At 52.7% G+C, this 57,535-nt stretch carries 53 protein-coding genes (2 of these 53 running past the window's edge); 16 read left to right on the top strand and 37 right to left on the bottom strand.

From position 1 onward, the window contains the following. Both typA and thiI read right to left on the bottom strand, forming a co-directional pair. On the bottom strand, positions 1-684 hold the start of the coding sequence (gene typA, locus ACJJIO_RS08650; protein ID WP_444889121.1) for a translational GTPase TypA. 1,125 nt of this gene lie to the left of the window's left edge; the window shows 684 of its 1,809 coding nt (coding positions 1-684); it begins with the start codon at positions 682-684; its stop codon lies beyond the left edge, outside the window. A 210-nt stretch (positions 685-894) separates the two neighbouring features. Next, positions 895-2,379: a tRNA uracil 4-sulfurtransferase ThiI gene (gene thiI / locus ACJJIO_RS08645; protein ID WP_444910758.1), complete on the bottom strand. Its 1,485-nt coding sequence runs from the start codon at positions 2,377-2,379 to the stop codon at positions 895-897. Between the two features lie 319 nt (positions 2,380-2,698). Here thiI and glnA point away from each other — a divergent pair, with 319 nt between their 5' ends. From glnA to ACJJIO_RS08620, 5 genes are all read left to right on the top strand, one after another. After that, on the top strand, positions 2,699-4,105 hold the full coding sequence (glnA, locus tag ACJJIO_RS08640) for a glutamate--ammonia ligase (protein WP_252086040.1): 1,407 nt from the start codon (positions 2,699-2,701) through the stop codon (positions 4,103-4,105). A gap of 225 nt (positions 4,106-4,330) precedes the next feature. Then, the gene (locus ACJJIO_RS08635) at positions 4,331-4,972 is read left to right on the top strand and encodes a DUF4124 domain-containing protein (protein WP_444910757.1); all 642 of its coding nucleotides are present in this window, start codon (positions 4,331-4,333) and stop codon (positions 4,970-4,972) included. A 308-nt stretch (positions 4,973-5,280) separates the two neighbouring features. Beyond that, a complete protein-coding gene (gene glnL, locus ACJJIO_RS08630; RefSeq protein WP_444910756.1) occupies positions 5,281-6,363 on the top strand; it encodes a nitrogen regulation protein NR(II) in 1,083 nt (360 codons plus the stop codon). A gap of 3 nt (positions 6,364-6,366) precedes the next feature. Next, a complete protein-coding gene (gene ntrC / locus ACJJIO_RS08625; RefSeq protein ID WP_444883092.1) occupies positions 6,367-7,773 on the top strand; it encodes a nitrogen regulation protein NR(I) in 1,407 nt (468 codons plus the stop codon). Positions 7,774-7,932: 159 nt separating this feature from the next. Continuing rightward, on the top strand, positions 7,933-8,265 hold the full coding sequence (locus ACJJIO_RS08620; protein ID WP_444910755.1) for a PAS domain-containing protein: 333 nt from the start codon (positions 7,933-7,935) through the stop codon (positions 8,263-8,265). A 212-nt stretch (positions 8,266-8,477) separates the two neighbouring features. Here ACJJIO_RS08620 and ACJJIO_RS08615 read toward each other — a convergent pair whose 3' ends face one another. Further along, a complete protein-coding gene (locus ACJJIO_RS08615) occupies positions 8,478-10,442 on the bottom strand; it encodes a hypothetical protein (protein WP_444910754.1) in 1,965 nt (654 codons plus the stop codon). 532 nt (positions 10,443-10,974) lie between these two features. Continuing rightward, entirely contained in the window at positions 10,975-11,505 is a 531-nt protein-coding gene (locus ACJJIO_RS08610) for a peroxiredoxin family protein (RefSeq protein ID WP_444910753.1), read from the bottom strand. 172 nt (positions 11,506-11,677) lie between these two features. Between ACJJIO_RS08610 and ACJJIO_RS08605 the strand changes: the two genes are divergently transcribed. After that, positions 11,678-11,857, top strand: a complete 180-nt coding sequence (locus ACJJIO_RS08605; protein WP_444910752.1) for a hypothetical protein — start codon at positions 11,678-11,680, stop codon at positions 11,855-11,857. 597 nt (positions 11,858-12,454) lie between these two features. Here ACJJIO_RS08605 and ACJJIO_RS08600 read toward each other — a convergent pair. The 10 genes from ACJJIO_RS08600 to ACJJIO_RS08555 form a co-directional block, all read right to left on the bottom strand. Next, entirely contained in the window at positions 12,455-13,567 is a 1,113-nt protein-coding gene (locus ACJJIO_RS08600) for an AI-2E family transporter (protein WP_444883088.1), read from the bottom strand. Positions 13,568-13,647: 80 nt separating this feature from the next. After that, a complete protein-coding gene (locus ACJJIO_RS08595) occupies positions 13,648-14,358 on the bottom strand; it encodes a D-Ala-D-Ala carboxypeptidase family metallohydrolase (RefSeq protein WP_444883087.1) in 711 nt (236 codons plus the stop codon). Between the two features lie 3 nt (positions 14,359-14,361). Beyond that, complete coding sequence (locus ACJJIO_RS08590; protein ID WP_444910751.1) at positions 14,362-15,054, bottom strand: M15 family metallopeptidase domain-containing protein; 693 nt, start codon at positions 15,052-15,054, stop codon at positions 14,362-14,364. 194 nt (positions 15,055-15,248) lie between these two features. Next, positions 15,249-16,796 (bottom strand): phosphoenolpyruvate carboxykinase, encoded by a 1,548-nt coding sequence (locus tag ACJJIO_RS08585; protein ID WP_444910980.1) that lies wholly within the window; start codon positions 16,794-16,796, stop codon positions 15,249-15,251. A 279-nt stretch (positions 16,797-17,075) separates the two neighbouring features. Next, a complete protein-coding gene (hslO, locus tag ACJJIO_RS08580) occupies positions 17,076-17,954 on the bottom strand; it encodes an Hsp33 family molecular chaperone HslO (RefSeq protein ID WP_444910750.1) in 879 nt (292 codons plus the stop codon). Positions 17,955-18,070: 116 nt separating this feature from the next. After that, positions 18,071-18,508, bottom strand: coding sequence for a DUF4124 domain-containing protein (locus tag ACJJIO_RS08575; RefSeq protein ID WP_444910749.1), 438 nt, complete (start codon positions 18,506-18,508; stop codon positions 18,071-18,073). Between the two features lie 28 nt (positions 18,509-18,536). Then, positions 18,537-20,027 (bottom strand): S1C family serine protease, encoded by a 1,491-nt coding sequence (locus ACJJIO_RS08570; protein WP_444910748.1) that lies wholly within the window; start codon positions 20,025-20,027, stop codon positions 18,537-18,539. A gap of 88 nt (positions 20,028-20,115) precedes the next feature. Next, entirely contained in the window at positions 20,116-20,493 is a 378-nt protein-coding gene (locus ACJJIO_RS08565) for an Hsp15 family ribosome-associated heat shock protein (RefSeq protein ID WP_444887474.1), read from the bottom strand. Positions 20,494-20,544: 51 nt separating this feature from the next. After that, a complete protein-coding gene (yrfG, locus tag ACJJIO_RS08560) occupies positions 20,545-21,219 on the bottom strand; it encodes a GMP/IMP nucleotidase (RefSeq protein WP_444883080.1) in 675 nt (224 codons plus the stop codon). 81 nt (positions 21,220-21,300) lie between these two features. Beyond that, positions 21,301-22,068, bottom strand: coding sequence for a lysoplasmalogenase (locus ACJJIO_RS08555; RefSeq protein ID WP_444887472.1), 768 nt, complete (start codon positions 22,066-22,068; stop codon positions 21,301-21,303). 198 nt (positions 22,069-22,266) lie between these two features. On the opposite strand from ACJJIO_RS08555, the gene cysK reads away from it, so the two are divergent. From cysK to ACJJIO_RS08530, 5 genes are all read left to right on the top strand, one after another. Then, positions 22,267-23,184, top strand: a complete 918-nt coding sequence (cysK, locus tag ACJJIO_RS08550; protein ID WP_252083705.1) for a cysteine synthase A — start codon at positions 22,267-22,269, stop codon at positions 23,182-23,184. A 38-nt stretch (positions 23,185-23,222) separates the two neighbouring features. Next, positions 23,223-24,062, top strand: coding sequence for a 3'(2'),5'-bisphosphate nucleotidase CysQ (gene cysQ / locus ACJJIO_RS08545; RefSeq protein WP_444910747.1), 840 nt, complete (start codon positions 23,223-23,225; stop codon positions 24,060-24,062). 78 nt (positions 24,063-24,140) lie between these two features. Next, positions 24,141-24,344 (top strand): hypothetical protein, encoded by a 204-nt coding sequence (locus ACJJIO_RS08540; RefSeq protein WP_444910746.1) that lies wholly within the window; start codon positions 24,141-24,143, stop codon positions 24,342-24,344. A 299-nt stretch (positions 24,345-24,643) separates the two neighbouring features. Beyond that, positions 24,644-24,901 carry a type II toxin-antitoxin system HicB family antitoxin gene (locus tag ACJJIO_RS08535; RefSeq protein WP_252083702.1) on the top strand — a complete coding sequence of 86 codons (258 nt, stop codon included), beginning with the start codon at positions 24,644-24,646 and terminating at the stop codon, positions 24,899-24,901. A gap of 122 nt (positions 24,902-25,023) precedes the next feature. Beyond that, positions 25,024-25,662, top strand: coding sequence for an outer membrane beta-barrel protein (locus ACJJIO_RS08530; protein WP_444910745.1), 639 nt, complete (start codon positions 25,024-25,026; stop codon positions 25,660-25,662). 91 nt (positions 25,663-25,753) lie between these two features. On the opposite strand, the gene ACJJIO_RS08525 is transcribed toward ACJJIO_RS08530, so the two are convergent. From ACJJIO_RS08525 to ACJJIO_RS08480, 10 genes are all read right to left on the bottom strand, one after another. Further along, entirely contained in the window at positions 25,754-27,910 is a 2,157-nt protein-coding gene (locus tag ACJJIO_RS08525) for a TonB-dependent copper receptor (protein WP_444910744.1), read from the bottom strand. A gap of 236 nt (positions 27,911-28,146) precedes the next feature. Beyond that, positions 28,147-28,596 carry a hypothetical protein gene (locus ACJJIO_RS08520; protein ID WP_444910743.1) on the bottom strand — a complete coding sequence of 150 codons (450 nt, stop codon included), beginning with the start codon at positions 28,594-28,596 and terminating at the stop codon, positions 28,147-28,149. Positions 28,597-28,764: 168 nt separating this feature from the next. Beyond that, the gene (locus ACJJIO_RS08515) at positions 28,765-29,382 is read right to left on the bottom strand and encodes a 2OG-Fe(II) oxygenase (RefSeq protein WP_444910742.1); all 618 of its coding nucleotides are present in this window, start codon (positions 29,380-29,382) and stop codon (positions 28,765-28,767) included. 111 nt (positions 29,383-29,493) lie between these two features. Next, positions 29,494-30,891: a DUF58 domain-containing protein gene (locus tag ACJJIO_RS08510; protein WP_444910741.1), complete on the bottom strand. Its 1,398-nt coding sequence runs from the start codon at positions 30,889-30,891 to the stop codon at positions 29,494-29,496. Then, a complete protein-coding gene (locus ACJJIO_RS08505; RefSeq protein WP_444910740.1) occupies positions 30,888-31,892 on the bottom strand; it encodes an AAA family ATPase in 1,005 nt (334 codons plus the stop codon). The genes ACJJIO_RS08510 and ACJJIO_RS08505 overlap by 4 nt, the downstream gene beginning before the upstream one ends. Beyond that, the gene (locus ACJJIO_RS08500) at positions 31,889-33,196 is read right to left on the bottom strand and encodes a DUF4350 domain-containing protein (RefSeq protein WP_444910739.1); all 1,308 of its coding nucleotides are present in this window, start codon (positions 33,194-33,196) and stop codon (positions 31,889-31,891) included. Before ACJJIO_RS08500 ends, ACJJIO_RS08505 begins: the two co-directional genes overlap by 4 nt. Further along, positions 33,186-34,781 (bottom strand): DUF4129 domain-containing protein, encoded by a 1,596-nt coding sequence (locus tag ACJJIO_RS08495; RefSeq protein ID WP_444910738.1) that lies wholly within the window; start codon positions 34,779-34,781, stop codon positions 33,186-33,188. Before ACJJIO_RS08495 ends, ACJJIO_RS08500 begins: the two co-directional genes overlap by 11 nt. After that, positions 34,771-35,742, bottom strand: coding sequence for a stage II sporulation protein M (locus ACJJIO_RS08490; protein WP_444910737.1), 972 nt, complete (start codon positions 35,740-35,742; stop codon positions 34,771-34,773). The genes ACJJIO_RS08495 and ACJJIO_RS08490 overlap by 11 nt, the downstream gene beginning before the upstream one ends. A 6-nt stretch (positions 35,743-35,748) precedes the next feature. Then, positions 35,749-36,432: an RDD family protein gene (locus ACJJIO_RS08485; RefSeq protein WP_444910736.1), complete on the bottom strand. Its 684-nt coding sequence runs from the start codon at positions 36,430-36,432 to the stop codon at positions 35,749-35,751. A gap of 29 nt (positions 36,433-36,461) precedes the next feature. Then, positions 36,462-37,205: a hypothetical protein gene (locus ACJJIO_RS08480; protein ID WP_444910735.1), complete on the bottom strand. Its 744-nt coding sequence runs from the start codon at positions 37,203-37,205 to the stop codon at positions 36,462-36,464. Positions 37,206-37,375: 170 nt separating this feature from the next. Here ACJJIO_RS08480 and ACJJIO_RS08475 point away from each other — a divergent pair, with 170 nt between their 5' ends. Together ACJJIO_RS08475 and ACJJIO_RS08470 are read left to right on the top strand one after the other, a co-directional pair. Then, a complete protein-coding gene (locus tag ACJJIO_RS08475; protein ID WP_444899588.1) occupies positions 37,376-37,993 on the top strand; it encodes a DUF2939 domain-containing protein in 618 nt (205 codons plus the stop codon). Positions 37,994-37,995: 2 nt separating this feature from the next. After that, positions 37,996-38,373 carry a DUF2237 family protein gene (locus ACJJIO_RS08470; protein ID WP_444910734.1) on the top strand — a complete coding sequence of 126 codons (378 nt, stop codon included), beginning with the start codon at positions 37,996-37,998 and terminating at the stop codon, positions 38,371-38,373. Between the two features lie 83 nt (positions 38,374-38,456). Here ACJJIO_RS08470 and ACJJIO_RS08465 read toward each other — a convergent pair whose 3' ends face one another. From ACJJIO_RS08465 to ACJJIO_RS08405, 13 genes are all read right to left on the bottom strand, one after another. Further along, entirely contained in the window at positions 38,457-39,461 is a 1,005-nt protein-coding gene (locus ACJJIO_RS08465; protein WP_444910733.1) for an AgmX/PglI C-terminal domain-containing protein, read from the bottom strand. 1 nt (position 39,462) lies between these two features. After that, complete coding sequence (locus tag ACJJIO_RS08460) at positions 39,463-39,984, bottom strand: ExbD/TolR family protein (RefSeq protein WP_444887456.1); 522 nt, start codon at positions 39,982-39,984, stop codon at positions 39,463-39,465. 1 nt (position 39,985) lies between these two features. Next, entirely contained in the window at positions 39,986-40,513 is a 528-nt protein-coding gene (locus ACJJIO_RS08455; protein ID WP_444910732.1) for an ExbD/TolR family protein, read from the bottom strand. An 11-nt stretch (positions 40,514-40,524) separates the two neighbouring features. Beyond that, positions 40,525-41,193, bottom strand: coding sequence for a MotA/TolQ/ExbB proton channel family protein (locus ACJJIO_RS08450; protein ID WP_252083686.1), 669 nt, complete (start codon positions 41,191-41,193; stop codon positions 40,525-40,527). A 236-nt stretch (positions 41,194-41,429) separates the two neighbouring features. After that, positions 41,430-41,708 carry a hypothetical protein gene (locus ACJJIO_RS08445; RefSeq protein ID WP_444899592.1) on the bottom strand — a complete coding sequence of 93 codons (279 nt, stop codon included), beginning with the start codon at positions 41,706-41,708 and terminating at the stop codon, positions 41,430-41,432. Then, on the bottom strand, positions 41,708-42,358 hold the full coding sequence (locus ACJJIO_RS08440; protein WP_444910731.1) for a tetratricopeptide repeat protein: 651 nt from the start codon (positions 42,356-42,358) through the stop codon (positions 41,708-41,710). Before ACJJIO_RS08440 ends, ACJJIO_RS08445 begins: the two co-directional genes overlap by 1 nt. Further along, the gene (locus tag ACJJIO_RS08435) at positions 42,345-45,212 is read right to left on the bottom strand and encodes a tetratricopeptide repeat protein (protein ID WP_444910730.1); all 2,868 of its coding nucleotides are present in this window, start codon (positions 45,210-45,212) and stop codon (positions 42,345-42,347) included. The genes ACJJIO_RS08440 and ACJJIO_RS08435 overlap by 14 nt, the downstream gene beginning before the upstream one ends. Continuing rightward, complete coding sequence (locus ACJJIO_RS08430; protein WP_444910729.1) at positions 45,205-47,301, bottom strand: tetratricopeptide repeat protein; 2,097 nt, start codon at positions 47,299-47,301, stop codon at positions 45,205-45,207. The genes ACJJIO_RS08435 and ACJJIO_RS08430 overlap by 8 nt, the downstream gene beginning before the upstream one ends. A 6-nt stretch (positions 47,302-47,307) precedes the next feature. After that, the gene (locus tag ACJJIO_RS08425; RefSeq protein WP_444899595.1) at positions 47,308-47,832 is read right to left on the bottom strand and encodes an AraC family transcriptional regulator; all 525 of its coding nucleotides are present in this window, start codon (positions 47,830-47,832) and stop codon (positions 47,308-47,310) included. A 111-nt stretch (positions 47,833-47,943) separates the two neighbouring features. After that, on the bottom strand, positions 47,944-48,945 hold the full coding sequence (locus tag ACJJIO_RS08420) for an FAD:protein FMN transferase (RefSeq protein ID WP_444910728.1): 1,002 nt from the start codon (positions 48,943-48,945) through the stop codon (positions 47,944-47,946). 12 nt (positions 48,946-48,957) lie between these two features. Next, positions 48,958-50,529: a hypothetical protein gene (locus ACJJIO_RS08415; protein ID WP_444910727.1), complete on the bottom strand. Its 1,572-nt coding sequence runs from the start codon at positions 50,527-50,529 to the stop codon at positions 48,958-48,960. 159 nt (positions 50,530-50,688) lie between these two features. Further along, positions 50,689-53,172: a LamG domain-containing protein gene (locus ACJJIO_RS08410; RefSeq protein ID WP_444910726.1), complete on the bottom strand. Its 2,484-nt coding sequence runs from the start codon at positions 53,170-53,172 to the stop codon at positions 50,689-50,691. 5 nt (positions 53,173-53,177) lie between these two features. Then, the gene (locus tag ACJJIO_RS08405; protein ID WP_444910725.1) at positions 53,178-54,404 is read right to left on the bottom strand and encodes a hypothetical protein; all 1,227 of its coding nucleotides are present in this window, start codon (positions 54,402-54,404) and stop codon (positions 53,178-53,180) included. Positions 54,405-54,475: 71 nt separating this feature from the next. Here ACJJIO_RS08405 and ACJJIO_RS08400 point away from each other — a divergent pair, with 71 nt between their 5' ends. The 3 genes in view from ACJJIO_RS08400 to ACJJIO_RS08390 are tightly spaced (at most 3 nt apart) and all read left to right on the top strand, a layout consistent with a single transcriptional unit that may run on beyond the window. Then, on the top strand, positions 54,476-54,631 hold the full coding sequence (locus tag ACJJIO_RS08400; protein WP_444910724.1) for a hypothetical protein: 156 nt from the start codon (positions 54,476-54,478) through the stop codon (positions 54,629-54,631). Next, positions 54,631-57,246, top strand: coding sequence for an HzsA-related protein (locus tag ACJJIO_RS08395; RefSeq protein WP_444910723.1), 2,616 nt, complete (start codon positions 54,631-54,633; stop codon positions 57,244-57,246). The genes ACJJIO_RS08400 and ACJJIO_RS08395 overlap by 1 nt, the downstream gene beginning before the upstream one ends. Before the next feature lie 3 nt (positions 57,247-57,249). Further along, positions 57,250-57,535 carry the 5' portion of an SH3 domain-containing protein gene (locus ACJJIO_RS08390; protein ID WP_444910722.1) on the top strand. It continues 605 nt past the right edge of the window, so 286 of the gene's 891 nt are visible here — the first part of the coding sequence; its start codon is at positions 57,250-57,252; the stop codon falls past the right edge of the window.

Below are 57,535 nucleotides of genomic sequence, written 5' to 3'. Positions count from 1 at the left end.
ACGGGTGATACGGCCTACGCCGATAACACCGACATAGCTAGAGTAATCCAGGGCGGAAATCTGCATCTGGAAGGCGCCTTTTGGGTCTACCTTGGGCGGCTCAACCTTGTCCACGATCATCTGGAACAGCGGCGTCATATCGTCGGCCATATCGGTATCGTCGAGGCCGGCGATACCGTTCAGAGCGGAGGCGTAAACAACCGGGAAGTCCAGTTGCTCATCGGTGGCGCCGAGGCTGTCGAACAGGTCGAAGACCTGATCCATCACCCAGTCTGGGCGCGCGCCGGGGCGGTCGATCTTGTTGATCACCACGATGGGGTTGAGGCCCTGCTCAAACGCCTTTTGGGTAACGAAGCGGGTTTGCGGCATGGGGCCGTCCACCGCATCTACCAACAGCAATACGGAGTCGACCATGGACAGTACGCGCTCTACCTCACCGCCAAAGTCGGCGTGCCCTGGGGTGTCGACGATGTTGATGCGGTAGTCGTTCCAGCGAATGGCGGTGTTCTTGGCGAGGATGGTAATGCCGCGCTCTCTCTCCTGGTCATTGGAGTCCATGACCCGCTCGGCGCCTTCGTCGCGGCGGTCGAGTGTGCCGGACTGGGACAGCAGCTTGTCCACCAGGGTGGTTTTGCCGTGGTCTACGTGGGCAATAATCGCAATATTGCGCAGATTCTCTATCACTGGGGGCCTCTGGGCGTTAAATCTTGGTAAATCGGGGCGGGGGCCTGCGGGGTTTCTACAGCAGCATTCCGGCCAAAGGCGGCGATTATAGGGGGGCCGCATGACAATTGGGAGTGATTTTGAGTAAAAAATCACCGGTCGCGTTCAGAATGGCGACCAGAGGAACAGAGCAGGGAGGACGCGGGCGAATCTGCCGCCCGCGCCGGGCAATTACTTCTTGATGCCGTCGGGGCGGTGCGGGATCTGTGGGCGCAATACGCCCACATTACGGAAGCCTTCATCCAGCAAGTGAGAGGCATGTAGGCGGCTCATTACGCCGCGCGCACAGTAAAGCAGGTACTCGCGCTCCTGATCCAGCTTGGCGAAGCTGTTATTGAGACGGTAGAAGGGGATCGTCTCTACTTCGACGCCCTCTAGCTCCAGCGGGTCCATTTCTTCTTCATCCGGGTGGCGGATATCGATGATTACTGCGTTGCCGGCCTCCTCACGGATTTCCACTTCCGGTGCTTCACCGTCCACTTCTTCGATGACCTCGTCGATATTCTGAATCGATCGGTTGCCGATGGCGCGATCGAGGATGGTGAAATCGAAGCGGTTTTCCTCGGATTCCACTTTTTCAATCTTGGCGCGGGTGGTGGGTTTTACCGAAATCACGCCGCAGTATTCGGGCATATTTGCGGCGAATTCCTCGGTGCCGATGGCCCGGGAGGTACGGATAATATCGGTCTTGTCGGTAGTGATCAGTGGTCGTAGTACCAGGGTGTTGGTGACACTATCGATTACTGACAGGTTTTTCAGGGTCTGGCTGGAAACCTGGGCGATGGCCTCACCGGTTACCACTGCATCCACTTCCAGCTCTTTCGCGATAACGTCTGCGGCGCGCAGCATCATACGCTTGAGAATCACGCCCATGTGGGAGTCGTCTACGCGCTCGAGAATTTCTGCCACCACTTCGTCGAAGGGCACGGTGACAAAACGCACCCGGTGGGAGGCGCCGTATTTGTTCCACAGGTAGTAGGCCACTTCCTTAACGCCCAGTTCGTGTTGGCGCCCGCCCAGGTTGAAGAACAGGAAGTGAGTGCGGATACCGCGTTTCATGGTCAGATAGCTGGCCACTGTGGAATCGAAACCGCCGGAGACCAGCGACAGCACCGGGTCCTGGGTACCCAGGGGGAAGCCGCCGAGGCCGGGGTGCTGTTCCTCGATCACGTTGAGTTTGTCGTGGCGGATCTCCAGCTTGACCGTGATATCCGGGTTTTTCAGTTTCACCCCGGCCGCCCCGGTATTTTTGTTGAGGCCGCCGCCTACGTACTGTTCCACATCGAGGGATTTAAAGTCGTGGTCGCCGGTGCGCTTTACCCGCACGCAGAAGGTCTTGTCCTTGAGGGCGGGGCCCCATATAGACAGGGTCTTCTCGTACATATCGTGCAGGTCGCCCAGGGGGAACTGGCGCACGCGAGAGAAGTTGGCAATGCCGGGGGTGTGAGAGAGCACCTCTTCAATGCGGCTGCCAAGATGGGCCACGGCGTCCGGGGCGATCACATCGATCTTTTCCCAGTCTTTGCGCACCTGGATACGGTCGTCCAGCTGGCGCAGCAGGCGCTGTAGGTTGTCCTTGAGCTGGCGCGACATACGTTTGCGCACCGGATTGCTCTTGATGGTGATCTCGGGAAAAAATTTGACGACAAAGTGCATGGGAATCCGTGGGGTACCGCATGTTGATAGAAGGTGCGGCATTATAAACTAGCCGGACGCAAGTTGGTTGTGCACTGTTTGTGAGCAAGCTGGAGTATAAATGTGCCATTGTGGTGCATTTAGTTATGGCTGCACAGCCACAATACATCTATCCTGCCCCAGTCGGCCCAGTACTGGGGCCCGCACCGGCACCAGCCGCCGCTGCGACGCCACTGCCCTAATTTGGCACACTCTTTGCTTTATTTCACGCCAGGTAAAGAGCGAATGCCAGCAGTATAGGCATAGCGACCAAATACTTTTCAAGACCTGGAGGACAGCAATGTCAGCGAAAACGCTCGGTTTGATTAATGAGAGTGAAGCTAAGTGGATAGACCTGCGCTTCACAGACACCAAGGGTAAAGAGCAGCACGTATCTGTGCCCGTGTCAGAGATTGACGACGAGTTCTTCGAAGAGGGCAAGATGTTCGATGGCTCCTCTATCGCTGGCTGGAAGGGCATCAACGAGTCCGACATGATCCTGATGCCGGATGACGATACCGCTTTCCTCGATCCCTTCACCGACGAAAGCACCGTGATTATTCGCTGTAATATCGTCGACCCGATCACCGGTCAGGGCTACGAGCGCGACCCGCGTTCTATCGCGCTGCGCGCCGAGGAATACCTGAAGTCCACCGGTCTGGGTGACACCGCACTGTTCGGCCCAGAGCCCGAGTTTTTCGTCTTCGACGATATTACCTGGGGTGCCGAAATGGGTGGCGCCTTCTACAAGATCAACTCCGAAGAGGCGGCTTGGTCTTCCGGCCATAACTTCAGTGAGGGCAATATTGGTCACCGCCCCGGAGTGAAAGGCGGTTACTTCCCAGTGCCCCCGGTTGACTCCCTGCACGATGTGCGCGCCGCTATGTGTTCCGCTATGGAGCAGATGGGTTTGCGTGTTGAAGTACACCACCACGAAGTGGGCACCGCTGGCCAGTGTGAGATCGGCGTTGCCGCCAACACTCTGACCAAGAAAGCGGATGAGGTGCAGATCCTCAAATACGCCGTACACAATGTGGCCCACGCCTACGGCAAGACCGCGACCTTTATGCCCAAGCCGCTGGTAGGCGATAACGGCTCCGGCATGCACGTGCACCAGTCCTTTACTAAGGATGGCGTTAACCAGTTTGCCGGCGATGCCTACGCGGGCCTGTCCGAGACTGCCCTGTACTACATCGGCGGTATCGTGAAGCACGCGCGCGCCCTGAATGCGATCTGTAACGCATCCACCAACTCTTACAAGCGTCTGGTTCCTGGCTTCGAAGCCCCGGTTATCCTGGCGTACTCCGCGCGCAACCGCTCTGCGTCTATCCGTATCCCTTACGTGACCTCTCCTAAGGGTAAGCGTATCGAGACCCGCTTCCCGGATCCGACCGCCAACCCCTATCTGGCGTTTGCTGCGCTGTTGATGGCGGGCCTGGACGGTATCAAGAACAAGATCCACCCCGGCGATGCCGCCGACAAGGATCTCTACGATCTGCCGCCGGAAGAGTTGGCCGAGTACCCGACCGTTGCTGCGAGTCTGGAAGGCGCCCTGGATGCTCTGGATCAGGATCGTGCCTTCCTCACCGAAGGTGGTGTATTCACCGACGACGCCATCGATGCCTACATCGACCTGAAGCGCGAAGAAGTAGAGCGCCTGAACATGACCACGCACCCGGTCGAGTTTGATATGTACTACTCCGTGTAATGGCGAGCGGCATCACGCCGATGCCGTCGAGCCGTTCTCGAAAAGCCCGCACCCTACTGGTGCGGGCTTTTTTATTGGAGGTACACTGATTGGGTTGGTTGCTTTTGCCGTCTATGGTCGATTTTGTATCTCTTGGACCCAAAAGCCCTCCCCTTTGAGACTGCGGCCCGCGTATTGGGCTGAGACAAGGACTACCGCTTCGCGGCTGAGTGAGTGATGGAAAATATGAAACTGCTTCAGGCCCTTTTCCTTGCTGTTCCCCTGGTGGCCTTTGCCGGCACCGATGATGGGAATACCTCCAGTACTATTTACAAGGTCGTCGGCCCCGATGGTCAGGTAACTTTCAGCGATACGCCACCACCCAATGGGCAGGCGCAGGAGGTGCAATTGGCTCCCATCAATGTTCAGCCCATTGCCCTGCCGCGAACCCTGCCAACTCGTAAATTGTCTCCAAAAGATGAGACTGACACCGGCAAGGAGGGCTATACAGGCCCGGTTTCTATCCAGATAGTGAGTCCCCTGGATGGCGCCACCATCCCGCCGGGACAGCGCTTTATTCCACTTCAGGTAGACGTGCAGCCGGTGTATCCAGAGGGGGCGAGTTTCTTTGCGGTGGTAGATGGCAAGCCCTGGCAGGGTAGCTCTTCTGGAGCGGGCCTGGATATCTCCCTGCTCGAGCGCGGCACTCATACTGTGCAGGCGGTACTCACCGACTCCAAGGGCCAGGTATTGGCACAATCTCAGGTGGTTACTCTCTATGTGAAACGTCCGGGTGGCAGATTGCCTGACAACTCGGCACCGCGTGCACCGCAAGCCCCCAGGGCTCCGGTTGGGCCGGGTATCCCCCAAGCCCAGCCCAGCCCCTAAATTTGCCCCGCCCTCAACACCCTCACCGATAACTTCTTTTTTGGTGGGGGTCGCCGTTTTTATCCTTGCTGGTTGAATTTTGTTCTGCGCACTAAAATGGTGCGCATAGGGGTAAGCTATCTCAAGTGCTTCGGTGCATGTGTCAGCTGAATCGTTTAAAACCCCTAAGGCCGGGTAGGTTGGGCAGTGCCTCCCAACGATTCCGTGCGCCATTTTGGTTTGCTTTTTGCACTGGCTAGATACAAGGGGTTATCGCGCCGGACATAGGAGATTGTCCCGGCCCCTCGATGAAAAGCGGAAACGATTGAATGCTCAATGATCACCAGTTGCGTCAGCTACTAGACAGCCTAACTTCAGCGGTACTGGTACTGGATGACCAGTTATCGCTTTGCTACCTGAATAATGCCGCCGAGGATCTGTTGGCTGCCTCCAATGCACGGGTTGAGGGTATGCCTCTGCAGGAGGTGGTGAGGGAATCTAACGCCGCACTAAAAGCACTGCACAACGCGCTCCTCACAGGGGAAAAATTCACGGTGCGGCGCGCCCACTGGCGCTTGCACAACCTAAAAACGCGCACCGTAGATTACTCCGTCAGCCCCGTACCGGAGCTGGGGGTATTGCTGGTGGAAGTGCAGCCGATGGATCGTTTGTTGCGCATTGCGCGCGAGGATGCACTGCTCAGTACCCAGGAGACCGCACGCAATTTGGTGCGAGGTATGGCTCATGAGGTAAAGAATCCCCTCGGAGGGATTCGCGGTGCCGCGCAGCTGCTGCAGCGTGAACTACCCGATGCCTCCCTCGAGGAATACACCCAGATCATCATTGAGGAGGTGGATCGCCTGCGCAATCTGGTTGATCGCTTGCTTGGACCGCGCCAGCCGGTACAGCTGGTGCCCAGCAATGTGCACGAGATCCTAGAGCGGGTGGCACAACTGGTCGAAGCCGAATGCGGGGGTGAACTACTGATTCGACGGGATTACGACCCCTCTATCCCCGATGTGCCGGCAGACCCCGAGCAGTTGATCCAGGCCTTGTTGAATATCGCCCGCAATGCCATGCAGGCCATCGATGAGAGTATTGGTCTCACCAATGGCGAAATGGTGCTGCGTACGCGGGTACAGCGCCAGTTCACGATTGGTCGGCGTCACTGCCCGCTGGTTTGCCGTATCGAAATAGAAGACAACGGCCCCGGCATTGCCGAGGAGATCCGCGAGCGTATTTTTTTCCCGATGATTTCTGGGCGCGCCGAAGGCTCGGGGCTGGGGTTGTCTATTTCGCAAAACATCATCAACCAACACCGTGGCTTAATTAAATGCGACAGCCGACCGGGCCGTAGTGTATTCCAGATTTATCTGCCACTTGTTACCGAATCAGCTAATACAGGAACCTAGAGAATGAGCAATCGCGTTTGGATTATTGACGACGACCGATCAATCCGCTGGGTACTGGAGCGAGCGCTGTCACGGGAGGGGATTGAGACCCAGTGCTACGAGAGTGGTGATCGCGCACTGGACGATTTTTACAGTGACTCCCCAGATGTGGTGATCAGCGATATCCGCATGCCGGGCTCCGATGGCTTCAAATTACTGGAGAGATTCCAGGCGGAACGGCCGGGCCTGCCGATTATTATCATGACCGCACACTCGGACCTCGACAGCGCCGTGGCTGCCTATCAGGGTGGAGCCTTCGAATATTTACCCAAGCCGTTCGATATCGATGAAGCGGTAGCGGTTACCCGTCGCGCGCTGGCGCACGCCAAGGAACAGGCCCAGGAAGAGCGTGCGGAGCCGGAAAATGGCGCAAGCAACAAAGAAATTATTGGCGAAGCGCCAGCTATGCAGGAGGTATTTCGTGCTATTGGGCGCCTTTCTCATTCCAATATTACCGTGTTAATCAACGGTGAATCGGGAACCGGTAAGGAGCTGGTGGCCCAGGCCCTGCACAATCACAGCCCGCGTCGTAACAAGCCGTTTATTGCCCTCAATATGGCCGCTATTCCCAAAGACCTGATGGAGTCGGAGCTATTCGGACACGAGAAGGGTGCTTTTACCGGCGCCAGCGCTCAGCGGGCAGGTCGCTTCGAGCAAGCCAATAGTGGCACCCTGTTTTTGGATGAAATTGGCGATATGCCAGCGGATACACAGACGCGTCTGTTGCGTGTGCTGGCAGATGGTGAATTTTATCGAGTAGGCGGCCATACACCGGTAAAAGTGGATGTGCGTATTATCGCCGCCACTCACCAAAACCTGGAGGAGTTGGTGCGCGAGCATAAATTCCGCGAGGATTTGTTCCACCGCCTGAATGTGATTCGGATTCATATCCCGCGCCTTGCGGACAGGCGCGAGGATATTCCACGGTTGGTACGTCACTTCTTTAATGCCGCCGCCGCCGATCTCGGCGTAGAGCCGAAAATTCTCAGCAAAGATGCGGAGGAATACCTCTCCGGTCTCGACTGGCCCGGCAATGTGCGCCAGCTGGAAAATACCTGTCGCTGGATTACCGTGATGGCCTCCGGCCGTGAAGTGCATATTGAAGACCTACCGCAGGAATTGCATCAGCAGGGTAATGAAATCGAAACGCCACTGGACTGGCAAAAAGCCCTGCGTATCTGGGCCGATCAGGCACTGAGCGCCGGGCGCAAGGAAATTCTCAGTGAGGCCGTACCGGCCTTCGAGAAGGCCCTGATAGAAATCGCCCTAAAGCACACCGCTGGACGCAAGCGGGATGCTGCGGATCTACTGGGTTGGGGGCGCAATACTCTGACGAGGAAGTTAAAGGAGTTGGAAATTAATGGAAGTTAAGAATTGCTCAGCGCTTAACTTAAGGAATAGCTTTATAAATAATTAAGCGGATATTTCTTTTAAATCTTAATCGCTGAATAAGTACATACTTTTTTTGGCTTCTCTACCAATATTTATTTATTCCACTTAAATGTATTGGTAGAAGCCTGGAGAAAGTTTATGACTGCTGATGAGTTAAGTGTTCTCGATAGTATGCCGTTTCTGTTCTGGGTAAAAAGTAGAGATGAGCAGTATTTATGGGGAAATCGAAAAATATGTGAATTGGCTGGTGAGGATGTAGCGGGAAAGACCGATGACCAGCTGGTTTGGGCAGAAAATGCCTCAGCATTGAAGGCGGCAGATATTCGCGTTTTTAATTCCGGTAAGCCAGATTATTTACTTGAGCATGTGGTGAAATCCAGCAAGGGTGAGGAAACCCTTAGCGTTTGTAAGTGGCTCGATGATTTTGAGGGACAGCAGTGTTGTTTTGGGATCTCTTTTGTTATCGAGTGATTTGAGGTTTGTGAGAGTGGGACGATCAAATTGGTAGTGGCCTCGTAATATCCGTGTTGCTTAAGTTGATGGTTCCTATTCTTATTAATCGTCCTAAGGTCGGTAATATACAAGATTCTTGCTGATTTTAATTTGAAAGTAATTGTGGCTAAATCCCAGGACTCAATAGTTACAAGTCCTGGGATTCAACAAGCTTAAAGTACTTGACGAAGCTAATTTTCTATATTGGTTTTTTTAAATCGGCCGATATAGCCGCCCCGGTAGTCTGTCCTACTGGCATCTGGGATGGAATATAGAGCGTTTTGGGTCACTCGGATGTAATAAAAATTCTCATCGATGTCTAGTAATTCTGTGTGTCTCTCTCTCCATAAAACACATTCGTCAGATTGTCCTTCACAAGTGGCTAGATACGGAAAACTTTCATTGCTTTCAGTTTCCAGTGATGGGTCATAGTAGTGTTTTGCTAAAAGAGTGTCATTTTGAGTTTTCTTCCATGAACCTATGAGTCGACCGATGTTCCATTTGGATTCTGTCAGCGGTTGCTCCTGATACAAGGTTTCGATATGGAAAATTCCGTTATCTTTATAGGTTAGTGCATAGTTGTAGTCATTGAGAAAGGGAGCGTTATGTTCAAGCCTTATAGGAGTGGGTATGTTTTTAGATTTTTTCTCCATCATGAATCCAGAGAATACTTTCTTTTTATTGGTTTGAGTGTTGTTGCCTATACCAATAAATCTAAGTACTTTGTTGAAAGCCCCTAGCGGAATGTAGCGGATTTCAGTGCCTCCCTCATACTTCACTCTTAGATCTTCGCCAAAGGTGTATGAATACTTTTCACTATTTTCTGAAGATACGCCATAAACTATTTCTCCGGTGCTCTCAGTTTTATTGGTGAATTTTGCAGGAAATATGTCGCAGTCACAGTTTTTATATGTTTCTGGATGATAAGAGGCTGCATAAAATTCCTCTGGCAAGGAATCCCAAGGGAAAGTTAGTTTAGTGTCAGTTACATGAAAGTATCTGCTCTCAGTAATTTCGTAGTCCCCATCTGGGCCTTCACACATACCTTTAAAGTCAATTTTTATTATCTGACTATAAGGCGTCGTGAAAGCATGTTTTGCTTCAAACTCTCTATCCCGCATATTTACGCAGTTCTCTTCTATATAGTATTCCCATGTAGAGTCTCCGATGAGAGAGCCGCTTATATTGCCAAATTCATCCGTGCTTAGAGTAAACTTCCCCGCTTCCGATAAATATGCTGATCCGCTAGTTTGGTATTGTGTGTTTAGCTCAATGAGCCCGGTTTTTAGGGTTCTATCTGTATCAGTTCTTCTTGTGGTAAAAATTATTTCTTCAGATGCATTGAGTTTGTAGCTTGGATCTCGGAAATATTTGTTTTCTAGTAAATGATTGATAGATTTTAAATAGATATCATGAGTATTTTTGCTTTGATTAATTATATCTTCAGATTTCTGTATGGAAAATTGAAAGTCTTTGATGAAATCTTTGTTGTTAGAGTATTTATCAACAGGAAAATAGTAGTCGTTTTTATCTGTTGTGGCGCTAGAAATAGTGGCCTTCATATAGGCGGCTAGCTGTATGGCTTCATCCAGTGGGACTTCGAAAGTATATTTTTTTAAATCCTCGACTGAAGTAATGAGTTCTCCATTGTTTGCCAAGTCAATAAGGTCTGCCATGACACCAGTGAAAGTTCCTACTGCAAATGCAGGATTATTATTTAAATAACTTACTTCATTATTAATGGCTTTATCTTTTATGTCTGTAAATGATCCGGCATATGAGCGGAATTCGAAATCCCAGTCGTTGGGCATAGAACCCTTGGCCGAAAAAGTTACCAGTTCATTTTCGTGACTAGAGTCGACTTCAACACTAAATTCATTATTATTTTTTTGGTCGGCAATATACTCTTTCTCACCAATTGTGACAGTTATGACAGGAAAGTCCTTAAAGTCTTCGGTGAAAATACCATGTAGAGTGATTGCTGATGGGGAGGAGGGCTGGCCTGAGGTGTCGCCCCCGGTTGAAGGTGTGGATGGTGTAGATTGACTTGGGGTTGGCTCAGATGAATCGCCACTTTTGCTTCCACCTCCACTGCATGCACTAATTAATACCGTAGAAATAAGTAGTGTTCTGTAGAGGTTGGTTATCCTTTTCATACATAGACTTCCAGTTGGTCGTGAAAAATTTTGCGCATAATACATTTTTTATTTAAATATTCATCTTTGAGGTTGGTACGGCGGTGCTTCTATTTATGTAGTTGGATATGGCGTTAGTAGGTGTTTCAGTGTAGTGGCCGTTTGTAAGTCTTTACTATGGATTCTAAGATTTGTTAAAAACACTCCTCTGAACTATGGGTATGGGGAGATTATGGAAAAAAGTGTCTTTATGGATTGCTAAATCTGAGAGTTATAAGTGGGGGGGGGTGATGAGGGAGCCAAATAGGTGGCAGTCTTAGATATGTGATGATTGTGTTAAGCTGAAGGCTGCTTGAATGTATTGAGCTTTATCTAGTCGGTTTTTTATAAAAAATTAGTTTGGGGTCTTTTGAGGTATTAAAACTGACTTTATGATTCTAAGGGGCAGCAGTGTTGCTCTGGAGTTTCCTAATTATCGAGTGAATTATTAACGGCCGGTTATTATGGTCCGGATTTTATAAGCAATCCTGAGCTTCCCTGGCAAATAAATTAATTAGGGTTCTGTTCTTTCTGCCTTTTCCACGCCGAGTTTCTCTAGGTTTTTGACGATATCTTCAGCCGTAGTGGCGGGGTTGATATCTCTGTCTATTTTCAGAATGGTGCCATCTTTACCTATATATATATTCACCCTCCGGGCGAGTTTTATAAAGGGTATTAAGACATCGTAGGCTTTGGCGACTTCTCCCGTTGGGTCGCTTAGTAGGGGAAAGTCAGCAGAATTGTACTTGGCAAACCGGACTTTTTCATCGAGTTCATCGGTGCTAGCCATAAAATAGGCAACGTTAAATGAGCGAATTTGCTCACCGTTTTTAACTAAGGATCTACATTCAATTGTGCAGTTCTTGGTAAAGACTCTGGGATACCAGGCGATTACTACCGCACTTTTTCCAACGTAGTCCTGTAGCGAGTGGGTTTTTCCATCTGTGCCCTTTAAGGAGAAGTCGGGTGCTTTTTGCCCGACCTCTAACGCCATCAGCGGTACGCTGAGTATTATGGCGACAATCAGGGTAAGCCAATATTTCATAGGGTCATCCGCTCCGGCAAAAGTGGCGTCTATGCTATTGCCGCTGTGTGCTTCCAACAATTATATGACGCTTGCAGGGTGAGGACCCTCTGTAACTGTCATCTTTGCCAAGAGTGACTGAGTATTGCCTACTGTGTGAGCCAGACTTTTTTGATATGGAGGGGGAAGTCTTATGCATTTGTGCGATAAGGCTTATGGACTTTCCTTGTCGCTGCTTTACCTGTTTACCGTGTGGCTAGTGTTCTTCACCCTGGCTTTGGGTGTCTATTGGGGATCCAATATTCTCGACGACATAGAATCCCCTAACAGCGATGTTGTTGCCGCTACCCAAGGTTTGTGGCGTTTATTTTAGCCTTTTCCTTCAATATGACTTCGGATCGTTTTAATGAGCACATGACGTTGCTAGTGCGGGAGGTCAATCTCCTCAGGCGTGTCTATCTGAATGGGATTTTTTGGAAACAGGATGAAGGTGATCGCGCGCGTGAGTTGATTGCAGAGTATCTAGACCTTCGCGATTTTATCCCTTTATCCCGGTAAGTACGGTAGATATTGTGCGCAGTGAAGAGGTTCTCAGAGAGTTTTGGCAGTTAGTACAGAATCATATTATCAGACGCTATAAGGCCGACTATTTGCGAGCTACACCGCATCTGATTGGTGGTAGGGCTGCCGTAGTGAGAATTCCCGCACTGCTGTGGTTTATGACTGTACTAGCAATGCTTGTTATTGGTTTTTAGTTGGTAACTTGCCGTGCTGGTTCGGACCGGGTGGTGCTGGCTATGGCGCTGACTTTTGCCAAGATGATTTTGTTGATTGCGGACCTGAAAAGAGCTAATGAAGGCGCGCAGATGTTGGATTAGGGACCGATGAGTAAGCTCAACCAGTGTCTCAGTGCGCTGTGAGAAGACCGGTCCAGGATTCTCGCAGCGCACCAATAATAAGGGAATCCTAATTACGCATTATCTTTTTTATGCTGCATCAGCATATCTTTGCTTTCCGGTTTAGGGGGCATCAGCATATCTTCCGGATGGACAAACTCCCGCATAAAAATTTCCCAGAAAGCCAGGAACAGGGCTGCTAACAGGGGGCCCATGGCGAAGCCACTGATACCAAACAATATCAGGCCGCCCACGGTGGAAAATAGCACCAGGTAATCTGGCAGCTTGGTGTCCCGCCCCACTAGAATAGGGCGCAGCAGGTTGTCGACCAGGCTGATAACGGTAAACCCATAAGCTAACAGAATGGTCGCCTTAACCGGCTCACCGATACCGTACAGATAGATCGCTGCGGGAAACCAGATGAGTGCTGCGCCAACGGCGGGTAACAGCGACAACAGGGTCATCAGTACGCCCCAAAGCAGTGGCGCGGGCAGGTCGAGGACCCAGAAAATAATACCGCCTAAGCTGCCCTGGGTAATCGCGACAACCAGATTGCCTTTAATTGTGGCGCGAGTGACTTCGGCAAATTTGGCCAGCAGTAGATGCTCGCGCTCATCCCCAAGGGGCAGTGCATGAATGATTAAATTGACCAGCCTGTCGCCATCGCGAATCAAAAAGAAGGTGAGGTAGAGCATCAGGCCGAGCATGACAAAAAAGTTAACGGTGTTCTGCCCAACTTCTATGGCATTTTTTGCAATAAAGCTGCCGGCATTCATCACGCCACCGAGAAGGCGCTGTTTTGCCTCATCGATGTCTACACCGATACCCTCGAGCATATCGTTCACTCGTGGGAAGGCATTGCGCACTTGCTCCAGGGATTTAGAGACATCAATTTGCCCTTCCTGTACCTTTTGATAGAGGGTCACTGCTTCATTGATAAAAGAAGTGGCCACCACCAACACCGGTATTACCAACAATATGACGCACATAAAAAGCGTCAGCAGAGCCATAGAATTGGGGGAATTGGGAAAGCGCTGCATCAACAGCCGGTATACGGGATAAAAGATCAGAGCGATGGCACAAGCCCAAAAAATTGGCGTAAAGAAGGGCTTAATCAATACTAAAAAAGCTATTGATACTAGTATCAGCGAAAGAATAAATGAGCGCCTTTCTAATTTTTCCTGCACTGGGATTCCCTCTACTTCTGCAAAGCCCTGTGGTATCGGGCGCCTAATTTGCGATCTATCTAAGCAGAAGCAGGGGGGATTTACCAGCGCCTGTAACCGCAGGTGTCAACGTGAAAGCGGATACCTTTATAGATTCCCAGCCCCATATTCCATTCCTTGCCTTTGTGCTTGTGGATATCTCTCAAGACAGGAACCAACTGCTCGCGGGTAAATTTATTTTGCGGCACTACGTCCAGGCCACAAAAGCGCAAATGTTTACTGCCTTTGGAGCCACCGGCCTTACTGTTGTAACTGGTGGTACGCCAGCCGGAGACCACTGTAACAGGGCCGATACGCGGTACTATCTCCCGCTGCAGCACCCTGAGGGTGTAAATCATTGAGCCCCAGTTTTCCACTGGAGGAATGGCGAAAGGGGGCTCATCCAGATCCCGCCAGTCGCTGCCCTGGCGCAGGAGCTCAAACGGGCTTACTACCTGGTCCACTCGGTTGATGTGTAGAAAGTTCTTTAACTTGTCGAACAGAGCCTGGTTTGCATTTTGTTTTAGGAAGCGGCTGAACACTCGCTCGGAGGCAGCTGGGTAGCCCTGGATATCGTAAACTTCGGGGATCCCCGGCAGCGGCAGGAGTTCGATAGGACTGATGAGCCGTTCTCCCAGATCCCGTGTTTTCTCCGAGGTGAATAACAGCACAATAATAATGGCGATGAGCAGTAGCCCTCCCAGAAGTATTAACCTGCGCCGTTGGTTTCGGGTATTGCCTGTCTGACGATCACTGTTGTCTTGTATAGCCATGCTTCAATCCACCAGTTGCCATGTGCGGTAGCCACAGGTGTCGATATGGAAGAGCAGCTCTTTACCGAGACCCAGGCCGAAATTGCTCTCCGGGCCCAGGCGTGCATGCAGAGCTTGCAGTTCTTCCGCGAGTTCACCTTGGCTAATGTGGGAGGTTGGAATCAGGTCGAGGGCGCAGAATGCCCGGTGGCGAGATTTGTCGGTGTGTTCCAGCTCGCGGTTGTAGCTGTCGCTACGGAAGCCGGAAATTACCGCCACTGGACCGATTAAAGGCACTATCTCATCGCGCAGTAGTTTCAAAGTGGAGACCATGTTGGCCCACTCACCCTGCGGCGGAAGTGCGAATGGTGGCTTCTCGAGCTCCAGCCATTCGCGACCCTGGCGCAGGAGGTTGCTCACTGCAGTCACTTCGCCTACCCCTTGGCTCTCTAGGTAGTCACTGAGTGCCTGTACCCGCGTGCGGTTTTCACCATTGCGTAAGAAATGATTGAAGCTCTCTTCACTGGCGATGCGATAACCGCGGGTTTCGACATAGGGTTTTTCCTGCGACTTCAGCCATAGCCACAGCCATAATGCAGCCAACACTGCGGCGAGTAGCAGCGTCAGGCTGGCGACCACCACAAAATTGATTCGCCGGCCGGGCGGCCGGTGGGGGTAGAGTGTCCTGAAGCGGGTAAAAGAGTTGCCTTCAGTCATGGGGTGCGGCTACAGCTCCGAAATATGCCTGAGACATGAAAGTCTTCGTGCCGACGCCTATTTCGTCGGCGCTTCTTTAAACACTATAGCCGCAAAAATCGACCTCTTACTGGGGGATTGGAAAACAAAAAAAGCCCCGGCACCTTGCGGTGGCGGGGCTTTTGCGCCTCTAAAAGAAGGCTATATCAAGCCGATCAGGCCTTGGGGCCGGCGTTTTTCACATCATCGCTGACATTGAATTTTTCAATGTTTTCGGCGAACAGCTTGGCCAGTTTACCGGCTTGGTCGTCGTAGGCAGCCTTGTCTTCCCAGGCTTCGCGCGGGTTCAGGTAGGACTTGTCGACGCCTGGTACTTCCAGAGGAATATCCAGGTTCAGGGTTTCCAGATGCTCGGTGGCAGTACCTTCCAGTGCGCCGCTCTGGATAGCCGCAACTACTGCGCGGGTTACAGGGATCGGGAAACGCTTGCCGTTGTCACCAGAGCCGCCGGTCCAGCCAGTGTTTACCAGGTATACCTTGGAGTCGAAGTCCTCGATGCGCTTCATCAGCAAGTCCGCATATTCACGCGGGGCGCGCGGCATAAACGGAGCGCCGAAGCAGGTGGAGAAAGTCGGGTGAATACCGGCCTCTGCACCAAGCTCGGTAGAGCCTACGCGCGCGGTGTAACCTGACAGGAAGTGGTATGCCGCAGCCTCTTTGGAGAGGATGGATACTGGGGGCAGTACACCGGATACATCGCAGGTGAGGAAGACGACGTTCTTCGGCTCGCCGGCGCGGTTTTCCAGCTGGCGCATCTCTACGTGCTCCAGCGGGTAAGAGCAGCGACCGTTCTCGGTGAGGCTGGTGTCACAGTAGTCGGCGGTACCATTTTCGTTGGTGACTACGTTCTCAACGATAGCGCCGAAACGTATAGCGTCCCAGATTACCGGCTCATTCTTTTGGCTCAGGTCGATGGTTTTGGCGTAGCAGCCACCTTCCATATTGAATACTGCACCTTTGCTCCAGCCGTGTTCGTCGTCACCGATCAGGTAGCGCTCAGGGTCTGCGGACAGGGTGGTCTTGCCGGTGCCGGACAGGCCAAAGAACAGGCAGGTATCGCCGTCTTTGCCAACGTTGGCGGCACAGTGCATTGGCATCACGTCTTTCTCCGGCAGCAGGAAGTTCTGCACGGAGAACATCGCCTTCTTCATCTCACCGGCGTAACGCATACCTGCCAGCAGCACGCGGCGCTGGCCGAAATTGATGATGACGCAGCCTTCGGAGTTGGTGCCGTCGCGCTCTGGCTCACAAACGAAGTTGGGAGCGTGCAGTATGCGCCACTCTTCCTTCGCCTTGGGGTTGTACTTTTCGGCGCGGATAAACATGTTGCGGCCGAACAGGTTGTGCCAAGCGGTCTGGGTAGTTACGACAACCGGCAGGTAGTGGTCTTCGTCCTGGCCGACGTGCAGGTGCTGCACGAAGGTGTCGTCACCGGCTACAAATGCCTCTACGCGGTCCCACAGTGCGTCGAACTTGTCCTGTGGGAAGGGGCGGTTCACATTGCCCCAGGCGATGCTATCGGCGGTGGAGGGCTCTTCTACAACAAAGCGGTCCGCCGGGGAGCGGCCGGTGCGGGCACCAGTTTCAGCCACCAGCGCGCCGGTGTCGGAAAGTTTACCCTCGCCGCGCTTAAGAGCCAGCTCTACCAATTTTGCTGGAGAAAGGTTTTTATAAACCAGCGCGGTGTCGTCGATCTGTGCCATTCGTCGATTACCCGTGAATGTTGGATAGTAAAAAATAGGAGCCGTCCAAGTATTAGACAGCCAGGCAAAATTTGGGGGGCGCATTATGGCAAAATTCAAAATAAGCGGGTAGCAAACACGGTCACTTTTTGCGCTTTGACAGCGCTGTCATCCCAAATTAAGGTGTTTTTGATTCATGAGATCTATGTAGTATTTTTACCTTATAGATTTCGTGAATTTTTGTGTTCTAAGTTATGAATTGCCAGTAGCTGAGGCAGCTCAGCACTGGCAATAATTTCCCTAGTGCAGGGTGTGGGGTGGGGCATTGAGCAGTGACTCTACCTGCTCGCGATCAAAGCGGTATTGGGCATTACAAAACTGGCAATCACTGACGATTTCGCCATTTTGCTCTTCCAGTAATTTGTACACGTCTTCAGCACCGAGAGAGACCAGGGCGCGTGCGCTGCGCTCCCGTGAGCAACTGCATTTGAAGCGAATACTGTCGGTGCCCAGGGTAGCCGGTTTCAGCTGGTGGAACAGGCGGTGAATCAGCTCGTCGTGGGGCACGTCGAACAGCTCTTGAGGGGTCACGGTATTTGCCAGGTGCAGGGCGGTTTCCCAGGCGTCGCTGTTATCCTCAGCGCTGGCGGCATTATTGCCGGGCAGTACCTGTAGCATAATACCACCCACGTTACTGCCATCGCACTCCAGCCAGAAGCGTGTCTCCAGTTGTTCCGACTGGGCAAAGTAATCCTCCAGACATCCGGCCAGGCTCTCTTTTTCCAGCGGGACCACCCCCTGGTAGCGCTCACCACGCTTGGGCTCCAAAGTGATAGCGATGACACCGCGAGGCCCGATCATATCGCTCAGGCCGGCCTCTTCACTGATTTGGGCGCCACCGGCGACACGGGCAATGCCGCGCAGATCACTGTGGTGGGTACACTCGGCCATAATCAGCGGCACATCACCCTCACCGCGGGCCTGCAGGCTCAATATGCCCTCGAATTTCAGGGTGGTGGAGAGTAGGCAGGCGGCTGCAAGAAACTCTCCCAGCAAATGTGCTACCGGTGCAGGCAGTGGATTATGCTTGAGCACTTCGCGGTAGGCGTCGGTGAGGGTCACCATCTGCCCGCGAATATCGTGTTGGGAAAAGATAAAGCGTTCCAGCTGATCGGACATAGATCGAGTGCCTCGGTATTAAAACCGCGGGATTTTAGAGGTGGATATGTCTAAATGGTAGCCGGCGTGGGTAATTGTGGCGCCGGCACCTGATTGTGAAGGCTGAGGGGAAAGGGTTATCCGCAGCGATTGGCGATTTCCCGCTTTAGTTGTTCGGCCATTTGCCGCCGCTCTCGCTCTGAATAACGCACCTCTTTGCCATCATTGTCGATAAAGGCCACTCGCCCGTTGAGTGAGCGCAGGCGTTGGCGCGCTTTCGTGCAAATGCGTTGTTGCTCCTGTTGGCGTGCGCGTTGCTCTTGTTGCTGACGTTGCTGATACTCCCGTTCTGGGGCACTGGCTTTTGAAGTGATCAGACTCCGCTGAACCCGAGTGGCCTTAGCAGTATTGATTGGGCCCAATTGCCCAGAAATATCCTGGGCCTTACCCTCGGCCGGGGGACGATCACTAAAATGTACTCTGCCATCGGCATCGACCCAGCGATAGAGCTCACCGGCGTTGGCGCTGGCAGCCAGCAGTAGGCTGCCAACTAGGATTCCTCTCAGTTGTTTCACGGCTTCTCCATAGCCCACACAGCGGGCCTTACTCCTCTTTATTGGCCAGTCTGCTGAACAGCCCCTGCGAGTGGCGCTGGGGGATATGGTAGGTCTGCAGAATCATTGCCTCTTGTTCTTGAGCTTCGGCGTGATCTAGCACCATACGATAGCCGGAGCGATCGCGCAGCTCTACAAAGTTTTCCTTGTTGGTTTCCATCAATTGAGCAAACTCGTCGAAGTCCGCGACACTGTGGCCATTCACCGAATCGATAATCCAGTTTTTCCAATCGTGGTAACCCAGGTTGACGTTGGCGGGCAGGACCTTGAGCGCAACCACCAGCTCGCGGCGGCTCTCGTCACTCCACTGGTTGCGTGCATAGAGATAATCGATTGGCGCCTTGGAATGCCAGCTCTTGCCCCACCGCTTGATCAGGTTCATGTTCAGAGGCACGAAGACCACGCCGCCATAAATGTAATAGCGCGGCTGCTGGTCGAATTGCTCACCCACCACCAGGGCGCGGGAGGGTGGCGGTGCTGCCAGGGCCACTTGCGCACTTTTTTCTTCACCATTGCGGGAAAAGCGCACCGGTAATTTGTCGCCGACATGATGGCGGTCCACCGCGTAGTGGTAGTTAGTGCGCTGGTTTTCACGCCATTCGACGGTGCGATCGGCGGCAACCTCGAAGCCATCAACTTCCAGCAACACGTCGCCGGGTTGGAAAATTTCAGCAGCGGGGGAGTCGCTAAATACCTTGACGATCATTGCGCCGTCCTGGTCCTCGCTAAGACCGGCAGCCTTCTTCATGGAGGGGCTCTCCAGGCTCTGGGTCACCAGGCCCAACTCGGGGAAGCCCTGGTGTTCGCCGTCTTTGGCGTCTTCGAGTACATGGGCGATTACGCTGGGAGGCACAAAATAACCCAGGTTTTCGGCGCTCTGGTTGGTCTGCATGGCCACACCGACGATACGACCACCGGAAATGACCGGGCCGCCGCTATTGCCGGGGTTAATGGCCGCGTCGATCTGGCCGGCCATCAGATAGCTCTCGGCGTGGGCATAGTACTGGTGTTCCACCCTGGACAGTACGCCGCGGGTGATCGACAGGGACTTGCCGCCAATGGGGTAGCCGTACACGGTGACCTCTTCTTGCAGGTCCGGCAGTGTGCCCAGTGTCAGTGGGCGGGTGTCTTTGAAGAAACTGTCATCATCCACGGTGAGCAGAGCCAGGTCGGCGTCGTGGGAGACAAACTTCACTCGGGCGCGGAATTTCTTGGCGTCGCCGTGGCGTTGCACCTGAATAAAGCTACCGTTGGCCACCACGTGGGCGTTGGTGAGGATCTGCTTGTTGCGGATAACCGCGCCGGAGCCAGATAACTGCTTGGGGTTAAGCAACGCCCAGGGATTGAAGTAGTCCGGGGCGGCAGCAGTGGTGTAAATTTTGATTATCGAACGCTTGAGCTGCTCGTGTTCGCGGCTATCGGCGAGGGCCGTCTGCATTCCGAGCAGAAGCAGCAGGGAGATGGCGATCAGTCGTTTCATCGTGGCTGTTTTCTATCGGGTTAAGTGGGGGCAGTTTAGCAGCTATAGACAAAAATGGCGGAATTTTCACCACTTTTGTCATTTGAGCCTACTCCTGCTCGCGTAGGAAGCGGTGGATCTGGCGGCGCTGCTTTTTATTGGGTCGCTCGCGCTGAATCCCCGCATTGGCTGCCTGGCGTTCAGTGCGCTCCTTTTCGCGCCGGGCAATACTGTCCTCGGTCTCGCGGTACAGGGTGCGGGCGATATCGGCACCGCGACGCTGGTCGGAGAGGGCAATAACCTCCACCTCAATCAAGTCCCAGCCTTGGCGGATACTCAAAAGCGCGCCAACGGTGAGATCTTTGCTGGCTTTGACCCGCTGTCCATCGGCGTGCACTTTACCACCTTCGATAGCCTGTTTGGCGATACTGCGGGTCTTAAAGAAGCGTGCGGCCCAGAGCCACTTGTCGATACGTACTTTTTCCATCGAATCCTGTTGATCAATATAAACTTGGGCCCGGGTTATGCGGGCTTATTGTTACTGCGCTTTGTTACTGCGTTGCAATGACATAATTTCATCGAAGTGATGAATCGCCGGGAAGTCGCTGATCTGCCGTTTGGGGCCGCGGCTGTCCGGCTGGCGGATACACAACAGGTGGGCGATGCCATAGTCCTGTGCGGCGGCCAACACACTCTGGTTGTCGTCAACAAACAGCGTGCGCTCCGGGTCGAAGGCCACCTCCTCGCGCAGGGCGTGCCAGAAGCTTCCACTCTCTTTGGCATGTCCATAATCGTGGGAGGAAATGATGTCGTCAAACCATTGCTCGAGGCCGGTAATTTGCAGTTTGTGGTCGAGTCCATGGCGGTGTGCATTAGTGACCAGATAGGTGGGCTTGCGCAGTTGTCGCAGTCCCTGCAGGAAGGCCTCGGTATGGGGGCGCAGGGCGATGCGCTCTTCGATCTCGCGCAGTATCGCGAGGATATCCAGCTTCAGAGTTTCCGCCCAAAAGTCCAGGCAGTACCACTCCAGAGTGCCGCGGCGTGCATCAATTTCCCGCTGCAGCTCTATTTGGGCCCGCTCGGGATCGAGACCGTGTACTTCGGCGTAGCGTTTGGGTAGATGGTCGAGCCAGAAATGGTTGTCGTAGTGCAAGTCCAGCAGGGTGCCGTCCATATCCAGCAGTACGGTGTCGATACTTCGCCAGTCGAGCATGGGGCCTGTCTACCTCTCTGTGGTGGGGGTGGGAAGCCAAATTGTAGCCTTCCCAAAATATCCCCAGTATGAAGGTGGGCATTATGCCTGGGCACGGCGTATGCCGTACAGGATGGCAAACTGAGCACCGTAATAGCTGAGCATAATTGCTGTGTCGGCTAGAGGTAGCGGTGCTATGAACTTATTCACAGCGATCAATGCGTCGGACAGCATAAAAGTAAGTGCACCGGCGAATAGCAGCCCGGAATTGCCCCGGTGAGCCCCGGCGCCTAGGGCCATGGCGACAATGGCAAGCAAGTAAAGAAGCACTGCTGGCGCCAGCTCCCCCGCAGCGGGAAGTATCCAGCGGGCCAGTCCCACTGCGGCCAGCAGAACAGGCAAGATACGTATCAGACTGCGGCGTTTGCGGAAGTCGGCAAAACGCAGGAAATTGGCCGCGTAGAGAAGTTGTGCCACCAGGAAAGCACCCAGGCCAAAGATAAACTGGTGGGCAAATCTCATTTCCAGGAGTACATCGCCGAGTGCGGAAAAAGTCAGGGCCGCAAGTGTCAGAGTGCGAGTGAGCCCATCCAGGTGCCGCATCGCCATCAGGGCGAGAATGGCGATTGGCAGCGCTTTCAGCGAAGCCATCCACAGCCCTTGAATTGCCATGCTGTCGAGGAGCATAAAAAGAGCGGCAAAGAATATAAATGCTACAGGCATAAATAGGCTTGCTTGGGTTGCATCATGGGCATCGGAGGTCATATTCGGATTCATGGCAGCGCCTTTATTTTTGGTTTTATATTTATCGGAAAGAAGCCAGTCACTAAATGTGGCACAAAGACGTGTTACCACCAACCGGATCGCCATGAATTCACAGCTCCGTGTGAAACCAGTTCCTTGTGTTGGCGGCGATTACTTGCAGAGGAATTTATACGTGTGTGCCATTGGGATTTCCTTGTGGGTCTCTTGGGACGGCGCACATCTGGGTTACTATCTGCGCACAGGAAAATATTAATCGGTGGACTGCCTGTCTGCCGTGAGAGCCATTAACGGAGAGCTTCATCAATGAAGGCAGCCAATATTCTGGAAACCATCGGCAATACCCCGCATGTGCGTATCAATCATCTGTTTCGCCCAGATATCGAAGTGTGGATGAAGGTGGAGCGTTTTAACCCCGGCAGCAGCATCAAGGACCGTATTGCCCTGGCGATGATTGAGGATGCAGAGCGCCGCGGTGCTTTGCAGCCCGGTGGTGTGATTATCGAGCCCACCTCCGGCAACACAGGCATCGGATTGGCCATGGTGGCAGTGGTTAAGGGGTATCGATTGATTCTCACCATGCCGGAATCCATGTCTTTGGAGCGGCGCCAGGTGATGAAAGCTATGGGGGCTGAGTTGGTGCTTACTCCCAAGGAGCAGGGTATGGGCGGGGCTATCGCTAAAGCCGAGGAACTATTGGCGCAGCATGAAAACAGCTGGATGCCGCAGCAGTTCTGTAACCGTGCCAATGCCCAGGTGCATCGTGACACCACCGCCAAAGAAATCCTCGCAGATTTCCCCGAGGGGCTCGATTACCTGATTACTGGGGTCGGCACCGGAGGCCACATCACCGGTTGTGGAGAGGTACTGAAGGAATCCTTTCCCAAGTTGCAGGTTTTTGCCGTCGAACCGGAAAATTCTCCAGTGATCAGCGGTGGTGATAAAGGGCTGCACCGCTTGCAGGGGATTGGTGCTGGTTTTATTCCCGAGATACTCAATACCAAAATGCTGGATGGCACCATTTTGGTAAATGGAGAAGATAGTTTTGAAATGGCGCGTAAGTGCGCTTTGAAGGAGGGGATTTTTGTGGGTATTTCCTCTGGAGCGAGCCTGGCTGCGCTGAAAAAGCGCGAGGGCGAATTTGCGCCCGGTAGCCGCGTATTGATTTTTAGTTATGACAGCGGTGAGCGCTACCTGTCGGTGAAGGACCTTTTCCCCTCCTGAGACTTTATACTCACCACCTGAAAAATAAGGGAGTTTTAATGAATAAGGCATTATTGGAGCAGGTGATTGCAATCTGCAAAAACGCCGGTGAAGCTATCTTGGAGGTTTATCACAGCAGTGCTGAGCTGGAGGTGGACACCAAGGCGGATGACTCGCCGGTTACAGCCGCGGATTTAGCGGCACACAAAATTTTAGCCCCTGCTCTGGCGCAGCTGATTGACGGTGTACCGGTATTATCGGAAGAGCAGGAAATGCCATCATTTGCCGAGCGCAGCCAGTGGCAGCGGTACTGGATTGTGGACCCGCTGGATGGCACCAAGGAATTTATTCGTCGCACTGGTGAGTTCACCGTTAATGTGGCCCTTATTGAAAATGGCGAACCTGTGCTGGGCGTGGTGCATGTGCCGGTACTGGATATCACCTATGCTGGTGGCAAGGGTGATGGTGCCTTTAAGCGCACGCTTTCCGGCGATACAGAAATTCATGTGCGCCCGCTGAAGCCGCGCCTGGAAGCTGGTGATGCAGTGGAATTGGTTGCTAGCCGCAGCCATGGTGCCGGCGCCGTGGATCAACTGGTAGAGCGTATCGAATCCAAATTGGGTGCGGTGGTCTGTAAAAACATGGGTAGCTCTCTCAAACTGTGTCTGGTGGCTGAAGGGGCCGCTGATCTCTACCCGCGGCTCGCACCCACTTGTGAGTGGGATACAGCCGCAGCCCAGGCGGTGGTTGAGGCTGCCGGTGGCACAGTGGTGGACGATTCCTTCAAGCTGCTGCGTTATAACAGCAAAGATTCTTTGCTGAATCCGTTTTTCTATGTGATCGGTGATGCATCTTACGATTGGCAGGATTTGCTAAATGCAGAGTCTCCAGTGAACTAAGCTTGCCATGCCCCCACTTCAGTGGGGGTTCTATTTATTTTTTATCAACCTTTAAAACCAGCACAAAAGGCCGGTGTTATGCCTCTTCAGGTGAGCCGCAAAGCTTCAGATCTGAGTGAAACCCGCTGTTTACGCAGGCAGCTGGAACAGGAGATTGCCTGGTTACAGCGGCAGCAGGATGCCCTGGTGGAGCCGGAGGCAGAAAATCAAAAATTCCTATGGCGCACTCTTAACGGCATGATTTTTTCCCGTAGGGCACTTCTCGGAAGAATGCCGCGCTAAATTTTTCGTCGTTCGCACCTTGATAAGGTTTAAATGTCGCAGTGGTTAGGGTGTTTGGCGTCGCCCCTCCAATAACCATTCCGGTTAAATAATGCAATCCCTCGCAATGAGGTTCAGCTCCAACCTAGACAATAAATTCAAAAATTAATTATTCAGCTTTCGGTTTATTCTGAAGTAATAGGTGCGGTTGCGCAGGGTTTATTTTATTGGGGAATTTGTTGATTTTCCTTGCCATATTTCGTTCGCAGTTTTGAAACCCGTCTACGCTTTGGAAAGCCAATGTATAAGAGAATTTTCTAATGCGCTATCCGGTTGTGCTTCACAACATTGAATACGCCGGCTTTGGTGCCATAGCACCCGACCTGCCGCATTGTCACTGCTATGCCGAAACTCTGGATGCCGCTCTACAAAAAATGGCGGAGACTATTTTTCAACGCCTGGAAGAATTACGGCAAGCTGGAGAGCCGATGCCGCAGCCTCAAGACGTCGACAATTTGCGGGATAACCCAGCATTTGCCGGTGGTATCTGGGCCATTATTGATGTGGAAAGCCTTTAAGGATCATTATCCATATAAATTTGGCATTCGATTCGGATAAGTTTCTGAGGTGGATAACCATGACAGCTAAGCTTTGGTAAGGGGGATGAATTAAAAAGCGTCGTGCTGCAAGGATGGATGTAATGAAGACGGTGTTATGTGTCTTGGCCTTACTGTTATCACCATTGGTCACTGCAGTCGAATGGAATAATCCTTTCGATGGTATTGAGTCGGGTGAATATCGAATTATTACCACGCTGGGACTGGGTTCAGGGGAATTGCAGCTCAATGATCAGCGGGATTTTTTTGGTTATGTCAGCGTTGGCGTGACACCCGCCGTGGGTGTTTGGCAGGTGAATTTACAATTTTCCCGCTTTGATGATAATCACGTGCGAATTAATCAGGTGGGGCTCAATTTTAAAGTGGATTTTACCCTGAATTGTTACGTTCAGTGTCTCTACTGGATGGCGGGGTGGAATTATGCCGATGTTGATCTGAATGATGTGCGTAAATATGGTTATTGGTATCACAATAAAGACAAGTGGCACCTGTATGATATTTATGACAAGGAAAAAGACTGGTATTACGACGGCCATTATTATCATGTGATCGATGCCAGTGGCAACGACTCTTTCTGGAATCTTGGGGTCGGCTATCGGTTTATGTGGAACCAGGATTTTGATACTTCCATAGAATACAACTACAACGATATTAATTCTGTCTACCGTGTGAACCTTGGGCACTTACGTACTTTAAGTCTTAATTTTTCCTATCGCTTTTAACTATAAATTTATGTTAAGCGGAAAATTTAAGGTGTTTCCCGCTTAACATACTATGTCCGGCTTTTCAGACCAGTTAATTAGTCATCGTGTTTTAAATACGGTAAATGGTTTTTATCCATAAAGTCCTACCGGGTTCATTAACCCTATCCAACTGTGGGAAGTTGGGAATTTCCGCACCTGCACGGCTGATATGTTCTGCATAGGTTTCATCTAGTAAGTTATCGACCCCTGCAGTGAATAGCAGCCGCTGGCTTGGGCGCCAACCTGCGTTAATTGACAGTACGTCGGCGGAATCTGTGGGCCCAAAGTCCTGTCCGATAATGTTACCCTTACCGATATCGACGCGATCCTGGCTGGCAATAGCCCGCCACAGAATACCCGCCGACCACTGAGCTTGCTCATAGTGCAGCCCCAGGCGTGTTTCCAGTGGGGGCAGTTGGGCCAGGGTGGTATTGTCTGTGTCGTTGGCACCACGCACTGAAGTGACCGTAAATTCGGTGCGCCAGTTTTCGTTTAATTGATAGCTGGCATCTAGTTCTAGTCCCCAGGTGCGCGCCTGAATATTGCGAATTACCGCAGCGGTACGCTTATCCCCAGGCTCCCCCATATCCATTGCATTGCCCATCGAGGACATGGTGCCCATGCCTGACATCACCGCAGCCTTCTGGTAATCATTCTGTACTAACAGGTAGTCGCGGACATCACTGGCGAAAGCGGAAATACTGGCAGACAATTTTTCAGTGCGATAGATAGTGCCGATATCCAGTTGACTGGTTTTTTCTGACTCTATATTGAGTGCGCTATAGGAATCTGCTGCTTCGCGGGAAAATATTTCCCAGTAATCCGGGAAGCGCTCACTGTAGCCAAGCCCGGCGTAGAGGGTGGCAGAGCTCGTGGAGGTACTTGGCAGCGCCAATTCATAGCGTATAAAACCGCTGGGCAGTTGTTCTGAGCGGCTCTCACCAGCGGTGGGGTTATCGACCGAGGACATCATCGATAACGAAATTGTCTCGCGCAGGTCGCGCACTTCCCAGTCATCCAGTCTGGCGCCGGCGATCCAGCGTTGATCCGGAGCGAATTGCCAGCTGGCTTCAGAGAAAATGCCCAGTTGGGAAAATTCCGCATCCGTATTCCAGTTGCGCTGGCGGTAATCAACCATCGTCTGGTTCATGCTCATGCGTCCGCGGTGACGGTTTTCCCAGGTATCCAGGCCTGCTGTCAGCTCAAAGTTATCCGCAGGGCTCAGCTGCAGACTCAGCTTGGCACCAATGGTTTCGCTGTCTAAATTCATGACGACTGGATTGGCAGCCATTCCCGAGGGATTACGCAGGCTGTAATTATCCATGATGTGATCGACATAGTTGTAATAGATCTGCACTTCGATGGTATTCAGCAGAGCGCCGATATTGCTGCGCCGGTATTTGGCTTTGTAGCTCTCGCGTGCAAATTTACTGCCATCTACTCCACGGTCGGCATAGGCCGCTTCGGCATCGCTAAAAGCTGTTTCGAATTCCAGGCGGCTGTCATCATCGGGGGTCCAGGCCAGATTGGCTTTGCCACTCCAGCGCTCGTAGCCGGAGTGCACCCGATTGCCGTCTCCATCCTCATAATCATCCGCAGAGGCAGAGGTTGCCGAACCGCGCAGGGAAAATTCTGGGGTTTTGTACGCCAGGTCAAAGAGCCCGTCTTTTCGATCGGCACTGCCGCCAAGCAGGCTCGCATGCATATCCCATTCGGGTTCGCTCGGGCGCTCCCGCTGTTGGTTGAACAGCACTACCCCGGCGGAATTGCCCGGTCCGTGAGTGACGCTCTGGGGGCCTTTAATCACCTCTATTTCGTCGAGGCTTTCGGGGAAAATATAGGCGGTAGGTGGGTCCATACGGCCGGGGCAGCCACCCATAAGAGACTCACCATCCAATAACATGCCCAGGCGCGAGCCCCCCATACCGCGCAACAGCGGATCGCCACTGGTGCCGCCTTTGCGCACCACGGAAAAGCCGGGAATGGTTTTTAGGTAATCGGCGCCGTCGTTAGCCGGTAGGGGTTGTCGAGGCATTTTCGGGTCCGTCAGTAGGTTGAGCGGCAGTTCGGTTTTTACTCCGGTGACCACCATCTGCTCCATTTCCCCCTCTTTTTTTTCATTTCCCTCACTGGCCATTAGGGAAAATGGAAAGGTGCAACCAGCAATAATTGCCAGGCTCAGTGGTGTGTGTAATGGCTTTTTCTTTTGGAGTTTAACTTTTCGCATTGTGACTTATCCGTTTCTGGGCCGAAGGTCAGGCACGGCCATGGGGAGCGCGGTAAAAATAGCGCGCACGGGTTTATTCCCGCCGGCTAAGCAGCGGGAATTCCAGTTTTTTTAGTGAAGCGGGTCTACGGCTGTTGCAATATCCCAACCAGAAAAATTACCGGCAAAGGTAGTGCAGCGAAGCGCAGAAACAGGCCTCGACTATTTAGTTTTTGAAAAATAAGAAAACCGAGGTTTTAAACTGGAGGGGCGCGGATAAGGGGGCGGCTGTAGTATAAAGAAAGAGCGGTGTTAATGCCGTTGCTGAAAAGGGGGAGAATATTCCCCTCACTGGCGAAATGCAGGTCTAATGCAGGTACATGGACAAGACTGGCAGCGGCGGAAAAATTACAGTGATTGTCGGCAAAAGAATGCGCGGTCAGTGCATCGTGGTTGTGTCCACTGTGCTCACTATGCCCACTACCATGGCTGTGATGATGGTCCTGAGTCTGGCTGGCCAGGGCATTTAATAACAGAGCGCTGCGGCTGTCGCCGTGGCAAAAATCGTAGGGGGTGCCCGCAGAAAAAGCGGCGGGCATAAACCCTGCGGGAACCAAACCACGGGCACTGAGAAACACCAGTAAAAGCAGCAGTGCCTGCCACTGTGGCAGGTGAGGGCGGTTTTTACGGGTGCGCGGGCGACTCATAAATAAGGTTCTTGAAGTTACCGGGATAGACTTAATAAATTCCCGAAGGCAAGTGGCAACAGATTACCCGCTGGCTGTAAAAAGTGCCACTATCGATAACAAATTTTTCTGTTTGCAAGTTAATTAATTTGTACAGTCGCATTCGGATAAAACTATTATCCGATTTTTTTAACGCAAAAGAGATTTTAAGCGTGCGCTGATGCCATGAAAAAACTGATGTTTTTTCTTCGCTTTATCACCGCTTAAAAAATTGATTTGGATCGCCTGTCGTTTGCCGACAAAACTGGGGTAACCATGCCAACAATTATCCGTTACCTTAAAGGCCACCAGAGAGCCTGGTCCCGGTAGTAGTTCATCACTGTAGTCGTCCAGGCTCTTGCCGCTGCGCAGGATACGCAGGCGTCCAGTGGGCGCAGACCAGTCGTTGTTCAGATAGATCAATACGGTAATGAGTTTGGTTTTGGAGTCCGTATGGATACGCCCATCTTTGGCTCGGGAGTATCCGCGCAGGGTGGCCATCATCGGTTTATCAGATAGATCCAGCGCAAATTTTTCACCGAGAATACTTCGCACCTCTGTGCTGCCAAATTGTTCGACAAAACTGCGCAGGCGTTCCGAAGTTTTGACATCCTCGATATTGAAGCTGCCGCCTTTGTCTAGAGGAGGGAAGTCTGCGATCAGGGCGCTGGCCTCATCGGAGGCCAGGGAGTGCTCTAGGTAGAAATGGGGGAAAGGGGAAGTCTTTACTTCGGCACTGCTGAGTCGCTCGATAGTGATTTGGGACATGGTCAATTTAAGCTCCCTATACTGTGGGATTATTTTTTTAGGACATCGTTAACATCACTCTTCGGTTACCTCTTACATCAAATACTTTGAATTCCCGGCTTTCATTACCGGTTAGATTTTGCCGCTGCGTTTCAAACGCCAGTAGGCTTCCACCAGCGCCTGGTGCAAAAGCTCCGGACGGGAATCCACCACTAGTACATTACAGGCTTGTAACTGTTGCAATAGGCGCGCACGGCGACGAAGAAAATCCCGTGCGGCTGCGCCTTCGACGGCCTCGGAAAAATCCCCGATAGGCTTTTGTGCCATTCGGTCTACGGCGGTCTCCCGCAGGCTCGCCACCATCACTAAGTGATTGCGAGTGAGCAGCCGCACTGCGGTGAGCAGTTCGCTGCTGTCTTCATCGCGCAGGTTGGTAATTAGGATCACCAGTGCGCGGCGCTTGTGGGCACCCAGCAGTTGCTGGGCGGCGCCGCTGTAGTCCGCGCTGCCAGTGCCGGAGTGCAGATCGTAGACATTGTTTAGCAACAGGTTGATAGCGCTCTCACCCTTTACCGGTGGCAGTTGCCCGCCAGAGCTGTCCTGTGCGGCGGCGAAGGCCTGCAGACCCACGGCGTCGCCCTGCTTTATCGCCACATAGGCGGATAGCAGCAAGCCATTGAGGGCATGATCAAAGTGACTCAGTTCGCCATCTTTGGCGCGCATGCGCCGACCGCAGTCGAGCATATAAATAATTTCCTGATCGCGCTCGTCCTGGTATTCACGGCTGATCAGTTTGTGCAGGCGTGAACTAGCGCGCCAGTCTACCTGGCGCTGGCTGTCGCCCTGGCGGTATTCGCGCAGCTGGCGAAAATCCATGCCTTCGCCGCGGCGCTGCTGCTGATGCAGGCCGAGGTGGCGCAGGGTCTGCTCGGTGGAGAGCGCCTGCAGGGAGGAGATACCGAGAAAGTTGGGGTAGACCTTCACGGTTTGCTCACTGCCGAGCCATACACGGGTCTGCCACAGACCCCAGGGAGAGTCGGCGAGGACTTCGATTCGGCCGAATTCGGCACTGCCACGGCGGTGTGGCACCAGGGTGTACTCAATGGCAACTTCCTGATCTGGCTCCAGCCGCGCCTGGCGCGGTAACCCGCTGCTGCCCAGTTGTTGCGGCACACTGTCGCACACCGATAGTGTGAGGCTGCGCTGGCCGCGATTGTGCAATTTCAATCGCGCACTGTTGCGCACGCCCAGGGCCAAATTACCGGGCAGTTTGCGTTCGCCCTCCAGGCCCAGAACCCTGCGGCCGGTGAGGAAATCCAGCAGGGCCGCGCCGATTAACAGCGCGCCAGCGGTCCACCAGAGGGTCTGCAGCAGCTGTGCGGATTGAGGCAGCCAGATACGTGCAGCACTCACCGCCAGAGCGGCCAGGCACCAGTAACCGAGTAGTTTCACCAGGCGGCGGCTGGGGCCTGCTCGCCCGAGACTGGACTTTGTGCTCGGAACTTCAGTGGCGACGGCGCTTTGTGTCACAGTCGCGGCGCCTCGACGCTATCGATAATCATGGCCAGGGCGCTGTCGGTGGTCTCGCCGTCGATTTCCATATCCGGGGACAGGCTCACACGGTGACGCATGACCGGGGTCGCCATGGCTTTGATATCGTCTGGCAGGACAAACTCGCGCCCCTGCAGCAGGGCGCTGGCGCGCGCTGCCTGCAACAGGCCGATACTGGCGCGGGGACCCGCCGGGCTGCGCAGCTGGTTGGCTTCACGGGTGGCACGCACCAGGCGCACGGCGTAGTCCAATACCTGCTGGTCCAGGGCTACTTGGGGCACCAGGGCCTGCAGTTGCTGCAACTGCTCCACGGTTATCTCACCGGCAGCTTTCTCCCGCAGGTGTTTCTCTATGCGGCCGCTGCTGGCAGCAGCGGCCAGTTGCAATTCGGCTTCCAGGCTGGGGTAGTCGATCAGAACCTTAAGTAGGAAGCGGTCCAGCTCTGCCTCTGGCAGTGGGTAGGTGCCTTCTTGCTCGATGGGGTTCTGAGTGGCCAGCACCATAAAGGGGCTGGGTACGGCAAAGGCCTTGCCGTCGATAGTGACCTGCTTCTCCTGCATCACCTCGAGCAGGGCCGCCTGGGTCTTGGCCGGGGCGCGGTTGATTTCATCTGCCAGGAGTAGATTGGTAAACACCGGGCCACGGCGCACTTCGAAGCGGCTCTCGCCCATGTTGTACATGGCATGGCCGGTCACGTCAGCTGGCATCAGGTCCGGGGTGAATTGGATGCGGCGGAAGTGACCGCCAAAGCAGCTGGCCAGGGTGCGCACCAACAGGGTTTTGCCAAGGCCGGGTACGCCTTCCAGCAATACGTGGCCGGAAGCCAGCAAGGCCACCAACACCTGTTCGACGACCTGCTCCTGACCGATCAGCAGGCGGTTGATATTGTTGCGTAGCAGTTGCAGTTGGGCTGAGGCAGCCTGCCAGTCCGGTGCCTCGGTGTGGGTTTTTGGTTCTGGGTTCAGGGTGGTATCACTCATAGGGCTGCCTCTATACGCTGCAGATTGCGCATTTGTTCGGTAAAGGTTTCTTCGCTGGTCGCCGATGTGCCCCAAAGGCAGGCGACCAGTTTGGTTTCACTGAGGCCGGTGGCATCACTGAGGTGCTGGCACAGTTTGCGCTTGGTCTTGGCGTTGGCGTCCGCAGCGCCGAGCCGGCGCAGCAGCTCTTCGCGCTGGCCGCGCAGTAACCGTTCGCACTGGTCGTCGCGCCAGTAGTAGTGGCCGCAGGCGGAGATATGCTCCAAGAGTGAGCGCCGGGCAATCTCAGGCGGAGGTTGCAACGGGCCAAAGCGGCGCGCACGTAGAACCAGCCAGCCGAGCAAGGCGAGTAGGCCGGAGATAAAAAACTCAGAAGCGTACTTTTTCGCTAAAAAACCCAGGGAGTCGAAACGAGGGCGGGTCAGAAAGACGAAATCGCCACTTCCGGCCAAAAGCTGCAGGAAATAGGCGTGGTCGAAATGGCCGATGCGGTGGGATTGCCAGATAGTGTTATCGGTCAGCAGGGTGATAACCCCTTGACCCCGCTCAAATTGCATAAAAGGCACGGCTTCGTCTTCGCGCCATACCTTGGCGAAGAATACCGGTGCGCCCTCAGCGCTGCTGTTATCGATCCCCTCGTGATAGAGCAGTTGGCCTGCGTCGAAATGTAATTGAATCTCAGCCCCACCGGCGGTAGGCAGAGTGATCAAGTCTTCCGGTTCAACATCTGGGTTGCGGGGTTTTTTCTTTTTGGTCTCGGCCTGCTCTTCGGCTTCGTCGATTTTGCGATTGTATTCGCGCATGGCCTCACCGGGGCTCTGCTCCGGGCTCAGTTCGGCATCTTCGCCCAACAGTGGCTGCAGGGGATGCTCAAAGCGATATTCCTCGTGGCCTTCTACGATGGAGACACCCAGGTTTTCCAGCAGCCAGTCGCGTTCGGCACTGCCTCCTTTCTCGGAATCGAACCCTGCAGTACGTGCCACTACGATGGCGTGCCCCCCGCTTTCCACCCATTGCAGTAGCTCCTCAACCCGCTGGGAGTTGTAAGCTTGGCTGGAGTTAGCGATAAACAGAGTCGCATTTGGGGACAGCCCATTCAGGACGGAGATATTTTCTGCCTGGCGCGGTTCCAGCCCTACTTGCGCCAAGTAGTGCTCGGCCGCCAGAAACAGATTACGCCGCGCCTCAGGCCCCCAACCGCGATCCTTTTCTTCTGTGTAGCGTTCAAAAAAGGTGAGAAATAACCATACCAGTGCCGCACAGAGCAGCAGGGCGAAGCCAATTACTAGACGTTTAACGGTCATTGCCGAACACCTCCTGCCACTGTTGGCACAGGCCGCCCAGCTGCTCATCGGCGGGGGGGCGATGAGCATAGGCCAGCTGTTGCCAACTGCCGGTGAGTTGCTGCACAAACTGGCTCAGTGGGGCGCTGACTGGGCGCAGCGCTTCCTGTGGTGATCGCTGGCGCTGGCTTACCAGCTGGGCACACTCGCTTTCGGTAAGGTGGTCGCCAAACTGGAACTGGAAATCCTCAATTAAATGGGACAGGGTGGAACGATACAGGAGGCCGAGACCGGCGCGTTGATCGCCGGTCCGCCACAGGCGCATTACTTCCGCACATACGTCGTCGGGCAGGCTGGACTGACGTACATCGAGTCCGAACAGGGTTTCTAGCGCTACCGGTTTTGTTTTCGGTTTGTGTTGCCAGCGCAAGCTGTTGAGGATGGCTTCGCGGTGGCGCCACCCCAGATAGAGCAAGCCGGCAATCACGCCAATCCACAGTAGTAACTCAATGGGCTTGGCGAGCAGTGCTCCCCAGTTGATGTCTGAGGAATCATCAGCCTCCTGAGAGTTTTGCATAAGCCATTTGAATAGCCATTCGAATAGCTCAATGATCCACTCGGGAATTTTTCCTCGCTCTTCTTCAATTTTTTTCAGGCGCCAGCCGCTCTCCTGCTCAATGCTGTGAAAATCCTCTCCGGCGAGAATCTCGTCAATGTGTTGTTGCGCTTGAGCTGGGGTTTGCAACGTTTCCGCATAGGCCTGTGGCGCCGGTGCCAAGGAGGTGCCGGCCAGGACGCACAGTAACAACATGGTGGCTAGGTGGGAGGTGCTAGTGACGGTCTTTTTACCAGCCCGCTGAGCGTCTCGGTAGCGCTCGACCAAATCGCGGAATTGAATCTCGATATCCCAGCCTTCCAGCTCGATGCGCCGGCCGATATACAGGCAAAAGCCGCTGACGATATAAAACGGCGCCACCGCCGCCATAATAAGTAAACAGAGAATATTGGATGCCCATTCCAGCGCCAGGGTCTCCCCGCGAATCAGTGGAATCCATTGGATATTTGCCACAATCTGCTCGGGAATAAACAGATAAATCAAGATAAAGGCTGCGATGAGGAAGAAGGATTCCAGGTGAATACCAGTCAAGGTCAGCCAGGTGGCCGCACCGGAGTGTTTGCGGTGCAATACACTGATACGCGCGCTACGAGCCGTGCCTTTGGATTGCTCCAGTACAGTGACCGGCATATCAAAAGAGCGGGTCGGGCTCAGGCGACGGAGGGTGATCCAGGCGAGCCAGTCGGTGCGGTTGTGGCGGAAAAACTCTTTGAGTGCTGCCAGTGCAGATACCGGTGCGCCGAACAGAGTGCGGCTGATCATGAACAGCGGCAGGCGGTCAAACACCGGTTTTAACCACCAGAGAGCGAACAGTGACCAGCCGGGATGAGCCGGGAAGAACCAGGCTAAGGCACCCAGTACCAAAGCTGCCGGCAACAACCAGACCAGAAACATCGGCAGCCAGTGCTTGCGTGCCAGGGCGACACCCAGATCGATGGATTCCCAGGGTGAGCGCAGGCGTGCCCTTACCGCCATATTTTTAATTTGCATGGCTGGAATCCCCGCGCCCAGCCAGGGCGAAGTAAGCGAATACCAGCAGCCACAGCAGGGCGCCGAAACCTAACTTCATTGTTATGGGCGTGGTAGCGCTGGAGGACCAGAAGGCTTCGAGGAAGGCGGCGATCACCAGCATCAGGAAAGTGCCGTACATGATTTTCATGGCCTCGACACTGGCCAGGCGCAGTGCCACAGAACGGCGGTGTTGTCCCGGCTCTACCAGCGAGCGCCCTAACAACAGGCCAGCGGCGCCGGCCAGTACTATGGCGGTCAGCTCAAAGGCGCCGTGGCCGATCACAAAAGGGTAAAACGTGGAGACAAATCCCACTCGCGTGATATGCCCAAAAGCCGCACCGATAAATAGCCCATTAAAGACCAGGAAAAAGATGGAGCCGAGTCCGAACAATATGCCCCCGGCAAAAGTTCGGAAAGCAATGCCGATATTGTTCTTGATATAGAAGCCAAACATGGCCAGATCGGTATCGGAGCCGCGCTCGCGCCCCAGCACGCGGTTGCCGGGATCGTACATTGACTCCAAGGATAATACGTCTCCTGGCGACATCACCGCATAAATCAGTGCGTCGTTATTGTAGGTGCCGATGCCCATCACTAGGGCGGGCAGTAAAAACAGTGCCGTTGCCAACAACACTACGCGGCCATTGGCGCGCACCGCCTGGGGAAATCCGGCCAACAGATAGTGCAGCCAACCTTTGCGGCGCAGAGTTTGCTGGCGGTAAACCCGGTGGTGGGCCGCTGTAACCAGCTTGTTGAGGTGGTCGATCAGGCGGCTGGTATATTGACGCTCTTTGGCCACCGCCAGTTGCTGACACAGCTCCCGGTAGACGACCGGAAGATCCAGGGCGCTCGCCTGCGTGCTTTTGCTATCGCTTTTCAGCCAGGCTTCCAGCTGTGCCCAGCTGTCGCGGTAGCGATTCTCAAAATCTCTCTGTCTCATAACCCCTCAGCCCCTGCCGCCCAATAACCAACTACCTACAGAGCGCAGGTATTCCAGTGCAGCGCTATCTCTCTTCTCGGTAACGGGTTCGAGCAAATTGGCCAGCTCTTGTTGGCGCGCTTCGCTCAGGTCTTCGTGGCGTTCCAGTAAACTGATCAGGGCCAGCTGGTCCTGTTGTTTGAAATTGCGCGGTGGTGGAAGAGGCGTTGTATCCGGCAGGGCTACAGGCACCTTGTCCTCGTCCTTGTAGATCACCAGGGTACCGGCGGCCAAGTCACCGAGACGCTGGAAGTGTCGCCCGAGGGTCATGGCAATAACGCCGGTGGCGTAAGCGAAAGGGAGAAAGTCGGCAAAGCGCAAAAGGTTGCGCACTATGGAAGCACCCCAGGAGATGGGGGTGAGATTGTCGTTGACTACCACCAGGCCGAAGGCCTTCTTACCCGGTGTCTGGCCGCCGCGCAGCACTTCAAAAAACACCGGGTAGAACCACTCCAGTAGGAAGGAGCAGACCAGCCAGATTCCTATACCGGCGGCTTCGGCAAAGGCCAAACCTATACCCAGAGCGGTCAGTATTAGGGTGCGGTAAAACACATCCACGGCAAAGGCGAGGATGCGCGGCACAGGCCCTGCAGCCCGTGCACGCAGATCGATACCCTCAGGGGTTTCGACGTTGTAGGTGGTATCCAGCAAGCGACCACTCCTGTTGAGTAATCAATAAATCAAGCTTTGCTAGAGCTGCCGAACACTTGGCGATAAGCGATACCGTAGGCCACGGACATCAATGGCAGAGCAAAAATCAAGCCGATTAAGAAAGCAAAGCTTCCTACCAAATAAATAGCGATGAGTAGAATCAAGAAACCGAAGAAGGTGAACCAGTTGTGAGTAATTGCCTTGCGCGAGGCCTCCATAGCCTGCCAAGCCCCCATATTTTGATCGACAATTAGTGGCAGAGCCATAATGTAGGCAACCATTAGGTAAACGCCTGGAATGATAAAGAGGGTGTAGCCTATAGAGATCAGTATGTAGGTCAGAATAGATACGAGTCCCAGGGGGATGATTTTATCGAAGTAGGCAAACACTTCGGTCCCGGTCGCTTTTTCTCCTCGTGCAATCTTAATTCCCGTCATGGCCATACCTGCCATTAGAGGAGCACACAGCGCCACTAATGCCATAGGGCCTACAAGAGTCAAAAGTAGGAATGATCCAATATCAAAGGCGCCTAATAATGAGAGGCCAAAGAGCGAGAACAGTATGAACGCTAATGCAAAAACACCCACAAAATAGAGTATCAGGCCAATCCAGATGGTGCCGAGGTTGTTTAGGGAGAGTTTCCAGCCCTCGCTGATGGCATCGCCAATTGAAAAGGAATAATCTCCGGCAAGCCCCTTTTCAACAGAACCAAAGTCATTACTCTCTTCCCTGCCGGCCAATTCTGCCTGGGGGGCCTGATAAATATCACTCATCCTGTTTGTTTTCCTTATTAAAAGTTAGCGGATTGGGATGTGCAGAGCCTTGATGACGAATATCGCACAGGCGCGTTGTGGGAACAATGCCACGCCAGTACAGCGGCAAATTAGGTGATGAATCTTTCTCAGCATAAAATTCCCCTTAGACGTAAAGAGGAAAGGTAATAATGAAGAAATTTCTATGGGCGGGGGCTGTGATAATAATGGTTATCACAGCTGGATATGTGGCACTGCCCTTTTATGCAATGGAACAGCTGCAGCGTGCGGCGCAAATGGCGGGTGCGCAAGAGCCAGAAAAAAGGCGAGAGAGCATCGATACTCTGGAACGCTACGTAGACTTTCCGGTATTACGTGACAATTTAAGAGTCCGTTTACAGGAACAGCTGCGCTCTTCTATAGGCAATTCAATTCCACAGGAATTTGATGAGCTACTAACCGCCGGTGCGAATTTTGTCATGGGGCCATTAATGCAACAGTTTGTAACCCCAGAGGGGGTCGCAGCCCTGTTGCGTGGCGGTGAGGACTTACAGGGGATGGAACGAAAGTTGTTTGGCCAGGACACAGCACCCCAGGCAGATTCCTATCCGCAGACCCGGCAAGATTCTGAAGAAAAGCCTGAGAGCAGTTGGAGACGTCTCAAATGGCGTTTTACCGATATTAACCACCTGAGTGCGGATTACGGGGAGGCCAACCGGGCAGAACTGCGGTTGATTATGCAGCGCAATGGGCTGCATTGGCAGCTGGTGGATATCGAATTACTCAATGGCACCGAGGGGGAAGGCTGATAATGGAGATGGATAGTTCGGTTAATGTGTTTGGCGATGCACTTATTCCCTGCAGCCTGGCACCAATGACCGGTTTTTTTCGCGACGGCTGCTGCAACACCTGCCAAGAGGATCAAGGCTCCCACACGGTTTGTGTGGAAGTAAATGATGAGTTCTTGGCATTTTCCCGCAGCCGTGGCAACGACCTGAGTACGCCGATTGAGGAGTACGGGTTTCCGGGGTTGGCTCCGGGAGACCGCTGGTGCCTGTGCGCCGCCCGCTGGTTGGAGGCCCAGCAGCAGGATAGGGCACCGAGAGTTTTTTTACAGCGTACCCATGTGAAAGCTCTAGAGATAGTACCTCTACAGCTACTGCGACAATACGCTGCAGATTTGAATTAATCAGTGCGGAAGAGAAATTGGCACAGCGAGCAAGCTGTAAAGGGTTGCTCCGCTGTGCCAATGTCATTTATCCAAAACCCCAATCAGGATGGCAGGAAGTCGATGGAGTAATTGCGGGTTGTGGCTTTAACATCCGCAGAACCAAAGTTAATCATGCGGATCCTCGCCAGCAGCTTGCGCTCCAGGGCGGGGTTGTTCAGCTCACTCTCAATCAACTTGATGGACGAAATAGTGCCGTTTGCTTCAATCACCAGCTGCACGGTAATTTTACCCTGTAGGGTGGGATCACGGCGTAAGGCACGGTCATAGATCGCATTGATTGCCGCCTTGTTGGCCTCCATTATGCCGCGAATGGCATTGTCAGTTCGCGCCAACTTCTCACCTCTGACTCTCCTGGCCGCCTGCTTGGCGGAGCCTTTCGCCTGAGCCTGCTCAACCCGGGTGGTTTGTCGGCCCGCCAGTGATACGCCTCCCGTGTCAGTGCTGATGCTCCCGGCCCTGACACCGCCGCTCGAAGTTTTGGATTTGTCACTGATCATATTGCGCTGTGTTTGTGCAGCAGTGGCGCTGCCGGCACTGAGCTGACCGCGGGTAACTTCACCCGTATCAAAACTCTCACGCATATCCAATAAATCGTCGGCCAGGGCATTGATGCCGCTGCTCGCCGCTTTTTCCCGCGCTTTTTGTATAGTGGCAACAGGGGGTGTCTCTACTTTACTGGGCTCGGGTTTCGGAGCCGGTTTCGGCTTTTCCTTCTCGACTTTTTTAGGTTCTGGTTTTTCTTTGGGTTTCTCTGCGTCGGGTTTTTTTTCCTCAGGCTTCGGTTTGGCCTTGGGTTTGGGCTTCGGCTTGGGGAGCTCCTTTTTCTCCAGGATAACCTTGGCCAGTTGTGGTGGCACTCGCTCTGCCTGTTCCCGGGTCAGCTCCGGCACTGGAGCAAAGGTAACGATGGAACCGCAAACGGCGAAGACAATAAGCCCTGCACGCAGGAACTTTATAAAGCGCTGGTCTTCCTGGTTGGAAGCGGACCAGGGCAACAGGGTTTCCTGTAGTTGCCAGGGGGCATAGCGGCTGGTTGCAGTGCTCATATCAGCTTTCCACCCCCGCGGGATCTATTGGTGCTGTCTGCTCAACAGCAAAAGAGATATCGCGGTAATCTGCCTGGGCGCAGGTCTGCATAATCTGTTTGAGCAACTCATAGGGAACCTGCTCGTCACCCATAATGGTGACCGAGCGTCCCCTTTGCTTTTGCTCGTCGCTGAGTTCACCGGCGCGTTCGGCGCGGTACTCCAGTTCCTTCAAGAGGGGCTCGATATTTTCCTTACCAGCGTCAATATCGTTAATGCCCACGATCATGCGATCACCAACGAATAATTGCTGATTATTGACCCTCACGACCGTAGTAACTTCCGGCTTTTGCTGAGAAGTGGACTTGGGTAGCTTGATGGTTTTATCTGTTTGCAAAACCTGTACATCGCTAGTGGAGTTCACCAACAGGAAAAATACCAGAATGGTGAAAATGTCCATTAGAGAAACCAGATTGAGCTTCGATTGCTGTCGTTTCTGTCGCTGACGCCGCTCCTGTAATTTGGCGGCTGCGTTAAGCATCATTTTATTTCCCCACTACGGTTGTTTGCTGGGGGGCATCGCCCAGGGAAATCTGTGGAAACAACTCGGCATCGACGACCGATGCGGCAACTACTGCTCGATAGCTGCGTGCGGTATCCATAGCTGCCACCAGGGTTTTATAGGATGTACCTTTTTCCGAGAGAATGACCAAGTCGTCTTTCTCGATGGATTTTTCCCTTAAGTTTCGCTTTATTTGCTGCAGTATCAGGGAAACCGTTTCCATATCTGGTTCACCACCGATATTCTCCACTCGCCTGACTAGTTGCCCTGCCGGGTAATTGATATCAACATGTGCGGTGCGTAATACCAGTTCCAACTGTCGATTTTCCTGTTCAGTTGCACTACTGCTTCCATCACTGATGCCAGGAAGATTGAGTTTTAAAACTGAGATATGGGAAAACACCATATTGAGCAGCAGTACAGGAACCAGGATAGTCATCAGGCTCATAAAAGAGGTGATGTCCAGCTCTGCTTCCTCGTGTCCACGGCGACGAATATTTAATTTCAACATGGCGAGAGCCCTCAGGCATTCACTGCGCGCTGCTGTTCCGTTTTTTGTGGGCGGCCCATAGTCAACAGGTTTAGGAACTTTACTCCGGCCATCTGCAGGCTATCTACAATTTCATTGGTCTTGTTTTGTAGCATGGAATTAAATAGCAGAAGGGGAATTGCTGAGATAAGCCCGAATGCGGTGGTATTCATTGCTACGGAGATACTGGTAGACAACATAGTGGCTTTTTCCGCAGGGTCGGCAGCGGCTACAGCGGTGAACGCTGCGATAAGGCCCATAATGGTGCCTAATAAACCGAGTAGGGTAGCAATATTGGCCAGGGTAGCCAGGTAGTTGGTGCGCTTTTCCAGGCGCGGTACTGCTTCGAGGATGCCCTCTTCGATTGCCAATGCAATATTTTCCTCGCGCTTGGCGAATTGCAGGGTATTAATACCGGCGGCGGCAATGCGACCCATCGCAGCATCGTTGTCTCGGGCCAGTTGTAATACATTTTGATAACTGCGTTTTTGCAGTAGCGGTAATACCTGCAGATAAGCGCGGCGATTGGCGCTCTTAGCGCGGGAAAGAAAAATCCAGCGTTCCACTACCATAGCGAGGCCGATAACCAGCACTAGGGCAATAGGATACATAAAAGGGCCGCCAGTCTGGAAAAAGCGCAATAACGCCTGAGTAAATTCCATGATGAGTGTCTCCACAGAAGTAAGTGTTTAATTAGCGATATTTTTTTGCCAAACGGCCATTCCATGGTCATTGGGCATGATGATGAATATTGTGGAGTCGGATGAGGGCTCTACAATAAACTCCTGATAAGTGAAATACCTGCGGTGGCTTATCCCTGCTCCACTGGAGTACTGAGTTTCAGCAAAAAAGCACGATTACATTAGTTTGTGGTGCTTGATGAGTATTATTATTTTTTCTATTCATTTTTTTCTTCAACAACCGGCTTGGCACTGAGCAGTTGAATTTCCCGTTTGAATTCTGAGAGCTCCTGGTGCTTGAAAACGGTATTAAAATTTTGGGCCAGAGAACTATCAAGGCGCTGTAGGCTGTCGGCTTGCTTCCAAGGGATGATATACAGCACTTTGGGCTGTTCCTGACTACCGATTACCGTGGATTCCAGTGTGGTAATTTCATCCGCACGGGCGGTGAAGCAGGCGCAAATTATGGACATTAGAATAATTAATTTATCTCGCATCAGAGTCTACGCTCCAGTTCCAATATCCAAGCGTCGAGTAATTTGTCTCCTTGTTCTCGACTGCTCTGGGCCAAACGGTATTGCTGTAATGCCTCTTCCGGCCTGTTTAGATAGAGGTCATAGAGAATACCCAGATTGCGGTGCGCATCGCTAAAGTCGGGCCAAAGGTTCAGCGCCTGCAGGTAGCACTGTTCGGCCTCTTCGAAACGGCCTGCGTCACGTAGTAGTGCAGCCAACTGATTCCAGGCAAATACATTACCGTCATTGACCTCAATCGCCTTGCGAAAGCTATTTTCCGCATGCTCGGCCTGTTCACTTTTCTGCTGTACTATCCCGAGGTTTAGCCAGGGGCCAGAGAGCTCTGGCCAGCGTTCAATGACCTGCTGTAGCTGCTGCACTGCGGTTGAGCTATCTCCGTTGTTAAAGCTCTCGTGTGCCTGAGCCATAGCGACGCTGGCCTCTTTGGGAACCCGCTTGGCATTCGCCAAATAGGGGTTTTCGGTAATTACATGCTCAATTGAGGCGTCCTTCGGTTGAGCATTTTTACCAAGTGGAAGGCTGCCACAGGCGCTGAGTGTCGCCAGAATCAGTAGTGTTGCTGTGAGGCGAAAAATACCACTGGGGCAATTGCGCAAATCAATGCAGTGCATGGCTCCACTCCAGGGTTGCTTCCGGTTTTTTGTAGCGTGCGGGTAACAGTTCGCCGAGTGAGGCAAAACTACGTTTGACCCAGTCGTCGTAAATTCCATCACTGGTGCGCTGAATATTGGCCTGATGCAGCTCTATCGCCTTTTCCTCGAAGGGGAAGGCCTGCTCTTCCAGTAGGATTTCGTACTGCTCCAACTCAAGGTCATTCAGGTTTTTGGGGCGTTGAGATTCCATCAGGTCATGGCTGAGCTGCCGATAAACTTCAGCTAAACGGAAATTGGCCTGGGTGGTGAACTCTGCAATTTCCAGCTCGAGAACCTTGCGATAATCGGCCACGGTGGTTTTCATCGCGCGCTTTTTATTGGCGAGACTGGTTTTTAGCGGCAAGTGCAATTTTAATGAAGCGAATTTTTCATAGCTCTGCTCTGCCAATGCGCTTTGGGAATAGGCGGACAGGTAGCGGCCCCGAGGGGATTTTTCTGAATTTTTTGCTAATTGCTGTAGCCAATAATTCTGTTTATTAGGTTGATTGGTTTGCGCGTACAGTTGCACTAACTGATATTGCGCTTCCAGACGTTGTTCAGCAGGCTTTGGCCAGAGCTTGTTGTAGTTACGGTAACTCTCAATGGCACCTTGATACTCACCTGCTTTTTGCAAGCTTTCCGCCGCGAGGAATAAGGATTGGCGACGTACTTCTCGGTCGGGATCATTTTGGGCAAGTTGCAGTAATTCGCCGGCTGCAGCGGCAGGCATTTTTAAGGCTTCAAAAATAACGACCGCCTTGGCGGCGAGGGTAGGTGCCAGCTGATGTGCAGGATAGAAACTCCGGAAGTCTGCGAGTTCAGCACTGGCACGCTGCCACTGCTGTAATTCCATCAGGTAATTGATCGCGTCATACTGGGCGGTGGCTGCAATTTCGCTGCGTCCACTCTCCCTGATTCGCAGCAGGTGGCGCAACGCCTCCTCACTGGGAATCTCTCTGCCATCCTCGGTGAGTGCTGGTTGCGCAAGTGCCAACTCTGCCTGCCTATAGATGGAAAGTTGAAGTTGCTTGCGTGTGTCCTCGCGCAAATGGCTATCCTTAGGCTGTATATTCAGCGCACGGGTATAGGCTTCTTCCGCAGCCATATAATCTTTCAATGAAAAGTGACTGTGAGCCAGGATCATCGCGATATTTAATTGCTGAGCTTTATACGCTGGTGGCTGCCACTTATCTGCAGCTTGTGCGGCGGCAATAGCCTCGGCAAAACGTGACTGTTGTAGCAGCTTATCTGCGGCAGATAGTTGTACTGGTAAGGCTCTTTTATCCTGCGGCCAGCTCTGGGCAAATTTAAGGCTGGCCTCAATGTTGCGATCCAGCCACAGGATTTTTTGCTCGGCATCCTGCCCCGGTGTTTCTTTATGCACTTGTGCCGAGCTAAGAATGGCTGCATAACCAGCCTCCGCACCATGCTTCTTGTCTTGATATTCCCAGGCTACCTGGCTGTATGCGCGCCAGGCTCCAGCGTAGTCGCCAGCCTGCTCGAGACATTCGGCCATCAGGAAAACCATTGGTGGAGTGCGGGGGTCCTGTGGAAAAGTCTGTGAAAACTGCCGGTAGAGTTCCGCTGCCGCTAGGTAAGCTTTGCGAGACTGAGCTTTGAGCTGCTGTTTTTGTTTACTTTTATTAGCCGGTGCCTTGGTCGCTAACTGAGCAAGTTCCTGCGCGCGCGCGTGGTCAAATTGGGCTAACTCCTCAAGCCAGGGGCGCAGTGACTGTGCCAGGGCTTCGCGCTGACTTGTCTCTGCCTGCTGCCAATACTCACTGCGAATACCATAGCGCTGTACAAATTCCCGCTTGGTTGGAAGCACCTCATCGTGTAAGCCGCCATTTTGCAGTGTTTCAATAGCTTGCAAATGTAATGATGGCGCTTCAGTGCTATTGGGGTAGTGCTTAACAAAAGCCAGATAGGTATCCGCGCTGTTGCGGAATAACTCTTTTTCTCGATACCAATTGCCCAGAGCGCTGTACAGCAGGTGCTGATAACCTCGTGGTTTGCCATCGGGATTAAAGGACTCGATAGCTTCGGCACCGCCCAGATAACTAAAATTCAGGGCCAGGCCACGAAGGCTATCCTCGCGCAGGCGCTTCTGGCCCAGAGGTAACTCTGCTTCGCTGGCACGCTGCTGCAGAATATCCAGAGACTCGAGAAATATCTCCGTGGAACGGCGGTAATCGCTGGATTTAAACTCTGACCAGGCGAGCATATAGCGGGCATTATCGGAAAATGGACTTTCGCCCTTCTCCAGCAATGCGCGGAAGTCCTGTGCCGCTGCCGAATATTCCTTGCGATTGAAAGCCGCTTCGCCTCGGCGGAATAAAACCTCCCCCATAAACGGTGACTCAGGTGCGCCCTGGGCGATGCGCTCCAGTGCTTGCAATGCGCCTGGCATTTCGCCATCCATAGCACGAGCTCGCGCCAGACGATAGAGAATATAGTCGTCTCGGGGGCTCTCTTTGGCGAGTGTCTGGTAGTGCTGCACCGCACTGGCAAAACCGACTGAAACTTCCGGGTTATCCGCCTGATGTTGCTCCAGTCGCTCCATTTCCAGATCGGCCAGGCGCAAACGAATCTGTGTGCGAATCTGCGGGTCTGGCTGGCTGGCCAGTGCTTGTTGATAGCTCTGCACGAGAGTGGTGAGATCAACCGATATCAACTCAGGGGGAGCTGATACAGGTTCTTCAGTGGAAGCAGCCGTGGCCGTGGGCAGATCTGCAAGTGTCAGTGCGGACTGATTGCTGCAGGCGGTACTGATACAGCAGATAGCGGCAGTGAGCAGGCGCAGGGAAAAGCTTCTGGAACCAAACCTATTCACTCTGCCCCCCTTCATTATCGGGCAATAGAGCTTCTGCGGTCTTTTCCTCAGTTATTTTCTCTACTGTGGCTTTGCCTTTTTCGTGAGTATTTTCGCCATCTTGCGTTTCCACCTGAGTATTTTTCTCAGGGTTTTTTGGCGGAGGCTGGCTGGCGGCCTCTAGCATGGAGGCATCCTGTAAGCGCGCGATAGCGAGGCGGGTGTGGGCCTGGTAACTGTGAATCCGCGACTGCTCTCGCTCCAGCTCAGCAATAATATCCCGGCGTAGGGCAGCCTCGACCTTTGAAGCCGTTTTGGCTATGGCTGCGCGTTGGCCGGATAATTGCGCCGCAGTGCTAGCCAGACGCTCTGTTAGCTGGGTCAATTGCGGTGCGCGGCCCACTTCTACAGAGGTTTTACCTAGTTGCTTCTCACCATTGCGCAAGCTGGATTCGAGTAGTTGCAGAGTTTTGCGCTGTTGCCACAAGCGGTGATGATACTGTTCGCTGGCTTGCCATAATAAAATGCCACGGGCTTTAGCCAGGGTCTCGCCCTGGTAGTCGGACCCCTTACCGTTACTGCGCAGTAGTTGATAGCGTTGCTCAGCGCCCTGCAGTATCTCCAGCATCTCGAATATCTCACTGTTATTGCCACCCTCCCCGTTGCTGGTAGCTTCGAGCAGAGTCAGTGCGTCACGCTCCCCTTCTATTTGGGCCAGGGCATCGTTGAGATTGCGGTAGTGTTGCTTGGCGATTTGCAGTTGCTGGTCAAACTCTGCGCTCTGGTACTGCCCGATAATGCCGGAGCGCCTTTGGTGACGCTCTTCGATCAATGAATGCAATTGTGGAATTTTTTGTGACCAGTCATAGAGTACTCTATCCATCTGCTGCAGGTCGCGCAGCTCCGACAGGCGCAGTTGGAATTGATCGCTCTGTAAAATGGGTAAGAGAAAATGCTGGTTGTCCCGCAGTAAGGGTGCGGCTTGAGCCAGTTGTAGCCAGCCGTAGCGTTGTGACTGGCTAAATTGACTGGCGTCCGCCAGCGGTTCTGAAGACAGCTTCCGCTGTAAGTGCTGCAGCTGCTGCAATGTGCTCTCGAAATATGTGGCTGCATCACTATAGGCGCTTAGGGCTTTATTGCGTTCAGCCTGCTTTTCATAGGCATAGGGCAGGGCGACCCTGGCCTCCCGTGCGGCGGGACTGTGTTGGTGTTCTGCCAATAAAAAACGCAGGGCATCTACCCCCTCCTGGTATTGCTCGCTGTTGATCGAAGACCAAGCGAGCCCGAGCAGAGCTTTGGTTGCCCAGGGGGTGTGCAGGCGCACTTGGGAAAATTCAGCTTGGGCCTGGGAAAACTGCTCTGACAATGCCATAGCGTAGCCAGCGCCGATATGCGCTTTGTCCGCGAGTATCAGGATATCCTCTGAGGGTTCATCCTGCTCAGTCGCCAGTGTGCTTGCGAAGCGATATTCCTCGGCGGCGGCAACTAACTCTCCTCTTCGGGCTAAGGCTGCGCCTAGATTGATGTGTCCGAGTAGGCGCTCTGACAGCGGCAGATCGGCTCTTTTAAGGAATTCCTGGGCTGTGGAGATTTCTTCACTGCGCAAGGCCAGGTTAAGGGGGAGGGTAGAGGAATCTATGGCTCCAGACTTTTCCAGATTTTTTGCCGCTAAGGAAAAGTCACCCTGCAAATAGTTCAGCTCTGCCAGTTTCAGCCAGGCTGCCTGGTGCAGTTTGGAATCTGTATCTTGGTTGCCGGTTTGAAGCTGTAGTTCGAAAAGTTCGGCAGCGCGCCGATGCAGACCAAAACTGAGGCTGATTCCCCCTTCGATCAACGCAGCACTGTCGCGGTGAACTTTAATTGAATCACGTTGCTTGGCGACAAGAAGGGTGCTGAGGGCATCGAAATTATTGCCTTGAAAGTACTCATACAGGGTTGCCCCGTAGGACATATCCTGAGCTTGGCGATACTTTTTGTCTTCGGATTGCGTCTTTTCCTGAGGCGCTGTTTCTTCCGAGGTAACTTCGGTCTCGGTGCCATAAGTAGGTAAACTGGCACCTAGCAAAGCGACACTGAGGGATATTATGCGGGAGAGGGGCCGGTAGCTCATGGGTAATCAGGGCGTGGGCCATTGAATGAGTTCAAAGTCCGGCTGTTGTTTGCCGGTTTTATCTGAGATGCGCAATTCGATAACAACGGGCTCATCGGTCTTTTCCAACTCTAGAGTAGCGCCCCGCTTATACTCGCGTCCCTCTGGTCCAAGACCTGTAAAGAAAGCGGAAATGGTGTAGTTACCAGATTTCAGGTTGCCTTTGTGCAGGGGTTGGATACCACCGCGTACAAGAGCACTGCGCTGATGATCGGTATACAGGTGGCTGGCTGTGAGTTTATTGTCGATATGTAATTTAACAGCGTCCAACTGAAAATAGTGACCGACATCCACAGAAACATAAAAAGCCACTTGGCTTTGTGCCGGGTAGAGCAGGTCTTCTTCCAGGATTAATAAATCCCGGTTTAACTTAATAACATCACGCTTTAGATTTTCCAGCTTTTCAGCAGAAAAAGACTCTTGCTGAGCCTGAGACGCTGCGCCTGTGAAGAGGGCGAGTGAGAAAATAAACAACTGGAGAACGCGTCCCATGGAAGGCCTTTCGCTTGCTTTTGGCTTTATTGTGTAATGGGCGCAAATTATGTCAGGGGCGCAGCTATCTGGTGTGATCCCGTTGGCAAATTTTTTACGACGTTGTAACGATTATTGTGGATTAGCCAGTCCCTGACTGAAGAACAGACGTTTGTTACTGTCGATAACCACTGCTTCAAATTGGGGCAGGCGATCAATGAGTGCCAGTCCTTTTTTCTTACCCAGCACAAATACACTGGTGGAAAGTGGATCGGTATCAAAACCCCTTGGGCCGATAATACTGACACTGATTAATTTATCGCTATCTCCAACTGCTGTGTCTGCGGGCTTTCCGGTATTTGGATTGAAAATATGATGTATACGCTCTTGTTGTTCATCAATGAAAAAGCGCTCGTAGTCACCGGAAGTTGAAATGGCAATGTCGCTCAGGGGGATTACTGCGGCACTTTTGCTTTTTTCTCGCGGGTGACGAATGCCTACCAGCCAAGGTTCACCGCGTTTATCGCCTAGCATACGTGCATCGCCACCGGCGCTGACACTGGCACAGCAGACTTCAGCCTGTTCGAGAATTTGAATGGCTTTATCCACAGCATACCCTTTAGCAATTCCACCTAGGTCAATTTTTGTTTCGCTGTGACCAAAACGCAGGGTCTTGGACTTTTTATTCAAATGTAAGTGACGGTAGTTCAGCGCCTCAATTAGAGAGTCAGTAAGGGCGGAGTCTGCCTGTTTTCTGTTGCGGAAATCATAGTGTTTGCCGAGAGTAGCGTAGCTGATATCAAAGGCTCCACCGGTCAGGTGGCTGAACCAGAGGGACTTATCCACCAGAGAAAGCAGCTCATCGGAAATATTGACTGCGGTTTTGCCTGCTTCGCGATTAACGAGGGATAGTTCACTTTCTGGCTTGTAAGGTGACAACTGGTTATCTAAGCGATGGAATTCCTTCATTACCTTTTCGATCAGGTATTCAGCCTCACTGGCATTCTCGTGCCAGAGCTGAAGATGGACTTCAGTGCCCATGATTGCACGCTCGGCATAGTGCCACTCGGCCAATACTGGTGCCGCACAGAGGGCGGCACCACCTAACAGAAGAGATCGAATAAAACGCAACATCTCGGTATCACATTATCTTATGGGGGCAAAAGCGGTCATGCTGTCCCTGAGGGTAACGCTACCGAGACCGTGGTTGGGAAAGATTTTTTCAAAGTTATCTTGTTCACCATGTAAAGCCAGGTAATTCATGACTACCGTTTCTACCAGTAGATTAACGTTGTTGGCGGCGGGACTTGAAGACGTTTCCACGTCCCCGGAGGAACGCATATAACCCAGCTGCTGATGCCTTGCCTGCTCGTCGACGCTGCCACCGAGTAATTGCGGACGCCCGGCAGGGTTGTATACCAGGAAGAAAGAAGCAGCGGTTTGCTGATTGTCTCCGGTCCACACACCCTTGCCACGACCTTCGACAGAGTCGTCGATCATTCCGTTGGAGAAAACCGAACCATCGCTGAAGACATAAATCATCAGTGGCTGGTTGCGACGTGCAGCATACTCCAGGCAGGCGCCAATACAGCGACCGGCACGCAGGTCGCGCATCTCGCCGGTGGCGCGGTCGCCAGTATGGTAGTCGTAGCCGCCCATGGTGATAGTGCCGGCACCGGCATAGCCATTCACCACTAGTTTCATCGTTGAAGCGGTTTTGCGGAATTCTCCATCCCCACTCAGTTCAGCACTGGTAAAAATACCGGAGGGACCGACAATATCCGGGTCGGCTTCGGGGTTTAGATCGGCGGGATTACCGAAGCGGTCCGCCAGGTCGGCGCTCTTCATATAACCGCAGCGCACCATATCCTTGATAATCGCATCGGCTCCCACGCGAGTGTTTACCTTGCCCAGCTTGGCATTAGAAATACGGTACATAGATTCCATCACTGCAACCGTGTCTTCCTGGCTGAGCAGGCCCACCAGGTCGCCCACATCTACGAGGCCGGTAACATCAGAAGGCCTGTCCACTTTGGTTGGGCGAACTTCAGGGTTGATCATTGCCGACGGAGCCATGGAGTTACCACCGGAATCACTGGAGCGAGAGCCGATCAGGGCCAGTAGGGAACCATTGGCCCCGGCCTTGTTGATTCCGTACATGGGGTTGTGAGGATTGTTGCCGGTATCGTTTTCCGAGCGTGCCGGGATCACCGCACCGTTGGTAGCGGTAGCAGTGCCGGAGCTCACTTTTTCCAAGATACCGCGCAACATGCCGCTGTCGCTATGGAAAGCAAGGCCCAGGTCGGTGTTAACAAATCCTTCTCCGGCTGAGGGGATCATATCGCCCGGCAGCCCCTGTTTGTTGTAGCCGGCCGTACCGAGAAAATCCATCTGACCACCCTGTTTGCCTACCAATACATTGGAGCCAGCGATATTGGCTCCACCGGCGAGGTCGAAACAGATAAATGGAATTTTACCGGCGCCAAAAGCGCTAACATCACAGGGGCCGCCGTTACTCTTGCGCAGGTCTTCCAGGTCGGCGGACAGAGCTGCGTGGGCATTATGTGGGTTGGCAAACATACTGAATACAGAGCCACCTAATACTGTCGCCATGCCCGCGCGGAAGCCCTGGGCGAGAAAATCACGACGGGTTACCGGGCGGTGGTGATCCGGGTGGCGTAGGGGCTGGTCCAGCTCAAAATGTTTTTTCTTGCTCATAGTTTTTTGCGGATTTTTTATCCGATGTGCCGGTAAATTATTTTTTAAATTTTTAGCAGATTGTTGAAAATTTTCTTTCGACAATCTTGTCTAGGCTGTGATTAATCTTCCCAGGTACGGTGTTTAAAACCGTACCTGGGCGGCAGCCCGTTTTTTTAATCAGTGAATCAGGATCATAGCGCTGCCCATGGCGGCGGCGCATACGGCTTTGACCGTGGTCTCGGTGCGATCTGCTTCACAACCATTGCCACAGGCAGTCATGGTGTTGATCAGGCTGTTTAATTCTGCTTCTACGGTGCCCAGGTCTGGTGCACTAGACAGCTGCGAGTGGCTGCCGTCATGCCAGGTCATTTCGTGACCCAATAGGCTTTCCATTAATGGATCAATCACCAGTGCTCGTTTACTAGCGCTGTCAAAAGCTGTATTGGCAGGAGCATTAAAATCAAAACCTGGGAAATAACCTCCGCGCGCATTGGAATCCACCAGGGTGCTGCAGTATTTCACGGCAAGTTGGGTGATACCCATTTGTTGTGCAGCCAGGAATCCGCTGATATCACTGGAGATAGGTAGCTGGCGCTTCACGGCTTCCCAGGTTTCCATCACATCCGGATGGGCGCTGGAAATACTGGTGGCGCGAGAGAGACTGGCGTTAATCTGCTCGAAGCGGCGCAGGCCAATACGCGGTTGGGCCTCCAGATCTGCTGGCTCCGGTGGTTCGGCAGGTGTGGGCTCTACACGAGTAAAGCTAGCGTTGCCGATACGCTCGAAAGTTAGGAAAAACTCATCTTCCAGGGGGCCTTTATCGAGGGTAATGATGGTGCCAAGCCTCGACAGCTTCTGGCCTTGCAGGGGAACATAACTATCATCGATTTCGGCGGATAAGTTAGCCCAAGACTGGCCCACTTCCGCTTCGCGACCATTAATACCGATACGCATGCCTTCGATAGCGATACCTTTCGGATCGACACTTTCATCCAGGCTGATAAAGGTAGGTTCACTGAACAGGTAGGCATAGTTGTCGAACTGCTGAACGGTAAACATTACGTAGCTTTCGGCAATGCCGGTGTGTTCTTCAACTTTAAACAGCAGGAAGTATTTTTCTCCGACACCTACTTCATAGTTGGTGGCAACATCCTCGGCAGAGAGTGCGCGAGAGTGAATCGCCAGCATGCGGATAGAACCCTGCCAGCTATTTCCGTTACTTACTTCACTACCAACCGCTAGGGCAAAGGTGTCGTCCCAAGTGCTCAAAAGCCCCGCTTCGCTGGGGTCCATTTCCCCAGTATCTGCGCCGTTTACAAAGAGTTTACGGCCGTTGATCGGGTCAAAGGTCGCGACCACGTGCTGCAAACTCGCCTGTACCAGCTGGTCTGCATCATCAGTCATCAGAGCTGGCATTCCATCCGCATCGGTACTGTCACTGCGGTTCTGGAATATGTAGCTGTACTGCGCCTGGCCTAGGGTGAGGTTGCGAATATCGTCACCGCCGGAATAGGTAACCAAACGTGCGGGACCTTCCTGGGTGACATTGGCTGGTGCAGCCCAAACCTCAATAGAGTATTCGCCGGTGGCAGTGAGAGTTTCGTATAACTTACGGCTGGTTGCCGTAGCGCCCTGGGCTTTACCACCTTTAAGCTGCAAACCCCAGGACTCAATCCACTCCACATCGCCTGAAAGCGCCAAATCAATGGCTGGATTTACCCCGGAAGTGTCATAAGCCGTAGTGCCACTACCGGTTTTAAATTCATATAGGGCGATTGCATTATTTTCTATACGGCCACCACTGCTGGCGACAATACCATCGGTGAGAAGCAGAGCCTTACTAAGGATCCAATTCGGATTGACTTCAGTAGGGGCAATGCTGTCGGCAAAGGCTTGGATAGCCGCCGTCATTTCCGCTGCGTTGCTGGAGCAGTTATCCCAGCAATTGTGAAATTCACTACCCAGGCGTACAGAGAAGCGTGAATCCGCAGGGGTATCCAGGTTCATTTTGCTTTTCGCCGCCTCGTAGGCGAGATCCAAATCAGAGCTAGCAAAGTAGGGTTTTTGTGTGAGCGCGGCATCTTCGCTGTGGCAACTGGCACAGTAGTTACGCAATACTGGGTAAACGGTAGTGCCGAAGTTACTACTGGAGGCAGGGAAGCTCTTGCTCGCGCCCACATCGCGTTCAATTGGGGCAGTTAGTGTGACTGTATTACTGAGACCGCCGCTGGCTCGGGCCCATTCTTCAATATAATTGGTAATAATTTCAGCGCAGGCATCGTCGCTGGAGAGCCAACAGTTGTGCCCGCCGCCCACCTTGGTTACCAGGCGTGACTCTTCCGGGAGGCTTAGGTTTACCAGTTCACGACCTTCATCGTAAGCTGCATTAATATCGTCACCGCGTACGAAATGGGGGCTCTGCGCGCCCTCTACGTGGCAACTACCACAGCGATTCTGTTCGGCCAGGTTATCCCAGATATAGCGCTTGTACTGTTTGACATCTTCAGTTTCCGGTGCTGGGCCTGAATAGCTGGTGCCGTTATTGGATTGGTTCGTATTTGGCTGCTCTTCTGTATCTTTGCCACTGCCGCCACTACAGGCGGCAAGGAATGCTGCTGTACATAAAAGGGTAGATATTTGCAGGTTCTTAAAAATTTTCATTGTTATTAATCTCCCGCGCAATAAACCGCAGTATCGGCGTATACCTGCTTCAGTTTGTAACCGGAGCTGCTGAAGTTGTTAGTGATGGCTTCTATACGTGCACGATCATTGGCATCTTCAGGATCACGCAAACACACCTGGCGAAATACTTTAGTGACTTGGCAGCTGGCGAAAGCACGACTGTTGGCCAACTCCTCACCGAGAGACTTTGCCCCATTACCGCTACCGGATAGGGCATTATTCCATCCAAGATGCAGGTTGGGGCCCTCACGCCAATAGTTGTCCCAGCGATCGTCGGGAAGCTGGTATCCGTGGGGAAAGTTTGCCGCATTAATGTGGTTTTTAGCTTTCACGCGACTGCCGGTTTCCGGATCTGTATCTCCTGCACCGTTATAGTCGAGTGCCCCGTTGTTGCCCTCTGGGTCATTGTCTGCATCGTAGACATAATCGTAATAGGCGAAGGCTTGGGCCATAGGGTCCATACCGCTGTGGCAGCTGACGCAGTTGTTTTGAAATACCCGGCTATCCCCCCCTGGACTGCGACTGACATCCTGGCGAATTCGATCCGGTGAACGTGTGCTGTCTTGCACCTGCTCCATATCCCGGCACATATGGTTGAGCATGGTAAAACGGAACATGGCGCGGTTGGTGCCAGCACTAAAAAAGGCCTTTGCTGCGGCACGACTGGTAATCACACCGGCAGTAGCATCGGCCGGAAGCCCATTAAGGGAAGACTGACTTTGTCTGGTGAGATTTTCTTTCAGGGAATAACCACCAGCTTCCAGAGCTTCGTAGTGATTATTGTTGCTGGTACTGTAACTTGGCAGCCCGGAGACATTTCCGGTATACAGAATATTTGCTGACAGTAATTGGCGAAAATCCATATCGTCCCGGACCATACCAATAACGGTTGCGCTGTAATCATTTAACGGCGCAAACACATCCTGTTCCTCGTTAGTCCAAGGTGTGGCCAGATTTTTCAGGGTCACATTGTAAAAGTCATCGTGTTGCATTGCCGTATAGGCAGCACTGGCAGGATCGCCATTGGCGATGTCCTCGGCCATATCCAGCAATACACTTTCAGAGGGAATGGTGCCGGTGATACGGCTGTGAATTTGCAGAGCCTGATCCTGAGGGGCCGCAAGGGCTGGGGCACTCCAAAGGCCGGCCCCGATTATTGCGCCTACCACTGTGAGCTGGATCACACGCGCTCGAGACGAATTATTTTTCATTGGTTTATTTTGTCGATGGGGTCAGTGGGGTATGTCAAGGCATACTAAAAGCGAATTTCAGGACTGTCAGAATGACTTTTAATATTTGCGTCCCAGTTGGCAAACTTTTTGTGCGCAACTTGCGAGAATTACCCTCGGCGGCAAAAACCGCACACAGAAATAATGAAGGGCCTTCTGCAAATATTACCGGCATGTTGCTGGTGCCTATGCTGGGTAGAAAAAAATAATGAAATCTTTGCGTGCAGTGCCACTACTACTGTTGGTGGCTGCTTGTAGTGGTGGTGGCGGTTCCTCTAGTAGTGGGGAGCAGGCGGAAGATCCTGTAGTGGTGGATTACCCTATTGCCTTCGTGCGTCGCCAGCTTAATAAGGATGATGAAGGAGCCCTAGAGCAAGATAACCAATACCAGCCCCAGGATTTTTTCCCCGGTGCTGAACTGATTCTGAAAGATCGTGCTACAGCAAGTGCTGCAGAGACAGTAATTACCGCAGAAATTTTTACCGGTGATTACGATGTTAAAGATCTCAATACCTCCGCAGATGGACAGCGTTTGGTATTTGCGATGCGCGCACCAGAATTAGAAAATGTTGATGACGATGAACAGCCTACCTGGAATATTTGGTTATATGATCTTGAAACCAAAGAGCTGAATAGAGTCATACAGTCCGATCTAATTGCAGAGGAAGGGCAGGATGTTGCCCCGGCATTTTTGCCAGATGGACGTATTGTATTTTCCTCTAGTCGCCAGCGTCGTGCTCGCGCTTTGTTATTGGATGATAATAAGCCACAATTTTCTGCCCTGACAGATGATCAGGATGAGCCCGCTTTTGTTTTACATGTGATGGAGGCGGATGGCAGTGACATTCGTCAGATCTCTTTCAATCAGAGCCACGATCTTAATCCCACAGTACTGAATAATGGACGTATCCTATTTAATCGTTGGGATAATGCCGCCGGTGTAGACCGCTTAAGCCTATATACCATTAAACCAGATGGTAGTGACTTATCTTTTCATTATGGTTATCACAGCCAAGAGACCGGCACTGAAAATTCACTAGCTACTTTCTCCAGGCCGCGTGAAATGCCAGATGGCCGTTTACTGGTCAACCTACGTTCGCCTTCGGGAGTAAGTTATGGCGGCGATCTGGTGGCTATTGATGGAATCAATTACAGCGAAGCCTACAGTGAAGCCGGCGGAGAGGGAGACCTGGTTGGTCAGGCCTCTATCGCCTTTGCTGAGGTCACAACTGATGGAACCCTCTCTCCCCATGGCACATTCTCCACAGCTTGGCCTTTCTACGATGGTACCAGCAGGTTGTTGGTATCTTGGAGTGAATGCCGCATTGTGGAGGAAGAGACGGAACTGCTACGTCCCTGCCCAGAAAATTTAGGGGAAGAAGAGGAACCGGTATTAGCTGATCCTCTTTACGGCCTGTGGATTTATGACTACGTGGCAGGTACTCAACTACCTATTATCGTCGCGGAAGAGGGTGAAATGATTTCCGAGGGGGTGACACTGGAGCCCCGCACGGAGCCGGCTTATATTCCCGACCCAATTCCTGGAATAGACGTAGATGGCGATCTAGTGCAGGAATCTGTGGGTATTTTGGATATCCGTAGCGTCTACGATTTTGATGGTGAGGATATTGCTGGAATAGAAACGCTCGCTGATCCTGCTATGACTACTGCCGATGAGCGTCCCGCACGTTTTCTCCGTATTGTAAAAGCTGTAGCGATCCCAGATGACGACACCCTGGACTTTGACGGTTCGGCTTTTGGTCGCAATCGCAGTCAGGGTATGCGTGAAATCCTGGGCTATACGCCTATTCAACCGGATGGTTCGGTACGGGTCAAAATACCTGCCGATACTCCCTTTGCAATTTCAGTGATAGATGCCGAGGGTAAGAGAATTTTTGAACAACACAATAACTGGTTGCAGTTACGACCCGGTGAGGTACGCAGCTGTGTGGGCTGCCATACCAGTGAGAGTGAAGTTGCTCATGGTCGCGTTGATATGGAGCTGGAATCTGCCTGGAGTGGGGCTCCTACTTCAGCGGCGCCATTTATAAATACCGAGCCTGCATTACTGGCGGAAATGGGTGAAACCATGGCGCAGTTATTGGCTCGGATTGTTGGAGAAGCTGGATTAAAAGGGGATATACACTTTTCTGATGTCTGGACCGATCCAGCAGTTCGCGTTAAAGACACTGATATTTCTCTGGCTTACGCTGATTTATTGACTGAAATCCCCGCTCCATTAGCCTGCCTGGATAATTGGGGGAGCAGTTGCCGCAGTGTTATTCATTACGAGCAGCACATTCAGCCAATCTGGGATCTGCCACGTCAAGTTGTGGATAATGCCGGTACGGTAATTAGTGATAATACCTGTACTGCCTGCCATTCACCAGTAGATGCGGCTGGTGCTACACGAGTTCCCGCCGCGCAGCTGGATCTGACCGCAAGCGCGTCTTCTGTGAACGATGCTTGGTTTACCTCCTATGCTGAACTACTAGTTGATAGCCCGATATTGGATCTTGTCGGTGGAATTTTAACTCCACGGCTGAGGCAGGAGACGGATAATCAGGGCAACCCGGTATTTGAAACCGATGAAGATGGTAACTTGATTCTCGATGCTAATGGAAATCCTATACCGGTGATGATCGTTGTAACTACTTCTTCTGTCATGGCTGAAACTGCGGCAGAAAGTGCTTTTTTTCCTATCTTTTCGACTGGTGGTGCGCATACGGGACTCTTAAATCCGGCTGAACTACGTTTAATTGCAGAGTGGCTGGATATCGGCGCTCAGTACTATAACGATCCTTTTGCGGCACCGGCTGACTGATCCATGTCTATTTTAAAGAATTATCTTTTTATTTTCCTGCTGTTTGGAGTCAACTTCCTTTCTTCCTTTGTATTTGCAGAGGAAGTTGGCGAAACACAATCGATCGAGAGTCTGAAAGTCGGTGAATCTTCGGGAGATATCTCAGAGGCATTTCTCACGGTAGAGGAAAAATCAGAAGCGGTAATTCCAACTGCGATTAATGTGGTCAGCAAGATACCGGATGACGCAGAGCAAGTTACCGTTGGTAATGCATTTATCAATATGTATCGAGGCCCTGGCCGCGGTTATC

This window comes from Microbulbifer mixtoriginis (SeqCode), assembly GCF_052467235.1.
Note: the sequence above shows the minus strand (reverse complement) of the source record. Positions and strands in the feature narration are given on the sequence as shown.

Bases quoted from the DNA above. Each gene is read 5' to 3' on its own strand.
- ACJJIO_RS08455 (WP_444910732.1), bottom strand. From the start codon at position 40,513: ATGTTGAAATTAAATATTCGTCGCCGTGGACACGAGGAAGCAGAGCTG.
- cysQ (WP_444910747.1), top strand. From the start codon at position 23,223: ATGAATAAGGCATTATTGGAGCAGGTGATTGCAATCTGCAAAAACGCC.
- ACJJIO_RS08490 (WP_444910737.1), bottom strand. From the start codon at position 35,742: ATGAGACAGAGAGATTTTGAGAATCGCTACCGCGACAGCTGGGCACAG.
- glnL (WP_444910756.1), top strand. From the start codon at position 5,281: ATGCTCAATGATCACCAGTTGCGTCAGCTACTAGACAGCCTAACTTCA.
- ACJJIO_RS08500 (WP_444910739.1), bottom strand. From the start codon at position 33,196: ATGACCGTTAAACGTCTAGTAATTGGCTTCGCCCTGCTGCTCTGTGCG.
- ACJJIO_RS08595 (WP_444883087.1), bottom strand. From the start codon at position 14,358: ATGGCTATACAAGACAACAGTGATCGTCAGACAGGCAATACCCGAAAC.
- ACJJIO_RS08415 (WP_444910727.1), bottom strand. From the start codon at position 50,529: ATGAGCAAGAAAAAACATTTTGAGCTGGACCAGCCCCTACGCCACCCG.
- ACJJIO_RS08470 (WP_444910734.1), top strand. From the start codon at position 37,996: ATGGAGATGGATAGTTCGGTTAATGTGTTTGGCGATGCACTTATTCCC.
- ACJJIO_RS08445 (WP_444899592.1), bottom strand. From the start codon at position 41,708: ATGCGAGATAAATTAATTATTCTAATGTCCATAATTTGCGCCTGCTTC.
- hslO (WP_444910750.1), bottom strand. From the start codon at position 17,954: ATGTCCGATCAGCTGGAACGCTTTATCTTTTCCCAACACGATATTCGC.
- ACJJIO_RS08475 (WP_444899588.1), top strand. From the start codon at position 37,376: ATGAAGAAATTTCTATGGGCGGGGGCTGTGATAATAATGGTTATCACA.
- ACJJIO_RS08400 (WP_444910724.1), top strand. From the start codon at position 54,476: ATGACTTTTAATATTTGCGTCCCAGTTGGCAAACTTTTTGTGCGCAAC.
- yrfG (WP_444883080.1), bottom strand. From the start codon at position 21,219: ATGCTCGACTGGCGAAGTATCGACACCGTACTGCTGGATATGGACGGC.
- ACJJIO_RS08525 (WP_444910744.1), bottom strand. From the start codon at position 27,910: ATGCGAAAAGTTAAACTCCAAAAGAAAAAGCCATTACACACACCACTG.
- glnA (WP_252086040.1), top strand. From the start codon at position 2,699: ATGTCAGCGAAAACGCTCGGTTTGATTAATGAGAGTGAAGCTAAGTGG.
- ACJJIO_RS08620 (WP_444910755.1), top strand. From the start codon at position 7,933: ATGACTGCTGATGAGTTAAGTGTTCTCGATAGTATGCCGTTTCTGTTC.
- ACJJIO_RS08535 (WP_252083702.1), top strand. From the start codon at position 24,644: ATGCGCTATCCGGTTGTGCTTCACAACATTGAATACGCCGGCTTTGGT.
- ACJJIO_RS08590 (WP_444910751.1), bottom strand. From the start codon at position 15,054: ATGACTGAAGGCAACTCTTTTACCCGCTTCAGGACACTCTACCCCCAC.
- ACJJIO_RS08565 (WP_444887474.1), bottom strand. From the start codon at position 20,493: ATGGAAAAAGTACGTATCGACAAGTGGCTCTGGGCCGCACGCTTCTTT.
- ACJJIO_RS08585 (WP_444910980.1), bottom strand. From the start codon at position 16,796: ATGGCACAGATCGACGACACCGCGCTGGTTTATAAAAACCTTTCTCCA.
- ACJJIO_RS08440 (WP_444910731.1), bottom strand. From the start codon at position 42,358: ATGCACTGCATTGATTTGCGCAATTGCCCCAGTGGTATTTTTCGCCTC.
- ACJJIO_RS08420 (WP_444910728.1), bottom strand. From the start codon at position 48,945: ATGTTGCGTTTTATTCGATCTCTTCTGTTAGGTGGTGCCGCCCTCTGT.
- ACJJIO_RS08460 (WP_444887456.1), bottom strand. From the start codon at position 39,984: ATGATGCTTAACGCAGCCGCCAAATTACAGGAGCGGCGTCAGCGACAG.
- ACJJIO_RS08540 (WP_444910746.1), top strand. From the start codon at position 24,141: ATGCCTCTTCAGGTGAGCCGCAAAGCTTCAGATCTGAGTGAAACCCGC.
- ACJJIO_RS08530 (WP_444910745.1), top strand. From the start codon at position 25,024: ATGAAGACGGTGTTATGTGTCTTGGCCTTACTGTTATCACCATTGGTC.
- ACJJIO_RS08425 (WP_444899595.1), bottom strand. From the start codon at position 47,832: ATGGGACGCGTTCTCCAGTTGTTTATTTTCTCACTCGCCCTCTTCACA.
- cysK (WP_252083705.1), top strand. From the start codon at position 22,267: ATGAAGGCAGCCAATATTCTGGAAACCATCGGCAATACCCCGCATGTG.
- ACJJIO_RS08480 (WP_444910735.1), bottom strand. From the start codon at position 37,205: ATGAGTGATATTTATCAGGCCCCCCAGGCAGAATTGGCCGGCAGGGAA.
- ACJJIO_RS08430 (WP_444910729.1), bottom strand. From the start codon at position 47,301: ATGAGCTACCGGCCCCTCTCCCGCATAATATCCCTCAGTGTCGCTTTG.
- ACJJIO_RS08515 (WP_444910742.1), bottom strand. From the start codon at position 29,382: ATGTCCCAAATCACTATCGAGCGACTCAGCAGTGCCGAAGTAAAGACT.
- ACJJIO_RS08410 (WP_444910726.1), bottom strand. From the start codon at position 53,172: ATGAAAATTTTTAAGAACCTGCAAATATCTACCCTTTTATGTACAGCA.
- ACJJIO_RS08635 (WP_444910757.1), top strand. From the start codon at position 4,331: ATGAAACTGCTTCAGGCCCTTTTCCTTGCTGTTCCCCTGGTGGCCTTT.
- ACJJIO_RS08450 (WP_252083686.1), bottom strand. From the start codon at position 41,193: ATGGAATTTACTCAGGCGTTATTGCGCTTTTTCCAGACTGGCGGCCCT.
- ACJJIO_RS08555 (WP_444887472.1), bottom strand. From the start codon at position 22,068: ATGGCGATCCGGTTGGTGGTAACACGTCTTTGTGCCACATTTAGTGAC.
- ACJJIO_RS08520 (WP_444910743.1), bottom strand. From the start codon at position 28,596: ATGAGTCGCCCGCGCACCCGTAAAAACCGCCCTCACCTGCCACAGTGG.
- ACJJIO_RS08605 (WP_444910752.1), top strand. From the start codon at position 11,678: ATGCATTTGTGCGATAAGGCTTATGGACTTTCCTTGTCGCTGCTTTAC.
- ACJJIO_RS08465 (WP_444910733.1), bottom strand. From the start codon at position 39,461: ATGAGCACTGCAACCAGCCGCTATGCCCCCTGGCAACTACAGGAAACC.
- ACJJIO_RS08570 (WP_444910748.1), bottom strand. From the start codon at position 20,027: ATGAAACGACTGATCGCCATCTCCCTGCTGCTTCTGCTCGGAATGCAG.
- ACJJIO_RS08495 (WP_444910738.1), bottom strand. From the start codon at position 34,781: ATGCAAATTAAAAATATGGCGGTAAGGGCACGCCTGCGCTCACCCTGG.
- ntrC (WP_444883092.1), top strand. From the start codon at position 6,367: ATGAGCAATCGCGTTTGGATTATTGACGACGACCGATCAATCCGCTGG.
- ACJJIO_RS08615 (WP_444910754.1), bottom strand. From the start codon at position 10,442: ATGAAAAGGATAACCAACCTCTACAGAACACTACTTATTTCTACGGTA.
- ACJJIO_RS08395 (WP_444910723.1), top strand. From the start codon at position 54,631: ATGAAATCTTTGCGTGCAGTGCCACTACTACTGTTGGTGGCTGCTTGT.
- ACJJIO_RS08505 (WP_444910740.1), bottom strand. From the start codon at position 31,892: ATGAGTGATACCACCCTGAACCCAGAACCAAAAACCCACACCGAGGCA.
- ACJJIO_RS08610 (WP_444910753.1), bottom strand. From the start codon at position 11,505: ATGAAATATTGGCTTACCCTGATTGTCGCCATAATACTCAGCGTACCG.
- ACJJIO_RS08405 (WP_444910725.1), bottom strand. From the start codon at position 54,404: ATGAAAAATAATTCGTCTCGAGCGCGTGTGATCCAGCTCACAGTGGTA.
- thiI (WP_444910758.1), bottom strand. From the start codon at position 2,379: ATGCACTTTGTCGTCAAATTTTTTCCCGAGATCACCATCAAGAGCAAT.